General features: G+C 38.8%; 69 protein-coding genes and 1 riboswitch (2 of these 70 cut by a window edge). Of the genes, 56 read left to right on the top strand and 13 right to left on the bottom strand.

What is annotated here, in order from left to right; translation table 11 throughout:
- Window positions 1-13: riboswitch (cobalamin riboswitch) on the bottom strand (it extends 187 nt beyond the left edge of the window).
- A 103-nt stretch (window positions 14-116) separates the two neighbouring features.
- On the top strand, window positions 117-836 hold the full coding sequence (locus HY841_01030) for a hypothetical protein (GenBank protein ID MBI4929318.1): 720 nt from the start codon (window positions 117-119) through the stop codon (window positions 834-836).
- Between the two features lie 29 nt (window positions 837-865).
- Here HY841_01030 and HY841_01025 read toward each other — a convergent pair whose 3' ends face one another.
- On the bottom strand, window positions 866-1,249 hold the full coding sequence (locus HY841_01025) for a hypothetical protein (protein ID MBI4929317.1): 384 nt from the start codon (window positions 1,247-1,249) through the stop codon (window positions 866-868).
- A 650-nt stretch (window positions 1,250-1,899) separates the two neighbouring features.
- Here HY841_01025 and HY841_01020 point away from each other — a divergent pair.
- The 37 genes from HY841_01020 (at window position 1,900) to HY841_00840 (ending at window position 28,570) form a co-directional block, all read left to right on the top strand.
- Window positions 1,900-2,286: a hypothetical protein gene (locus tag HY841_01020; GenBank protein ID MBI4929316.1), complete on the top strand. Its 387-nt coding sequence runs from the start codon at window positions 1,900-1,902 to the stop codon at window positions 2,284-2,286.
- A gap of 50 nt (window positions 2,287-2,336) precedes the next feature.
- Entirely contained in the window at window positions 2,337-3,581 is a 1,245-nt protein-coding gene (locus HY841_01015; GenBank protein ID MBI4929315.1) for a T9SS type A sorting domain-containing protein, read from the top strand.
- 7 nt (window positions 3,582-3,588) lie between these two features.
- Window positions 3,589-4,557: a hypothetical protein gene (locus HY841_01010; protein MBI4929314.1), complete on the top strand. Its 969-nt coding sequence runs from the start codon at window positions 3,589-3,591 to the stop codon at window positions 4,555-4,557.
- A gap of 5 nt (window positions 4,558-4,562) precedes the next feature.
- Window positions 4,563-5,045 carry a hypothetical protein gene (locus tag HY841_01005; GenBank protein MBI4929313.1) on the top strand — a complete coding sequence of 161 codons (483 nt, stop codon included), beginning with the start codon at window positions 4,563-4,565 and terminating at the stop codon, window positions 5,043-5,045.
- A gap of 144 nt (window positions 5,046-5,189) precedes the next feature.
- Window positions 5,190-6,122: a hypothetical protein gene (locus tag HY841_01000; GenBank protein MBI4929312.1), complete on the top strand. Its 933-nt coding sequence runs from the start codon at window positions 5,190-5,192 to the stop codon at window positions 6,120-6,122.
- Between the two features lie 13 nt (window positions 6,123-6,135).
- A complete protein-coding gene (locus HY841_00995; protein MBI4929311.1) occupies window positions 6,136-6,900 on the top strand; it encodes a hemerythrin domain-containing protein in 765 nt (254 codons plus the stop codon).
- Window positions 6,901-7,026: 126 nt separating this feature from the next.
- The gene (locus HY841_00990; GenBank protein MBI4929310.1) at window positions 7,027-7,365 is read left to right on the top strand and encodes a hypothetical protein; all 339 of its coding nucleotides are present in this window, start codon (window positions 7,027-7,029) and stop codon (window positions 7,363-7,365) included.
- Window positions 7,355-9,679 (top strand): TonB-dependent receptor, encoded by a 2,325-nt coding sequence (locus HY841_00985; protein ID MBI4929309.1) that lies wholly within the window; start codon window positions 7,355-7,357, stop codon window positions 9,677-9,679. Before HY841_00990 ends, HY841_00985 begins: the two co-directional genes overlap by 11 nt.
- Window position 9,680: 1 nt before the next feature.
- Window positions 9,681-10,655, top strand: coding sequence for an HmuY family protein (locus HY841_00980; protein ID MBI4929308.1), 975 nt, complete (start codon window positions 9,681-9,683; stop codon window positions 10,653-10,655).
- Window positions 10,656-10,725: 70 nt separating this feature from the next.
- Complete coding sequence (locus tag HY841_00975) at window positions 10,726-11,589, top strand: RteC domain-containing protein (protein ID MBI4929307.1); 864 nt, start codon at window positions 10,726-10,728, stop codon at window positions 11,587-11,589.
- A gap of 12 nt (window positions 11,590-11,601) precedes the next feature.
- Entirely contained in the window at window positions 11,602-12,108 is a 507-nt protein-coding gene (locus HY841_00970; protein MBI4929306.1) for a hypothetical protein, read from the top strand.
- Window positions 12,109-12,189: 81 nt separating this feature from the next.
- Complete coding sequence (locus tag HY841_00965; protein ID MBI4929305.1) at window positions 12,190-12,423, top strand: hypothetical protein; 234 nt, start codon at window positions 12,190-12,192, stop codon at window positions 12,421-12,423.
- A gap of 215 nt (window positions 12,424-12,638) precedes the next feature.
- On the top strand, window positions 12,639-13,082 hold the full coding sequence (locus HY841_00960; protein ID MBI4929304.1) for a hypothetical protein: 444 nt from the start codon (window positions 12,639-12,641) through the stop codon (window positions 13,080-13,082).
- A gap of 12 nt (window positions 13,083-13,094) precedes the next feature.
- Entirely contained in the window at window positions 13,095-13,313 is a 219-nt protein-coding gene (locus tag HY841_00955) for a helix-turn-helix domain-containing protein (GenBank protein MBI4929303.1), read from the top strand.
- 118 nt (window positions 13,314-13,431) lie between these two features.
- Window positions 13,432-13,632, top strand: coding sequence for a hypothetical protein (locus HY841_00950; protein ID MBI4929302.1), 201 nt, complete (start codon window positions 13,432-13,434; stop codon window positions 13,630-13,632).
- Window positions 13,629-14,108 carry a hypothetical protein gene (locus HY841_00945; GenBank protein ID MBI4929301.1) on the top strand — a complete coding sequence of 160 codons (480 nt, stop codon included), beginning with the start codon at window positions 13,629-13,631 and terminating at the stop codon, window positions 14,106-14,108. The genes HY841_00950 and HY841_00945 overlap by 4 nt, the downstream gene beginning before the upstream one ends.
- Before the next feature lies 1 nt (window position 14,109).
- A complete protein-coding gene (locus tag HY841_00940) occupies window positions 14,110-14,778 on the top strand; it encodes a hypothetical protein (GenBank protein MBI4929300.1) in 669 nt (222 codons plus the stop codon).
- Window positions 14,779-14,880: 102 nt separating this feature from the next.
- Window positions 14,881-15,693, top strand: a complete 813-nt coding sequence (locus HY841_00935; GenBank protein MBI4929299.1) for a hypothetical protein — start codon at window positions 14,881-14,883, stop codon at window positions 15,691-15,693.
- Window positions 15,694-15,734: 41 nt separating this feature from the next.
- Window positions 15,735-16,385, top strand: coding sequence for a hypothetical protein (locus tag HY841_00930; GenBank protein MBI4929298.1), 651 nt, complete (start codon window positions 15,735-15,737; stop codon window positions 16,383-16,385).
- 44 nt (window positions 16,386-16,429) lie between these two features.
- A complete protein-coding gene (locus HY841_00925; GenBank protein ID MBI4929297.1) occupies window positions 16,430-17,164 on the top strand; it encodes a hypothetical protein in 735 nt (244 codons plus the stop codon).
- Window positions 17,165-17,265: 101 nt separating this feature from the next.
- Window positions 17,266-17,646, top strand: a complete 381-nt coding sequence (locus tag HY841_00920; GenBank protein MBI4929296.1) for a hypothetical protein — start codon at window positions 17,266-17,268, stop codon at window positions 17,644-17,646.
- Window positions 17,647-17,711: 65 nt separating this feature from the next.
- Window positions 17,712-18,182: a hypothetical protein gene (locus tag HY841_00915; protein MBI4929295.1), complete on the top strand. Its 471-nt coding sequence runs from the start codon at window positions 17,712-17,714 to the stop codon at window positions 18,180-18,182.
- Window positions 18,179-18,520 carry a hypothetical protein gene (locus tag HY841_00910; GenBank protein MBI4929294.1) on the top strand — a complete coding sequence of 114 codons (342 nt, stop codon included), beginning with the start codon at window positions 18,179-18,181 and terminating at the stop codon, window positions 18,518-18,520. Before HY841_00915 ends, HY841_00910 begins: the two co-directional genes overlap by 4 nt.
- A complete protein-coding gene (locus HY841_00905; GenBank protein MBI4929293.1) occupies window positions 18,504-19,343 on the top strand; it encodes a hypothetical protein in 840 nt (279 codons plus the stop codon). The genes HY841_00910 and HY841_00905 overlap by 17 nt, the downstream gene beginning before the upstream one ends.
- Complete coding sequence (locus HY841_00900) at window positions 19,330-19,641, top strand: hypothetical protein (GenBank protein MBI4929292.1); 312 nt, start codon at window positions 19,330-19,332, stop codon at window positions 19,639-19,641. Before HY841_00905 ends, HY841_00900 begins: the two co-directional genes overlap by 14 nt.
- Entirely contained in the window at window positions 19,638-19,820 is a 183-nt protein-coding gene (locus tag HY841_00895; GenBank protein MBI4929291.1) for a hypothetical protein, read from the top strand. Before HY841_00900 ends, HY841_00895 begins: the two co-directional genes overlap by 4 nt.
- A 1-nt stretch (window position 19,821) precedes the next feature.
- Window positions 19,822-20,511: a hypothetical protein gene (locus tag HY841_00890; GenBank protein ID MBI4929290.1), complete on the top strand. Its 690-nt coding sequence runs from the start codon at window positions 19,822-19,824 to the stop codon at window positions 20,509-20,511.
- 1 nt (window position 20,512) lies between these two features.
- Complete coding sequence (locus HY841_00885; GenBank protein ID MBI4929289.1) at window positions 20,513-21,415, top strand: hypothetical protein; 903 nt, start codon at window positions 20,513-20,515, stop codon at window positions 21,413-21,415.
- A gap of 12 nt (window positions 21,416-21,427) precedes the next feature.
- Window positions 21,428-21,865 carry an N-acetylmuramoyl-L-alanine amidase gene (locus HY841_00880; GenBank protein ID MBI4929288.1) on the top strand — a complete coding sequence of 146 codons (438 nt, stop codon included), beginning with the start codon at window positions 21,428-21,430 and terminating at the stop codon, window positions 21,863-21,865.
- On the top strand, window positions 21,865-22,530 hold the full coding sequence (locus HY841_00875) for a hypothetical protein (GenBank protein MBI4929287.1): 666 nt from the start codon (window positions 21,865-21,867) through the stop codon (window positions 22,528-22,530). The genes HY841_00880 and HY841_00875 overlap by 1 nt, the downstream gene beginning before the upstream one ends.
- On the top strand, window positions 22,523-22,768 hold the full coding sequence (locus tag HY841_00870) for a hypothetical protein (GenBank protein MBI4929286.1): 246 nt from the start codon (window positions 22,523-22,525) through the stop codon (window positions 22,766-22,768). The genes HY841_00875 and HY841_00870 overlap by 8 nt, the downstream gene beginning before the upstream one ends.
- Window positions 22,769-22,770: 2 nt before the next feature.
- Complete coding sequence (locus HY841_00865) at window positions 22,771-23,418, top strand: hypothetical protein (protein MBI4929285.1); 648 nt, start codon at window positions 22,771-22,773, stop codon at window positions 23,416-23,418.
- Entirely contained in the window at window positions 23,415-23,645 is a 231-nt protein-coding gene (locus HY841_00860) for a hypothetical protein (GenBank protein ID MBI4929284.1), read from the top strand. The genes HY841_00865 and HY841_00860 overlap by 4 nt, the downstream gene beginning before the upstream one ends.
- Window positions 23,642-25,159, top strand: coding sequence for a hypothetical protein (locus HY841_00855; GenBank protein ID MBI4929283.1), 1,518 nt, complete (start codon window positions 23,642-23,644; stop codon window positions 25,157-25,159). The genes HY841_00860 and HY841_00855 overlap by 4 nt, the downstream gene beginning before the upstream one ends.
- A gap of 43 nt (window positions 25,160-25,202) precedes the next feature.
- Window positions 25,203-26,060, top strand: a complete 858-nt coding sequence (locus tag HY841_00850; GenBank protein ID MBI4929282.1) for a DNA adenine methylase — start codon at window positions 25,203-25,205, stop codon at window positions 26,058-26,060.
- The gene (locus tag HY841_00845; GenBank protein ID MBI4929281.1) at window positions 26,057-27,298 is read left to right on the top strand and encodes a hypothetical protein; all 1,242 of its coding nucleotides are present in this window, start codon (window positions 26,057-26,059) and stop codon (window positions 27,296-27,298) included. The genes HY841_00850 and HY841_00845 overlap by 4 nt, the downstream gene beginning before the upstream one ends.
- Before the next feature lie 57 nt (window positions 27,299-27,355).
- Window positions 27,356-28,570, top strand: a complete 1,215-nt coding sequence (locus HY841_00840; protein MBI4929280.1) for a hypothetical protein — start codon at window positions 27,356-27,358, stop codon at window positions 28,568-28,570.
- A gap of 12 nt (window positions 28,571-28,582) precedes the next feature.
- Here the strand turns inward: HY841_00840 and HY841_00835 are convergent, their stop codons facing one another.
- Complete coding sequence (locus HY841_00835) at window positions 28,583-28,765, bottom strand: hypothetical protein (protein ID MBI4929279.1); 183 nt, start codon at window positions 28,763-28,765, stop codon at window positions 28,583-28,585.
- A gap of 116 nt (window positions 28,766-28,881) precedes the next feature.
- On the opposite strand from HY841_00835, the gene HY841_00830 reads away from it, so the two are divergent.
- Entirely contained in the window at window positions 28,882-30,108 is a 1,227-nt protein-coding gene (locus tag HY841_00830; protein MBI4929278.1) for an MFS transporter, read from the top strand.
- Between the two features lie 81 nt (window positions 30,109-30,189).
- Complete coding sequence (locus HY841_00825) at window positions 30,190-30,579, top strand: CoA-binding protein (protein ID MBI4929277.1); 390 nt, start codon at window positions 30,190-30,192, stop codon at window positions 30,577-30,579.
- Here HY841_00825 and HY841_00820 read toward each other — a convergent pair.
- The gene (locus HY841_00820) at window positions 30,576-31,784 is read right to left on the bottom strand and encodes an aspartate aminotransferase family protein (GenBank protein MBI4929276.1); all 1,209 of its coding nucleotides are present in this window, start codon (window positions 31,782-31,784) and stop codon (window positions 30,576-30,578) included. The genes HY841_00825 and HY841_00820 overlap by 4 nt on opposite strands.
- Window positions 31,781-32,092 (bottom strand): hypothetical protein, encoded by a 312-nt coding sequence (locus HY841_00815; protein MBI4929275.1) that lies wholly within the window; start codon window positions 32,090-32,092, stop codon window positions 31,781-31,783. The genes HY841_00820 and HY841_00815 overlap by 4 nt, the downstream gene beginning before the upstream one ends.
- A gap of 39 nt (window positions 32,093-32,131) precedes the next feature.
- Between HY841_00815 and HY841_00810 the strand changes: the two genes are divergently transcribed.
- Together HY841_00810 and HY841_00805 are read left to right on the top strand one after the other, a co-directional pair.
- Entirely contained in the window at window positions 32,132-32,860 is a 729-nt protein-coding gene (locus HY841_00810; protein MBI4929274.1) for a class I SAM-dependent methyltransferase, read from the top strand.
- Window positions 32,860-33,570: a ZIP family metal transporter gene (locus HY841_00805; GenBank protein MBI4929273.1), complete on the top strand. Its 711-nt coding sequence runs from the start codon at window positions 32,860-32,862 to the stop codon at window positions 33,568-33,570. The genes HY841_00810 and HY841_00805 overlap by 1 nt, the downstream gene beginning before the upstream one ends.
- Here the strand turns inward: HY841_00805 and HY841_00800 are convergent.
- Window positions 33,560-34,033 (bottom strand): redoxin domain-containing protein, encoded by a 474-nt coding sequence (locus HY841_00800; GenBank protein ID MBI4929272.1) that lies wholly within the window; start codon window positions 34,031-34,033, stop codon window positions 33,560-33,562. The genes HY841_00805 and HY841_00800 overlap by 11 nt on opposite strands.
- Before the next feature lie 91 nt (window positions 34,034-34,124).
- On the opposite strand from HY841_00800, the gene HY841_00795 reads away from it, so the two are divergent.
- Together HY841_00795 and HY841_00790 are read left to right on the top strand one after the other, a co-directional pair.
- Window positions 34,125-34,772 carry an aquaporin gene (locus tag HY841_00795; GenBank protein ID MBI4929271.1) on the top strand — a complete coding sequence of 216 codons (648 nt, stop codon included), beginning with the start codon at window positions 34,125-34,127 and terminating at the stop codon, window positions 34,770-34,772.
- 16 nt (window positions 34,773-34,788) lie between these two features.
- On the top strand, window positions 34,789-35,697 hold the full coding sequence (locus HY841_00790; protein MBI4929270.1) for a 3-hydroxybutyryl-CoA dehydrogenase: 909 nt from the start codon (window positions 34,789-34,791) through the stop codon (window positions 35,695-35,697).
- Here the strand turns inward: HY841_00790 and HY841_00785 are convergent.
- From HY841_00785 to bioB, 7 genes are all read right to left on the bottom strand, one after another.
- Window positions 35,679-36,320, bottom strand: coding sequence for a DUF4294 domain-containing protein (locus HY841_00785; GenBank protein ID MBI4929269.1), 642 nt, complete (start codon window positions 36,318-36,320; stop codon window positions 35,679-35,681). The two genes, HY841_00790 and HY841_00785, sit on opposite strands and share 19 nt — an antisense overlap.
- A gap of 114 nt (window positions 36,321-36,434) precedes the next feature.
- Window positions 36,435-37,919, bottom strand: coding sequence for an acetyl-CoA carboxylase biotin carboxylase subunit (gene accC / locus HY841_00780; GenBank protein ID MBI4929268.1), 1,485 nt, complete (start codon window positions 37,917-37,919; stop codon window positions 36,435-36,437).
- Window positions 37,920-38,022: 103 nt separating this feature from the next.
- On the bottom strand, window positions 38,023-39,303 hold the full coding sequence (bioA, locus tag HY841_00775; protein ID MBI4929267.1) for an adenosylmethionine--8-amino-7-oxononanoate transaminase: 1,281 nt from the start codon (window positions 39,301-39,303) through the stop codon (window positions 38,023-38,025).
- Window positions 39,304-39,339: 36 nt separating this feature from the next.
- The gene (gene bioD / locus HY841_00770) at window positions 39,340-39,951 is read right to left on the bottom strand and encodes a dethiobiotin synthase (protein ID MBI4929266.1); all 612 of its coding nucleotides are present in this window, start codon (window positions 39,949-39,951) and stop codon (window positions 39,340-39,342) included.
- On the bottom strand, window positions 39,948-41,129 hold the full coding sequence (locus HY841_00765) for a pyridoxal phosphate-dependent aminotransferase family protein (protein MBI4929265.1): 1,182 nt from the start codon (window positions 41,127-41,129) through the stop codon (window positions 39,948-39,950). The genes bioD and HY841_00765 overlap by 4 nt, the downstream gene beginning before the upstream one ends.
- A gap of 5 nt (window positions 41,130-41,134) precedes the next feature.
- On the bottom strand, window positions 41,135-41,848 hold the full coding sequence (locus HY841_00760) for a hypothetical protein (GenBank protein ID MBI4929264.1): 714 nt from the start codon (window positions 41,846-41,848) through the stop codon (window positions 41,135-41,137).
- The gene (gene bioB / locus HY841_00755) at window positions 41,845-42,828 is read right to left on the bottom strand and encodes a biotin synthase BioB (GenBank protein MBI4929263.1); all 984 of its coding nucleotides are present in this window, start codon (window positions 42,826-42,828) and stop codon (window positions 41,845-41,847) included. Before bioB ends, HY841_00760 begins: the two co-directional genes overlap by 4 nt.
- Window positions 42,829-42,943: 115 nt before the next feature.
- Between bioB and HY841_00750 the strand changes: the two genes are divergently transcribed.
- The 3 genes from HY841_00750 to rplS all read left to right on the top strand — a co-directional run bounded on the left by HY841_00750 (window position 42,944) and on the right by rplS (window position 44,553).
- On the top strand, window positions 42,944-43,225 hold the full coding sequence (locus tag HY841_00750) for a GIY-YIG nuclease family protein (GenBank protein MBI4929262.1): 282 nt from the start codon (window positions 42,944-42,946) through the stop codon (window positions 43,223-43,225).
- Window positions 43,222-43,923, top strand: coding sequence for a tRNA (guanosine(37)-N1)-methyltransferase TrmD (gene trmD, locus HY841_00745; GenBank protein MBI4929261.1), 702 nt, complete (start codon window positions 43,222-43,224; stop codon window positions 43,921-43,923). The genes HY841_00750 and trmD overlap by 4 nt, the downstream gene beginning before the upstream one ends.
- A 204-nt stretch (window positions 43,924-44,127) precedes the next feature.
- Window positions 44,128-44,553, top strand: a complete 426-nt coding sequence (gene rplS / locus HY841_00740; GenBank protein ID MBI4929260.1) for a 50S ribosomal protein L19 — start codon at window positions 44,128-44,130, stop codon at window positions 44,551-44,553.
- Between the two features lie 9 nt (window positions 44,554-44,562).
- Here rplS and HY841_00735 read toward each other — a convergent pair whose 3' ends face one another.
- The gene (locus HY841_00735) at window positions 44,563-47,616 is read right to left on the bottom strand and encodes a PKD domain-containing protein (protein ID MBI4929259.1); all 3,054 of its coding nucleotides are present in this window, start codon (window positions 47,614-47,616) and stop codon (window positions 44,563-44,565) included.
- Between the two features lie 195 nt (window positions 47,617-47,811).
- Here HY841_00735 and HY841_00730 point away from each other — a divergent pair, with 195 nt between their 5' ends.
- From HY841_00730 to HY841_00690, 9 genes are all read left to right on the top strand, one after another.
- On the top strand, window positions 47,812-48,630 hold the full coding sequence (locus tag HY841_00730; protein ID MBI4929258.1) for an ABC transporter permease: 819 nt from the start codon (window positions 47,812-47,814) through the stop codon (window positions 48,628-48,630).
- Between the two features lie 90 nt (window positions 48,631-48,720).
- A complete protein-coding gene (locus HY841_00725; protein ID MBI4929257.1) occupies window positions 48,721-49,929 on the top strand; it encodes an ATP-binding protein in 1,209 nt (402 codons plus the stop codon).
- Window positions 49,930-50,001: 72 nt separating this feature from the next.
- Entirely contained in the window at window positions 50,002-51,249 is a 1,248-nt protein-coding gene (locus HY841_00720) for an ABC transporter ATP-binding protein (GenBank protein MBI4929256.1), read from the top strand.
- A gap of 9 nt (window positions 51,250-51,258) precedes the next feature.
- A complete protein-coding gene (locus HY841_00715; GenBank protein ID MBI4929255.1) occupies window positions 51,259-53,229 on the top strand; it encodes a hypothetical protein in 1,971 nt (656 codons plus the stop codon).
- Window positions 53,230-53,283: 54 nt separating this feature from the next.
- Complete coding sequence (locus HY841_00710) at window positions 53,284-54,204, top strand: glycosyltransferase (GenBank protein ID MBI4929254.1); 921 nt, start codon at window positions 53,284-53,286, stop codon at window positions 54,202-54,204.
- 80 nt (window positions 54,205-54,284) lie between these two features.
- Window positions 54,285-55,070, top strand: coding sequence for an FkbM family methyltransferase (locus tag HY841_00705; GenBank protein ID MBI4929253.1), 786 nt, complete (start codon window positions 54,285-54,287; stop codon window positions 55,068-55,070).
- 3 nt (window positions 55,071-55,073) lie between these two features.
- Complete coding sequence (locus HY841_00700; GenBank protein ID MBI4929252.1) at window positions 55,074-56,186, top strand: glycosyltransferase family 4 protein; 1,113 nt, start codon at window positions 55,074-55,076, stop codon at window positions 56,184-56,186.
- 256 nt (window positions 56,187-56,442) lie between these two features.
- Window positions 56,443-57,567: an N-acetyl sugar amidotransferase gene (locus HY841_00695; GenBank protein MBI4929251.1), complete on the top strand. Its 1,125-nt coding sequence runs from the start codon at window positions 56,443-56,445 to the stop codon at window positions 57,565-57,567.
- Window positions 57,568-57,615: 48 nt separating this feature from the next.
- On the top strand, window positions 57,616-57,671 hold the beginning of the coding sequence (locus HY841_00690; GenBank protein MBI4929250.1) for a glycosyltransferase family 2 protein. The gene runs 847 nt beyond the window's last position; 56 of the gene's 903 nt are visible here — the first part of the coding sequence; its start codon is at window positions 57,616-57,618; the stop codon falls past the right edge of the window.

Raw genomic sequence — 57,671 nt, 5'->3', positions numbered from 1 at the left:
TATAGATGATTGAACAACAGAAAGAACATATAATGAGGCAAAGATAGAAAGTTTTAATAAAGCACAAATTTTCAATCTATCGGCAATTATTAATAAGAATGTAAGATATTTGCCTCATGGAAAACATAACTGAAAATATTATCGGTGGAATTTTAACAGTAGCCCCAATTACTCTCTTACTCTTAAAATTATTTGCTACTGAGTATGTAACAAATTTTACAAGAGAACTATTTAAGAGTAAAAGCAATAAAAAAGCAAATCTTATATTTAATGCTATCGTTGTTATTCTATTAATAATTGGAATCTCAATTATTGCATTCCCATATCTTACAAAAGAAAATCCACCCGACAACATAAGTCCACAAGAACAAACCGCTCCACAAAAAACAGATGGCGAAATTTTATTTGACGCTGGGAAAATTATTCATGATGAAATAAAAGAAGGCATTGAAAAAAGGAAAGAAAGAAAAGAGGATATTATAGCCAGTCGAGAAAAAAGGTTAGTCTATCAAATCGGCAATATAAAAGACAATGAAAATGGAGTATTGGATTTATATAAAAAATTAAAAAATATTCCCAATATTAATCTTGCAAGAATTTTTGTATTTGAAATATCAAGAAACAAATACTTTATGTATCAAAATGATGAATATTCGGAACAGCAAATTAATGATTCTCTCGAAAATTTTAAATCAACAATAGGTAGTATAGAACCTGCAATTGGCATTATTGACCTTATGAAATACTGCAAGGCGAATGAAAACATTAATGACACGAAAGAACTTAAATTCCGAAGAGAAAAAATTAAAATTCCTTGTTGTAACTGCGCTAAATAATGCGCTCAAAAATATCGCCATTAAAAAAATCAACCTGACTTTAATTCGTACAACCACTTTAGTGCCTGCTTTTCATTGCTGAACATTTTTACTGAAGACCTAAGTTTGGAGAATTGTATTGCGAAATTTACCAGCAAACGGACAAATCCCTTGTTTGAAACCACAGCTGTAGCTACTCTCGTTTTATTCATGATCTCGTGGTGGGCATATTTTTGAGCGTCTGGAGTAACTGTAAAAAAAGCCCGTGCATCACAAAGCACGAACTCTTTCTTTCCGTTCAAGAGTGCTTGATTCTCCTCTGTTGATTTTTTGATGGCGGGCATATCCACTACAGCTCCCTCAATATATTTTATGTGCAGGATATTATTTTCATCCACCCATTTTTCGTTGATGTTGGTTCGGAGTTTTTTCATTAAGCAATCATAATTCCCTGCGCTCAACAAAATATCTCCGTTAAAAAAATGATAAAGCCGATTACTATCAGAGCAATTATGATCGTCAATACATAATCCCAAGTTTCCATTTTATACCTGTCTTCTCTGCCCGGTTTTTTTTCTGAAATTTTTCTCATGCTTTAGAATTCGTGGAACAAAAGTAACTTACTTACCGTTTTATCACGCAATTTTTCTTCGTTTGCTTATCAGAACATCCCAAAAGTAGTTACCTCATAACTACTTGAATACCTAATTCCTGGTATTTTATTTAGAATTATTCTAAATACCTACTTTGCGGTATTGTGCAGAAGTTTTTCTCTCTGTTTATTTGCATCGTGAATTTTCAGAAAAAAGAATTACAATTTTTAAAAAATGTACAATAGAAAAACTCTATCACCTGTAATTTTCATAGAGAGGAATCTCTTTCTCTCTCATCACTTTTCGGATTAGAAACCAATGAAACTGCGTAAGCAAATAAACAACCTCAGACAAAACGCTGGGGTTGTTTTGCTTTATGTCCGAAACATGGGATTGAATCTAATGTTTCTTGGATTAAATCTAAAACTCTTTGGATTGAATATGATATTCAATTTTCAGAAATAATTTAAGCTAATCAAATAAATAATAGCATGGCAACAGTAAATATCAGCCGCAATCCCGAACAACTCTTGAATCTTTCGGAAAATATTATAAAGAAACACAAGAAAGACGGAGGCAAGAGCGCACTTACAGGAATGAATATGAGCGATATGGAAAAGATTACAATCGAAACCCGCAAAAAATACGATGAAGCAATTGAACTACGGAAAAGAAGTGAAAAACTTACCGAAGAAGTTCAAAAACTTCTCGGTATTCATAAAAAGCAGAAAACCACCCAGCCCGGTCACATACTTTATTACTGTACACAGGTGCGCGATATTCTGAAGGGAATTTTCAGAGCCACCTTGAAAAAACTTTGCGACTGGGGATTTATCGTGAACGATGGAGGAGGGAATAACAAACCTCAGAACCCATAAAAAAATAACACCCCTAAAATCAAATAAACATCAAAAACAAAACAACAACAATGAAAAAATCAATACTATTACTCGCTTGTGTTTCTTTCGTGTATACAAGCAACGCTCAAGTTATTATCGACACCGTTTCAATCGGTACAGGTTATGCAAACCAAAAATGGTACAGCCTGCAAAATGACGAACAAGGAAGTGCGCCAAAAAATAATTGGGACATTGCTTTTGACGCAGGAGGACAGGGTGCATCCATTCACATAAACTCTGTAACCGGAACAAAACTTTGGCTTTATCCGGGTGCAGATACTTCAGGATGGGCAACGCTCGACACAGCCGGATTGTCAACATGGATTGCACGTTATAATTCTGATACATCATGGAGCGTAGGAGCATTTAATCAGCCCCTTTCTTCCAATCCTTATGATTTGGGATGGGGCATTTACAGTACCATCACGCATTATGTAACTGGCGATTCTTTATATGTGATAAAACTTGCCAGCGGTACATATAAAAAGATTTGGATTAAACTCTTGGCAAACGGAGTTTATACATTCCGTTATGCAAATCTTAGCGGCACTTCTGATACCACTGCCCAGCTTACAAAATCGCTATACACGGGCAAAAATTTCGCCTACTATTCTTTGCAAAACAATCTTGCACTTGACCGCGAACCACTTTCAGCAAATTGGGATTTGCTTTTTACCCAATATACTGCCTTCATTCCTTCTCCTTATACTGTATCGGGCATTTTACATAATGCAGGGGTAACCACCGCACATATTGAGCCGATTGCTAACCCAAATACCTATTCAAATTGGTCGGGACAAACTTATAACACCGCCATTAACGAAATCGGTTACGACTGGAAGACATTTACTACCTCCTATGTAATTGATGACTCGCTTGTTTATTTTATAAAAACAAAAACAGGAGATGTTTGGAAAGTGATTCCCACAGGATTTGGAGGAAGTTCAACGGGTAATTATATTTTCTCTAAAGAAAAAGTTAGTTCTGTTGGAATTGCGAATGTAAATGGAAATTCATTGGGAACACTTGTACTATATCCCAATCCGGCAAGCGGAGAAAACACAACTGTAATCTACAGTTTTGAAAGTTCTGTTTCTTCTGCTATTATCAAAATTTATGATTTATCAGGAAAATCTGTTTATTCCGAAAATCTAAGAGCAAATACCGGGCTGAATACTTATAAGTTGAATACATCCATGTTTAATGCAGGAATGTATTTCGTAACTGTTGAATGTGACGGAAACAAGCTACAACAAAAATTAATTGTAAAATAATTTTAAAATGAAATATCTTTTTCAATGGATAAAAATATTCTTGTGTGCTTTGCTCATGCAGAGCACACATTTTCTTTTTTCTCAAACTAAAACGGGAGTATTGGTGATGGCTCATGGCGGAAGCCCCACATGGGAAGCATCTGTAAAAAATGCGGTGAATCCAGTCAAACAAAAATATCTCACCGAAATTGCTTTCGGAATGGCAGACCCAATGACCATGCAGGAAGGAATTAATAACCTTGAAAAGCAAGGAGTAAATACAATTGTTGTGGTTCCGCTTTTTATTTCTTCACATAGCCCGATTTTTCGTCAGGCGGAATATTTGCTTGGCTTACGGAAAGAACTTGCCGATGAACCGATAATAATGAGCCACGGTGCGCCCTCCAATACAGGTTCATTTTCAAACGACCATTCGCACGGAAGTTCAAGTTCAGGTTATTCAGGTGAAACGGAAGCGCAAACAACGCTTGATCCTGTTGTTACTAAATCCCAAATTATACTCGTAAAGCCTTTGGATGCGGATTCGCTGGTTGCGGCTATTCTGTATGAAAGAATACAGGAATTCAGCAAAGACCCCCAAAAAGAAACAATTATCCTCGTTGCTCATGGACCCGACAGCGATTCAGACAACAAGGGATGGCTGAAAAATCTCGATAGCTTGGCAAAGCAGGTTGAGCGGAGGCAAATGCTTTTGAAAAAAGATTCATTTCAAAATATTTTTACGGCAACTGTTCGGGACGATGCAAATAAAAATGTATATAACGAAGCCAAAGAACAATTACGCCTTAAAGTGCAAACAGCAGGAAAAGGGACTACCGTTATTGTTGTTCCTGTTGTACTGGCAACCGGAGGAATTGAAAAAGGAATTCAGTTGCGTTTGGAAGGATTAAATTATGTGTGGGTGAACAAGGCGTTACTTCCTCATGAGAATATTACAAAGTTTATTGAAAATGCAGTAATGACCCAAATAAAATAGAGCGTATGAACGATTTTTTCCCAACTATAAAAATGCTTCATCTCTTTTTTGCATCCTGCTGGCTGGGAGAAGTGATGGTTATCAATTTTATCATGACCCCTGCATTAGGGAAATACAACAAAGAGGGTAAAAGCGAAATGCTTGTAACTATTTTTCCAAAGTTATTCCGGATGGCTTCCATTCTTTCCGCTATAACAATAATAACAGGAACTTCACTTTTATGGTTCTATACGAAGTTTAATTTTGAAATCTTAATGCAAGGGCATTGGAGGATTATTCTGATTGGAGGCACACTTGGGCTTTTGCTAACACTTTTTCATTTTTTTCTTGAAGCGAGAGTTACAAATCTTCTTGCGCCAAATGAGAAAAATTACAATTATGAAAACCACGCATTAGTGTACGGCAGGTTGAAAATAATACCACGCATCGGATTAGTTGTAATTACAACTATATTTTTTCTGATGATGTTTGCCGAATACGGAATATAACTTAAAAATATTTGTTATGTCAGGATGCTGTAAAGATACGAACGAAGTAAAAAAAGATAATAACCCCCATAAAAGCAACTTCGTGAAATTTTTAGTTTATATGCTAACTGTTTTACGAAAAACATTCACTAAACACTAATCACTATGAAAACAAAATTATTTTTTGTGGTTCTTGTGCAGATTGCTCTGATGGGGTATTCCACATTTTCATCTGCACAGGATGGTTACTTTACAACCTATGGACATCACATTTACAAAGGAGAATTGGAAGTGTGTTTTATGCTCGACCATACATCGCCATCCTCATTTAAAAGAAATCTCGGACAACGAAATTATCTATCTCAAATGCCCGAATTGGAATACCATCCTACCAAGCAGCTCGCTTTGGAATTTATGCCCGAAGCATTTCAAGAATTTGAAACAGGCATTTCAAAGTTTACAGGATTCCGTTTTGAAGCAAGGTATCGCCTTTTCAAAAATGAAGTCCCTCTCAATCCAACTATTTATTTTGAGTATGAAGATTTAGATCCCGAAACACGTTTTAAGATGGAAACAAGCGGGTGGATAATTCCTCCCTACGAAGAAAATGACGCAGAACCTGCGCGCGAAAAAATTCTTGAGAACCGCATTATTCTTTCACAGGATATAAAAAACTGGAACATTGCGCTTAACTGGATTAATGAAATAGATACACGAAATGGTTTTACCGCCTTTGGCTATGCAATGGGGCTTCAATATCAGATTGCCAATGATGATGAAATTTCAGAAATCTATATCTGCCCCATGCACCCCGAAGAAAAATCTGCTAAGTCAGGGAATTGTTCTAAATGCGGAATGGCATTAATTGGGAAGGGCGAAAATAAATTTTTAACTCCTGCCACACTTTCTTTTGAATTTATCGGAACACTTGGCGATACAAAACAAATGGGAATTATTCCATTCAGGCAGGAACATTATTTCCAGCCGAGCATAATGCTGCACATGCCCAAAGGAAATATGCTATGCTTTGGATTTGCTCTTGGATTAACTGACGCCAGCGATGATATATTACGATTAATGTGGATGAAAGAATTTTAAAATAAATATTAAAATGTTCACTAAAAATTCCATTCTTAAAAATATTGTAAGCGAAGAACCAAAAGCGTTATCTGTTCTTGAACGGCTTCATCTTTCCACTATGCTGGATAAAAAAATAGATGATGTGGGAAAAGAAAGCGGGTTTGATGCGGATTTTCTTTTAACCGCTATAAAAGTATTTACTGCCGATGAAATTTCTGTCTATAAAGAATTTTCAAACTATCCCCTGCATTTCATTCTCAGGTATCTTCAAAGAACACATTCTTACTACATTACTAAAAAACTGCCTGAAATAGAACAATCATTGAATCATTTATTCATCCATTTCAAAGACACACATCCCCTGTTGATCATTCTCAGCAATTTTTTTCTTATTTATCAGGATGATTTAATTTGCCATATAGAAAATGAAGAAATGAAACTATTTCCGTATATCCATAAATTATTATCCGTTCAGGAAAAAAAATGCAGTTACAGGGAAATGCTCCATATCACAAATGGATATTCTCTCAATATCTTCACAAAAGAGCATACCGATGTAGAATCTGATTTGAAGGAAATCAGAAATCTGATATTACAACACTCGCCAACTTATCCCACGCCTTTTCCTTACAGGGTTTTTCTCACCCAGTTACAGGCATTTGAAGAAGATTTGCACATGCACCACATAATAGAGGAAGAAATTTTAGTGCCGAGAGCAAAAATAATAGAGAAGGAACTTATTGAAAAAAGAAATTTGAGACAAGAATTACTGCAACAAACAATATGTTACTCTTAAAAACAACTAAAGAATAATAAATAAAGATATGGGTTGGGGTTTCGGGTTTTTTTCATGACAAGTATCGGTTAGATAAATTAACCTATGAAATTCCAACCCGCCATTTTAAAAAAACGACTTTGCAAAATGTGTAATCACAAAACACTTCATCATAACCAACATGGTTATATAATAAAATGCAGCAGGTGCAAGCATATTCAAATCGGTTTTGGCTCATTTGCAGTTACGCAAACCATGAATGATTTTTTTGAATTCAGGCAAATGATTTATGAAAACCATACGTCAGCAAAGTTTTCCCACGAACTTATTCCCGAACAAAAGAGCATTCAACTGTCCACTCCTCTGCGAAATATGTTTTGGGTATTCAGCTTGAATGAACTCCATCATTTTACGGATTTATTAGAAAAGGCAAGTATCTCACTTGAAATAGAACAAATTCTTACAACCACAATCAATGAAAACTAAAATAATCATTTCGACTTTTTTATTTCTTTGCTTTTTTCTCTCCTCAAAAAGTCAAACTATAAGTGTGTTTGCAAAAGACGACAAGCAAGCCCTTATCGGAGCAAGTATCGCTTATAAAGTAGTTGGAGATACAAACGCCAAACCACAGGGCATAAGCACGGACAAAGGCGGGAAAGCAGTTCTTCCCTGCAATAGCACATCACAAAAATTTGCCATTACTGTATTCTTTATCGGTTATGAAACCATAAGCGATACCGTTGGATGTGCCGATTACAAATATTTTCTTCGCTCAATTTCCAAAGAATTAAATGAAGTAGTTGTTACGGCTCAGTATCAGGAAGGAAGTCCTGATAAATCGGTTTATAAAGTAAAAGTCATTGACAGCAAAGAAATAGAACAGCGCGGAGCAACCAACCTAAAAGATTTATTACAACAGGAGTTGAACATTCGTCTGACACAAGATAATGTTCTCGGAACAGGAATGACTTTAGGTGGAGTTTCGGGGGAGAACGTAAAAATTCTCATTGACGGAGTTCCTGTTACAGGCAGAACGGGTGGAAATATTGATTTATCCCAACTCAATTTGAGCAATGTGGAAAGAATAGAAATTGTGGAAGGACCGCTTTCTGTCAGTTACGGCACTAATGCGTTGGGAGGTGCAATAAATATAATCACAAAGAAAACACAATATGAAAGAATCGAAGTCGGACTTGATACTTACTATGAAACAGTCGGGCAATATAATACCGATATAAAAGCCGGATACAAGTTTGGAACAAACACCATTCAGCTAACAGCAGGAAGAAATTATTTTGACGGATGGAGCAGAACGGATGATCTTATAAAGTTCCCTAAAGTACAACCGGCTGATACAACCCGTTATCAGGACTGGAAGCCACGTGAGCAATATCAGAGCGGATTGCATTATCATAAGAATTTTAAAACACTTCAATTGCATCTTGTCTCAAACTATTTTCAGGAACAAATCACCAACAAAGGAATGCCCCGCGAGCCCTACAATGAAACTGCCTTTGATGATTATTACAATACATTCCGCTTTGACAATACCGCTTCTTTGTCCGGTAAAATCTCCAAAACAAAAAACATAAATTTTCAACTCGCATATAACGATTACAAACGAATCAAGAATACATATTACAAGGATTTAACTACTCTTGAAGAAAACCTTACCACCAGTTCAAGCGATCAGGACACAACCAAGTTTAAATTAATTAATGTAAGGGGAACTTACAGCACTTCCAATGATTCCGCAAAAATTAATTACGAAATCGGTTACGACATAAATATTGATAACAGTTACGGGCTTCGCATCAAAGAGAAAGAGCAGCAGATTGGCGATTATGCAATTTTCGCAAGCACGGAATACAGTCCTATAAAAATTGTTACGGATAAAAAGTTTAGAATGTTTACCATTCGCCCTGGACTTCGCTATGCGTATAATACTTCCTATTCGTCTCCCATAGTTCCTTCTCTGAATTTAATATTCCGTCCTAAAGAAAAAATTGCAATCCGTGCTTCCTATGCAAGGGGATTCCGTGCCCCCGGCTTAAAAGAACTCTATTTTGAGTTTGTGGACATAAACCATAACATCTTCGGAAATCCCGATTTGAAAGCGGAAACCTCCAACAATTATCAAACTTCCGTTTCATTAAGCGGTTCATCTGGCAGAAAATTTTGGCGGATTGAACCTTCATTTTTTTACAATGACATTAATAACCTTATTACGCTTGCTTACATGAGCGGAGGAAACAAATATTCCTACATCAATATCGGAGAATACAATACTTATGGGGGGCAATTCAATACTGAATTTGGAGAACAGGAGTTAATGCTCTCGTTCGGTGGTGCGCTGTACTGGACGCATTCTGAAATGACCGAAGATGACGGACACACAGACCATGTTCATACCAATGTGGCGCATGATTATACCCCTGAACTACGCGGAGCGGTAAAATATCAGATCATAAAAACAAAAACCCAGTTTGCGCTTTTCTATAAATATTCAGGCAAAGTATTGGGCTATCATTATGATGAGGATGGTGAATTGCAACAGCATTGGATGGATGATTATCATACGTTTGATTTAACCATCAATCAACCCCTTTTCAAGAAAAGAGCCGTGCTTGCCGTTGGAGCAAAAAATTTATTGAATGTTCGTTATATCGGAATATTCAATATGGAACACACAAGCCACACAGGTCCGCACAGCGCACACTCCATTTCAATGCCTGTAAACTGGGGAAGAACCTTTTTTATTAATCTGAAAATAAATCTCAGCAAACGAATGAAATAATATGTCTATAAAAATAAAAATCTGCTCAACTCTTTTTCTCTTCGGCACAATCCTTTTTTATTCTTGTAAAAAAGAAGAACTTCCCGTTCCGAAGCACGACCCCGGAAATGTCATCACTTCAACGGTGAATATGAACATTGATTATCGCTATCAGATATTTTATGATCTAGAAACCAATACAGCCGTCAGCCAAAACCTGAAAACAACGTGGGATTTGGGTTTTGAAACTTCTGAAAGCGGGTACAGGGTAATTCTAAATTCAGCAAAAGCCATGTATGTTTATAACACAAACAGCACGGATTTTAATTCTGTAACCGACACAAGCGGATTGAGTGCCGGAAAAAAAATGGAATCGCCAGCAGGTAATATGGATTCAACGGCAATAGGAGATTGGCAAACTGCTTCCAATGTTTATATTATTGACAGGGGATATAACGAAACGGGCGTTCATCAGGGATTCAGGAAAATTATTTTTCAAAGCGTAGATGGACAAAAATACTCCGTGCATTTTGCTCAACTAAGCGGGATTGGAGACACCACATTAGAAATCTATAAGAACAGCACATACAATTTTACTTTTCTTTCGTTCAGCACCAATGCAACTGTAATCATTGAACCGCCAAAGGCGGATTGGGATATTGTTTTCACGCAATATCTTGAAGCGATTCCTTCTCCCTATCTTGTGGTTGGGGCATTGCTCAATAGATACAACACTTCTGCAAAAATGGATTCCATGACCGCATTCCATAATATCACTTATGAACTTGCAGAATTACAAGTCCTCAGTTCAAACATTAATTCTATCGGATATGGTTGGAAGGAATATAATTTTTCAAATTCAAGCTACATCGTATTCCCGCAGATGTGTTATATCATAAAAGATAGCAAGGGAATTTATTACAAACTTCACTTTATTGACTTTTACAATATATCCGGCAATAAAGGGAATCCGAAGTGGGAATATCAAAAATTGTAGTACCAATGTTGTAATGTAATATTAGGATATGTGTTGGCAAAACATTTTGTTTTAAGCCGAAAACCGTTTTATGCTTAAAACAAAATTTAATTTTGAAAGATATTGTTTATTACTTGATGAAACCGAACAGCAACTCAGTTTCATTAACATTGAGGAAGAAAATATATTAAAACGCTCTGAGGGGTCAATTACCATTTGTCTAAAAGCATTTGAAAAAATAAAAAAACTTGTTTTAAAATCAGAATTCAGAAATCAAGCTGAAGAAATATATTTTTTCAAGGAAATAAAGCCTCTTTTAATATCCAAATTGATTTTCAATATAAGCATTTACAACATCGAATCACGTAAGCCACAAGGGAGTGATAAAGTCCAGGGCAGGTATTTTTTAAATGAGTTGGATAAATTAAAACGTTATTTCGATAATAATCTTGAGTTTTATAAATATTATCGCACAGGGAGTAATTATCTTGACCATAAATATTTCCTGAGAGGGAACCATGATATACGGCTGACGCTTGACACATTTTTTTTTGAAACAGATGCCAAATTCAATACAAGCCATGATTATAAAGTTTCAAAAATATTGGCGAATGATCTATTAGAAGTATACCTGAAAGATAAATTAGCGTCCATTGAAAGAAAAGAGCCAAAACAAAAATCCCAAGATTTTCCCAGAATAAAACTAAACTGGACTCATTCCAAAACCGCATTAATAGAGCTTATTTATGCTCTGCACACCCAAGCTGTATTTGACAATGGTAAGCCGGAAATCAAAGATATTGCTTCCTATTTTGAAGCGATATTTACTGTTGACTTAGGCGATTATTACCGCACCTATCTTGAATTACGTATGCGGAAAACTGCAAAAACAAAATTTATTGATACTATCAGGGATGCGCTTCATAAACGCATGGATGAACTGGAAGAAAAATAATACATTAGCATCATGGCAAAAATCAAATCATTTCCTGAATTTCTAATCGGATTAGAAGTAGCAAAAGACGAACACAAAAAACGTTTTAAATACTTATTAGAATATGATTCATCAAAAGCACCACAAAATCTTTATGCGGTGGAAATTTCGTTTGAAGAAGGTGATACTTTATTAGAACATATAAGTTTAAAGAAGTTCACAAGCACAAATAATCGCTATGTAAAACACCCCGAACAAACCCACATCCCGATAAAAGCACACTACCATGTTTATCCTCCAAATTCTACATCCAAAGAGCTTTATGCTGTCAATCTCATTGACGGCACAGCGCATCACAGGGCAAACAGAGGATATGTTGTACCAAGTAAAGAAGCTGATGAATTAAGAGGCATGGGTGTGAATCTTAAACCGGGTAATGTCCTTGAATCAATTGAAGTCCTTTGTGCAAAAGACACACAGATTATTTTAGAATCAGTCCAAAACCCTAAAGTTTCTGTGTTTTTGATATTCGAAGAGTAATTATTTCACCCAACTTGGGTGCGTCTTTGGGAATAATCTGATTTATACTACCGAGTTTTGTGTCAATCAAACACAAAACCTATGCCCGCACATCCCGAGAAAAGAGCAGAATATAAAATCATTAAAATTAAACGCTACAAGTTAAGAGAACTTGCCAATATCTACGAAGTGAACAGAAAAACATTTCGCGGATGGCTTAATAGATTTAAGGATGAATTGGGAACGCGTGAAGGTCACTACTATTCCATTTCACAAGTGAAACTCATCTTTTCAAAACTGGATCTTCCTTCTGCTGCAAAAGTGTACATCGATTGATATAGCAAAACTTCTTTCAGTAAAAGTCCTGACTATAAATGTCGGGACTTTTTGTTTTTACCTCCCTTCAAATTGAATCAAATTGGTTCGAATCGAATCAAAGTGAACCCAACGTACCCGAATCGAAACAAATCGGGGCGATGCCATTTTCCACCGCAACATCTTTGAGCCGTGAAATCAACTTTCTCATCCTAAAATCGAAAATTTAAAATACAATGAATACAAAAAAACATAAATCAAAAATGCGTGTGCATCCGGCATCAATCAGATTGATCACCGATGCAACTTGGGATTTCGCTCACACAATTCTGTGGGGCAATCATCCTTTCAGCAAAGCGGAGATCGAACTCTGCAAAATCTACATCAAGGAATATTACGAAGAAATTCCTGCGGAAGAATTCACCGCCACAGCGCATAAACATTTCACAGGCTACTGTGAAAGGGTTCTGCTGGCAAAAGAATATGTAAGCAGATTTTCACACCGATATATTCCGCATCCATGCATTTGGTTAAACAAATTAAACCCGAAAGGATTTGCAGGGACAAAAGCGTGGTATCTCAAAAATCTTGAGCGAAGAAAAGAGATTTCTGTCTGCGAGAGCTGCGGAGAATCCTTTTCTCTCAATCCAATCTTAAATCATTTTCATTTCACAATATAACATCAAATCACTATGGAAAAAACAGAAAACAAAAATCAGGGAGTTCCGCTCAAGCCCTACACGCTGAAAGAACTCGCAAGAATCTACGGAGTATCCACCAAAACAATGCACCGATGGATGGAACCATTCGAAAAGGAACTGGGAATAAAACGCGGGAGGTATTATACCATTCCGCAGGTGAAAATGTTCTTTGACAACCTGAGTTTGCCCTCGATTTACAACGAAATATAGATGCCAACATTTTACGATACAGGAATTGTTTTCACGATGCGTAACGATGCGTTCCGATTGGAGACATACACCCAAAATACGGGGTTTTCTTTGTGTCGTAAATAAAAAAAATCTGAAAATGGAAGCACCAAAACATACTACGACCAGCGATAGCAGCACAAACATCTTTTTGACGGGGGCAGTACTCTTTGCCAACCTTGACTCTTCAGGGTTAGCCGAGTACGCCCTCAAAGCTGCTATCGGTGGTTTTATTTGGATGACACTGAAACTCGCCAGCGACTTCATCAGCGAAAAAATTAAAAACCGCAAACAGAAATGAATCTCAGGAAAATACTTTTCGGAGGAGTGATCGGAGGCGGGCTGATTGCCGGAGCCACCTACCTGTTTCGCCTGAAGCGGACGAGTGCGGAACTTGAATCCATCGCAACGGTGAATGTTCACAAACTGGATTTAAAAGGGCTGGTTCTCCGCGTGGATGTGCAGTTAAAGAACCCCACCAAGACCAAGCTGAAAATAAAATTTCCGTTCGTGAAACTGATTTACAAAGACGCAACGATTGGAAGCTCGCAGGTGCTGGACAAGGACATAGAGATTCCTTCCTACGGAGAAGCGGTTGCAGAAAAAATAATGATTTCAATTCCATTAAAGGGAATCTTCTCGCTGAGCGCGGGGTTGATTAAATCCCTTTCTACCGGAGAATCGGTGAAGCTGAATTCAAAAACAATCAGCACGATTGATTTGGGATGGAAAAAACTGCCTTACGAAAAAACGGAAGAGCTAACACTCAAAAAATAAAATGGAAGCAAGAGTAAAACGAAATATCAAAAGCGGTGAGCAGTACGATCCCCTCTTTCCTGTCGCCAACCTTACGGATGAGATGGTGAAAAAGGGAGCGGGTGTTTCCGACACGGTGAAGTTCATTCCGAAAGTGGTAAGTGACACTCTCCCTCAGACAGAAAAAATTGCAGAGATGCTTCGTGGATCGACAATCGGAGAAACCTGCAAAAATATTTGGCATTTTGTTTATGACCACGTCAATTACCACAAAGACGATGAAGGTCTTGAGCAGATTCGCTCTCCTGCCCGAACATGGCATGACCGCTTCCGGGGCGTGGACTGCGACTGCTACACGGTACTAATCAGCAGTATTCTGACGAATCTGAAAATACCGCACCGCCTTCGCATCGCAAGATACAAGCAGGATTACTTCCAGCACATCTACCCGATAGTTCCGAGAGCGAGCGGAAAATACATCACGATTGACTGCGTGGTGGATCATTTCAACTACGAAGAACCATACACAGAAATAAAAGACACAACAATGGATTTACAATACTTAAGCGGACTCGATGAAAAACCAACTACTGCCGATGTGCAGGATTTGTTCGGTGAAGAAGAGATAGGAAAGCTCTTCAAAAAGAAATCCGGAACACCCAAAGCAAATGCAGGAAAAAAGAAAGGCTGACTTAAACAGTTCATTAAAAAAGCTGTTCACATTACCAACCGCATAAATCCTGCGACAGTACTGCTCCGCAACGGAGTTCTCGCTTCCATGAAACTCAACATTATGAAGGTTGCCCAGCGACTCAAGTGGGCATACCTCAGTGATGCCGAAGCCACCAAGCGCGGAGTGGATATGGGTAAACTCCAAAAACTAAGACAGGTAAAAGACAAACTGGAGAAGATTTTCTTCGGTGCAGGAGGAAAACCTGAAAACCTCAGGAAAGCGATTCTCACAGGCAAGGGGAATAAGAACAAAGAAGTGAGCGGACTTGGACACGGTTATGCTGAAACCGATCTCGGTGAAATGAACGAATACACTCCCCTGTCCCAGCTTCTTGGAGAAGAAATTTTCGGCTCTGAAAATGAAGAATCGCTTGGAGAACTCGGAGAACCCGTTACAGCAGCTTCCATTACTGCTGCATCCGGAGCGTTAGCAGCTATCGGAGCATTGCTAAAAAACATCGGAAATATTTTCCCAAAAAAAGAAAAATCGTCAGAGGACTTTGAAACCACCGGGAAGGAAGGAGATGTAAAAAATCTTCCTGCGGAAATTGAGAAAAACAAAGAAGAAATGTCCAAAATGGATATTCCCTCTGAAAAAATAGATTCCACTTCAAGCGAAACATCCAAAACTGATAATTCAGCAGGAGACGGCGGCAGCGATGACTCAAAAAAAGAAGGTTTTTGGGACAAGAATAAAAAATGGCTGAAGCCAACCCTCTGGGGAGCGGGAGGACTCAGTGCGCTGCTGCTCGGATTTAAAATGTTTGGTGGAAAGAAAGAAGAAACTCCGCCCGTGCAGAAAAATTTGTCAGGGACAAAAGAGAAAAAGAAAAATAAATCCCACAAACCATTGACTGAAAAAGCACTGATATGAAAAACAATAAATCAAAACAAACAATTTAAAAACCATACACAATGAGCAAAAATTCTTACGAACAGGAAGCAGAAAAAAAATCCCTTCTCGGTGAAATCACCGCAGACCTGGAGACAAAGGGGGATATGAAAAATTCTGCGATTGAAACCGTGAAAGATGTCGTGATAGGCGTGGTGGCGGGAGGTGTGGCAGGTTCCGCCATCGGTCGCGCATCGCTGCTTATCGGAGCCGCGGTTACAGGACTGGGTCACTATTACAAAAGCCGTCTCGCTTCGGTATTCGGAGTGGGGATGATGGCAGCGAATGGCTTTCAGCAATCGGGTGAGCAGATGAAAGGAACACCCAAAGACGGAATTGAAGGCGTGCTGGACGGAGTGAAAGAACGTGTGATGAATTTCAAAGACACATTCACTCAAAAAATTTACCTCGACAAAATCATGAAACCCAAAGAGGAAAAGAAAGCGGATGAATCCACCAAAGGCGTGGGAGAAGTTCAATACTTCACCTATCCCGAAAAAAAGGAACTGGAAGGAGCCACCGAAAAAGAACTTGACCTGACCGCGCTTGACCGTATTGAAAAGCAGGTTGCGGAAAACGGAGCGCAGTTCCAGAAACAAATGTCAGGAGATGAAGAAGTGGGTGAGATTGAACAGGAGATGAGTGAGATTGACCCGGCAGAAAAGAACTTTTAAAATCAATTCAAACAATTAATAATAACAACTAAAACCCAAAAACCATGTTAGGACAATTAGAAGCAACAGAAGAGTACAACAATGCGGGAGCGTTGATTGGACTGGACGGAGACAACGAAGAACTGATGGGAGAAGTTCTCGGTGCGCTCAAAAAAATGAACCCCCTGAAGAGGGCGCGGGTGATTAATAAACTCACCGCTCCTCCTGCTGCAAGCAGAGGGTCGAGAGCAGAAATGGAAAAACATTTTTCCGAACTCCCCCAGCACATTCAGGAAGGACTGCGAAAGGGCGAACTGCGCCTTGCGGACACGGTGATTTATTCCATCAAGCAGGTTTCTTCCAAAACGATCAAAATCTTTGAAACGCAGGATGACAAAGAAATCGGTCTAAGGAATATCTCCAACGCAAAACTTCCGAAGAATCAGGCGCTCCTAGTGAGCGGAATCATCCTGCTGACCGGTTTGCCGGGGGATGGAGAACTTACCAAAGACAGAATAATGGCAACCAATTTCTTTGGAATAGAGCAATACCCCTCTGTTGCCAGCGGAGAAATCAGCCTGAAGGCGAACAAAAAACAGATTGTTCCCGAAACCAGCAACAACGTGTTCAAGACCTTCAACAACCACTTGGTTCCTGCGGGATATTACAAACTCGCCAATCCGCGCCTCATTCACGATGACATCTTGATTGAGATGACCATTGAACTGGGGACGATGCTCAATCTTCCACCTACTCTTCAACTGTTCGCAGGGTTACACGGAACGATTACCACTCCGTAAGGGAAGTCGGCAGTACGCAGTTGGCAGTAAGCAAGAAATTGCAAACTGCCGACTGCAAATTGCCAATCAAAAAAAACAAAAGCCAATTAATAACTGAAACGATGATAAAAACAATCTACAAACGGTTTGACCTGAAGGTGACGGAAGCGGCTAAAACCGTTTCCCAATCTTTTGAACTCGACAAGAACATTGTTGCGGTGAAAGGATTGTATATCACTTCCGACAGGCGCGACATTCTTTATTTCCGTGGTTCACAGCGGATTGAAATCAACAAGGACGAATTGTTTCCAGAAAACTACCTGAGCGAACTTTTGATGTCGGGATTGAATGTTCCTGTCAATCTGCGATACTATGACTTGGGAAATGTCGACCCCGGGAACAAAATAGTGAAGATGGATTTTGCCGACAGCAATTCGAGTGTTCCATTCGCCCCCTACACGGTTTCTCTCTTTTTGAAATGCGATAAAGACGATTCCAAATGAAGAAGCAACGCTGCATAGTTAAAATCATACCCATTTCCCGAAAGGGAGAGGTTAAACACTTTCAGGTGAGAATTCCTGAAAATGCAAAGGTCATTACAGGGATTGAAACTGCGGTGAGGATGAAAGGGCTTGTTGCCCTTCCAATCAATTCTTTTGCTGTTGTGGACATCGAACCCGAATTGGTAAGTGATCTGTCTCCAAACCCAATCGGTTCGGGCTTTGCAATTCCTGTCATGCGGTCATTTGTCGGTGAACTGAAACTGCAAAGCTGTGAGGAAGCGAATGTTTTTTACGCTACCGATATCACAGACCCTTCAGCACCTGAGAACCTTGACAGAATTCCGACCCCATCCGCAATCATAGAAAATGTATGGACGCACGGATACAAGCGGGAATTGGAAGAAGTATTGGTGGACGGAAACACCACCGTGCTTGCAGGGCTTTACAGGGACAAACTCGGAGCAATGCAGAATCATGATACCGCTTACGATGTATTTCTCTACGTGTGGTACAAACTTGAAAACCCAAAAAGATGACCATCAATCTTGCACTCGAATACATCCCAAGAAGAATGGAAGAACTGGGCTATGGAAACGCATATTACCTGCGCTTCCGGCACTATGTTCTACAGGCAGGTGAATCTTTGGAGGTTCCCGCCTTCAACCAGTTCTTCATCCTCGTGGACGAGGCAAGCAATGTGAGCGTGAATTCAGAGTTCGGGATTTTTGATTTGAGCTTGATAAGCGCAAACGAAATGCTCTACGAGCATCAGGGACAGATAACAATTAAAAACAACGCTTCGTGCATCAATCACTTACGATTCATTCAGGTGATCCCGAAGCATAAAACCATAAGCCATGCAAAACAACATTAATACAAAAAAATATTCTCCCTTCAACTTAGCGCAGTTTAAAATGTGGCTTCAGGATATGAAGGAGAAAGGAGAAACAAAATTCTTTGAAGTGTATGTGAACGATTTTAAAGTCGTTCCGAAAACGGATAACCCCGATGATTTTGAGAACCACGAGCAGTACGTGGACGATGAAACTACCAAGCTGCGGGTGCTTGTTTACAACACAAAGGATTCAAACCGCTACAAGCAGCATCTTTTCGTCCTGAAAGAACCCGCTCCGCAAACCAATACACTGAGCGGTGTAGAAGTGGACAAGAAAATTGAAGATGAAGTCAACAAGGGATTGAAAGCGGTGGAAGATCGCATTGCCTGCGAGCAGGTTAAAAAAGAACTGAAGGAGGCAAAAGAAAAACTTACTGAAGCGAAGGAATACTCCGACAAGCTCACGGGGTACATTGAAACCCTGAAAGAGAAATTAGAGAAAGCCCAAACTGTAAAGGAAATCGTTACTGCGGTGGCAGAGTTCGGTCCTGCCATATTCGGAATTAAAACCAATCCGGATAAAACTCTTTCAGGCAATTCCCAAACCGAAAAGAAACCCGAAGAAGAAGCAAGTTTTAAAATGAAATCTTCTGAAAGCGAAAATTCATTGTCCCAGCAGGAGAAACACTTCATTGAATTCGGAGAATCCCTGAAGAAAAATTTCAGCAAAGAAGAATTTGAAAAGATTCTATCCGTCATTGATGCTTTTGCCAAAGACAAAGCAAACATTAATTCAGTCGAATCATTTTTAAACCTCAATACTAACCAACAAAAAAACAAAAACGAAAATGGAAAAGTTTAATTACAAAATCACAGTCGAAGCGCCAAGCAAGAAAATTGCCGATATGCTCATGCAGCACATCTGCAAGGACAATATTGACCTGCTTCAATTAATCACCCAGAGCGAAGAGGTCTTCAAAAAAGCTCCCGCACCTGAATCCGAAATCAAAAAGCCAACCGAAAAGGGAAACTTCCTCAAGGGACTGATGCAGTTCGAAAAGGTGATTCAAATCATTGACCGATGCGTCAGTGATGAAACCGCCATTGACCGCATCGCACAGGTACTCGGAATAAAAACTCAAAAACCAACTCAAGCATGAAAAAATTCACAAGCGATTTCTCCGTCCCCGCTGAAACAATGGCGGAGGCAGAAGCAAAGATGGAAGCCCTCAAGATTCTTGCAACATTTCTCACTTCACATGAACTGAAGAAACTGGCTCATGTCGTAAAGAACGATCCGGTAAAAACATCATTAGCGAAATCCTATCTCGGATTGTAAAATGAAAACGGAAGTTGCAAATAAGGAAGAAGGATTCACCGTGAAGGAAAAACTCCTCTATGCAGGAGGAACTATTGTCGTCACGGTGGGTACTTTCTTTTTGGGAAGAAAAATTGTCCGCAGTCTTATCTCAAACACCGAAGAGAAGAAAACGCTCAGCGAGGATTCTCCGGCAACCTACGCCAAGCAGATAAAAATGGCGTTCGACAATGACGGATGGCCCGGAACGGACACTCCGAAGCTGAGAACGGTACTGAGAGAGATTCCGAGCAAGCAGGTGTTTGGCAAAGTGGCGGCTTCCTATCAGAAGCTCTACAACAGCAGTATCTACCGCGACATGGGGGATGAGTTGCAAGCCACCGAGTATAACGAGATGCTTTCCATCATAGGTGCAAAGCCCGACAGGATTGGAAAGAAGGGAGAGAATGTTCAGCAGCTTACTGCTAAGAGTTACACCGAATGGGCGAAACGGATGAAGGCAGCATTTGACAAAGAGTACGGAATCTTTCCCGGCACAGACGAAGATGCAATCAAGGCGGTGTTTACTGAAATGCCGACTCAAACTGCCTTTCTTGAAACAGCAAAAGCGTATCAGAAGGAATACAACAGCAATATGCTGGATGACCTGAAAGATGAAATGTACGACTATATGGATTACATGAAAATAATAACCTCCAAACCTCAGAACTAAAATGCAAAAGGAGAAAACAAACCCCGACAAAAACGAGACAGGCAAAAAAAAGAAAATCCTTCTCATCGGATTAGGAGTTGCAGCTACAGGAATACTTGGCTATTTCGGATGGGACTATTATCGGAAGCGGAAAAAGAAAAAAGAGGATGGAGAAGAAGATGCTTCATCTGACATTCCGCAAATCCCTCCGCAGAAAAGCACGTTCGTTCCATCCTTTTTTACCCAACAGCAAAACCGAACGGATGATTTTCCTCTCAAGAAAGGAAGCAAGGGTGCGAAGGTGAAAGCAGTACAGGATTCTTTGATTGCAAAAAACGGAAAGGGAATTCTCCCGCGCTACGGTGCGGACGGTGATTTTGGAAGTGAAATGGTTGCTGCCCTGAAAAAACTGGGTCTGCCTGAGACAATTGATGAAAGCACCTACAATGTGATTGCCCAAGCAGGAACAATTAACCTGGTCGAACTTGGAAAATCCCTTTACAAGGATGCGGTGAACAAAAACTTTAATGGAGTCATCTCTTCCCTGAAGAAAATGCGAAGCAAGGATGATTACTCTGCGGTGAGCGAAGAATTCAAAAAATATACGCTTAGAGGTGTGAGGCAGACGCTGGTGAATGGTGTGCTTGGAAGTTTCTCGGATGAAAAGCAAAAGCAGCAGATCCGTTTGGAGTTCACACGGATGGGACTCAAATACGATGGAAGCAAATGGTCGCTTTCAGGACTAAGTGGATTTACAATCATCACTACGGAGCCGACCCTCGTTTGGAAAACACCAAGCAAAGGAGCGAAAGTTTCAGCACAAATGGTTCTCGGAACTGAAATCGCCTCGCGGGAAGGGTTCACTCTCTTTGAAAACAACGGTAAAAAATTCATAGTAAAAACACAAACAATAAAATATCTCTAACAACTAAAAAAAATGAGAACTATCAATTACATCGTGGTGCATTGCACCGCAACACAGCCCACAACAACGCTGGAGGCAATTAAAAGATTCTGGAAAGAGGAACGCGGATGGGGCGACACGCCCGGCTACCATTACATCATTCTGCGTGATGGAGAAATCGTGCAACTGCTTGACGAAAGCAAAATGAGTTATGGCGCATACGGTCATAATCAGGAGTGCATTCATATCTCCTACATCGGAGGAGTTGACAAAGAAGGCAATCCAATGGATAACCGATCTGAAAGACAGATTCACTCCATGTTTAACAAGCTGATGGAACTCGGAGAAAAATATCCGAAGGCAAAGTTTCTCGGACACAGGGATTTTCCGGGCGTGCATAAAGCCTGTCCAAGCTTTGATGTGAGAGAGTGGCTCAAAAACTACAAACCCGATTTCAAACAGGCAGCATGATACTTCCGAGAGTAAAATCCATTCTCCGCGACAAAGGCTTTGTGCTGAACACACGCCCTTATGAACTGAACATCGTGGGAATCCGCACACGTAGCGTTGTGCCTAACCGCTTTGATGATGAGATACACGTTTTCTACAAAGCAAAACCATTAAAATGGAACTATCACATTTTCAAAGGAACGACCGATCCCGGAACTTACTGGCTGAAGAACCCGATGCAACCGCAGGGCACAGCCATCCTCGCACAAGGGCAATATGTAAATGCCTACAAAATCGGAATGCACCTCGGGCAATACAAAGCCCTTGTGCAGATGGCTCCTGTGACCATTATGCGGGACTACGACCGAAATGCGAGGCTTGATTTTTTCAATGGAAGAAAGGACACAGGAATTTTTGGAATCAACATTCACAGGGCGATGGCAAAAGGGAAAACAAAAGTCATTGATAAATTTTCCGCAGGATGCCAGGTCTTTCAGAATGCAAGTGATTTTAATGAGTTCATGTCGATGTGCGACAACCACAGCAGTTTGTATGGAAACCGATTCACCTATACGCTGCTTGACTTCCGTGCGATGCGGAGGGAATCAATTAAAAGAATCGTAATAGGAACACTCACGCTCGGACTGGGATTAATCGGATACATAAACTACGACACCAATGAATGAATTTGGAAAACAAATACTGAAAGACAAAGACGGCAGTTACAACCTGCGGGAATTAGTAACGCTTGTTTTTGTAGTGGTAACGCTCATAAGTTGGATTGGACAGCAGTTTTTTGGAATCGCAGTACCTGAGTATATGTTTTACTCTTTCGTCAGCATCATCGGAGCGGGATGTTTCGGTTATTCAATAGAGAAAAAAGCAAAAACAAACACTAACGAAACTAAAAACGAACAACCATGAAAATGAAAAAGACAATCATCATAACCATTTTATTCAGCTTGCTATCGGCAATTTCAACTTACCTCCTGTTTAATTCAATGGAAGGATTCAAAACAGAAATCAGGGAATCAAAAAATGTTGTCAAGGAACTTAAAGTACAGGTCAGCAACATTGAGGAGAACTACAAAAATCAGATTCAATACTGGGTGGTAAAGAATAATGCGCTGGTAAATCAGATTCAGAATACAGAAGTTGCCCTCACGCAGTCCACCCAAAAAGTGAATTTCCTGCAAGGGAAAATACAGCTACTTATTTCAGAAAGTAAAATCCTGAAGGATACCAGCGATATCATTACCAATTGCGATTCCCTGAAAACGCAGGTTATGCAGTTTATTTCTGAAACTAATATGCGAGATAGTTTATGCGACAATGAAATCGCTGACCTGAAATGCGTCATTCAGAACAAGGACTCGCTGGTAGCGGTTTGTGAAAATAGCTTTTCGATGCTTAGGCAGGTAGCAGATTCTTCCCTTGCACAGCAAAGCGAACTTACGGAGAAGCTGAAACTTGCGGATAAGAAAATCCACAGGTCTAACCTGAAAACAAAAATCCTCTCCGCTGGGATATTGATTTTATCAGGAGCTACAGCAACATTATTATTGCAAAAATGACGACTAAGGTTTCATTAAAAGAAAAAGCGATTGTTTCCTATTTTACGCTGATATCATCCCTCACAGGATTTTATTACGCAAAGAGTAAGGAGAAGGAAGTAATGCCCTATGTAATGGTAGGCGGATTCATCGGTGCACTCATCGGTGAAGCAATCGCTCACTCTTTCTGCAACGAGGGATACGAAAAACAACCCGGCAACAAATCACTAAACCCAAAATCAAAATGACGGCAGTTGCAGAAATCGTTCTCGGTGAAGTGGCGGATATGGTGGTACCTGAAATCAAAATCAGCTACCACCGATCCGATAAAAAAATCTTCGGAGGGGCGGTTACCAATCCACAGCAAGTGGCTGATTTCGTTCGTAACCTTTTTCCAAAGGGCGAACTGGAGCTACAGGAGCAGTTTTTTGTCCTTTATCTCGATCAGGCGAATAAAATCACCGGATACTACAAGCATTCTAAAGGAACGATGACTTCCGCGCCAGTTGATATCCGCTTGGTTCTTGGCACCGCGCTAAAAAGCGGTTCTGTTTCAATTATTCTCGCCCACAATCATCCAAGTGGGACTATCAAGCCAAGCGATTTAGATAAAATGCTTACCAGTAAAATTAAAACAGCAGCAGCTTCAATGGATATTATTGTTCTTGACCACCTGATAATAACAAAAGATTCTTTTTTCTCTTTCTCGAATGAAGGTTTGATGGGAGTCAAGAAAAAAACTCCTCCCAGCAAAGAAATTGAAAAGATCGCCAATACTATTATTGAAGGAGATTCCCTGAAAGTATTAAAAACATTTCCCGATGAGAGTGTTGACTGCGTGATCACTTCCCCTCCCTACTGGCAACTCCGCGACTATGGATTCAAAGGGCAGTGGGGGTTAGAAAAAACCTATATGCAGTATCTCGAAAATATGCTCTTGCTGATGGATGAGATTTACCGCGTATTGAAACCTGAAGGCACGGTTTGGGTGAACCTTGGCGACAGTTATTTCGGAAGTGGGAACGGAAGCGGAAAGAGTCCTTACGATAATGCCCAAACGCTCATTAAAGTACAGGTAAGGAAAATTGTTCCGAAGGATGCGAATAACGACAAGGCAAATAATCTCCGTACAAAGTGTTTGACCCTGATTCCGCATCGTTTCGCCTGTGGATGCGTGGAGCGGGGATGGATTGTGCGGAACGATATCATTTGGGCGAAACCGAATTCTCTTCCTGAAAGCGTTCGTGACCGATTTTCCAAAAAACACGAACATATTTTATTTCTTACAAAAAATCCCGATTATTATTTTGACTTGGATGCGGTTCGGGATCCCTACAAAGCATCTTCGTATGACAGAGTGCAATATGGAATGACTGCTTACGGAGGGGATTCAAAAAATACTAAGGGACCCTTTGGCAAAGGAAAAAAAGGTGGCGGGAAACAAACAACAGTCAAACTTAATCCCAAAGGAAAGAATCCAGGTGATATAACGGACTTTTGGGTGATCTCCACCAAGCGTGGTGCTGACAAACACTATGCAACCTTCAATACTGAACTGATTACAAAACCCATCCTTGCCGGTTGTCCCGAAGGTGGAATCATCCTTGACCCTTTTTGTGGAACAGGAACGACTGGCGTTCGCGCCATAGAACTCGGTAGGAATTTTATCGGCATAGACGGCAAAAAAGAATATTGCAACATCGCACGAAAAAATCTTGATGAAACAATGAAAAATAATATCAAACTAAAACAAGCAGCCTGAAAGTCCTCCCCTTCGGGGAGGATTAGGAGGGGCTTTGGCTTCTATGAAAACACCGATTACATATTACGGAGGGAAACAAACGCTTGTGAAGCGTTTGCTGGCTTTAATTCCACAGCACGTTTTGTACTGCGAACCATTTTTCGGAGGAGGCGCATTGTTCTTTGCAAAACCTCCATCCAATGTTGAAGTCATCAACGACACGAACGGAGAAGTGATGATATTTTTCAAAGTGGTGCAGACAAAGTTCAAAGAACTGGAAAAAGAAATCAAATCCACTCTGCACAGCAGGATGCTTTGGAAAAAAGCAAGAGTGATATATGAAAACTCTGAAATGTTTTCCGATGTGAAACGAGCATGGGCGTTTTGGACGCTCGCCAATCAGGGATTTGCAGGACTGCTGACTTCTTGGAGCTTCGGAAAGGATGATTCAAAGGAAGATTCGGTTGCAAAGAAGCGGGACGATTTTTCAAAAATATATGCTGACCGATTGAAGAAGGTGCAGATTGAATGCAACGATGCAATCCGTGTTATTAAGCTCCGCGACTTCAATAAAGCATTCTTTTACTGCGACCCGCCATACATCAACACGCATCAAGGGCATTACAAAGGATACATGGAAGCGGATTACATCCGATTGTTGAATGCGCTGACAAAAATCAAAGGAAAGTTCTTACTCAGCAGTTATCCGAATGCCATCCTGAAAAAATACATTAAGAAATATAAATGGAATGTTTATTCGGTTACTAAGAAAATTGCAGTTACAAAACTCACCGACAAAATAAAAACTGAGGTGATGGTGTTTAACTACGATGAGAAGGACACAGGCATTTATGAATTGGACAGAAAGATGCTGAAGGATTTACAATCACAACTCAAAAAATTAAAAATCGTCAAGCGATGAAAATTACAAAGAAAAATTACTTTTCAGAAGTCAAACGCATTGGCTTTGAGAATCTGCCTGAGGTGCTGAAGAAAACGCATCTCGTTCTAATGACTAAAACAGATCAAGGCAAGGATTGGAAGTTTTACAAGCAGGATGCGGAGTTTAAAAAGGTCGCTGACCTTGCTTTTGAAAAACTCGGTGAATACATCAAAGCGAATAAAAATCTTGCAGGAGTGGATGGAATGCCAGCCAAACGGAAATACAGAAAGATGTATCACAAGTTTAAAGAGGAAGTAAAGTATTTCAAACTGCTGCTTGACTGGAGGGATGAAGAAATTGCAAAACCTGTTCTTTTGAAAACAATAGAGCAGTTGCAGTCTGCAATTGTGAGCAAGAAAATTCGCAAGTCCTCCGTCTTTGCAAGGGAGATCGGCTTCATTCAGAAATCCCTGCTTCATATCTATAACGGAATGAAAGCGCATTCTGTAAGAATTCAATTAAAGGAAGCGACAATACTGATGCTTCGGGAGGCGATTAAGAAATCCAAAGAGTACGATGAACCTCTACCCGATAAATCTCTGCCTGAAAAAGTTGGCTCCGTTGGGTTAAGAGGAATTGATGAGCAACCCAAAGAAGATACTCCGGCTCCCCCGCAGGATCACAACCTGATGAGCAGCGTTGACTTCGCTGAAATGAAATTTGAATCGCTTGGTTTTTCAAAAAAGTGGAGAGATTTGATTGGAGATCCCAGTAAAGGATTTACAGCGATGGTTTTTGGCAAACCCAAAACAGGCAAGTCATACCTCTGCATGGACTTTGCCGGATACCTTGCCCGTCATCATGGGGGCACGCTCTATGTGGCGAAGGAAGAAAAATTAGATGCTACGCTTCATAAAAAACTCGCTGATAAAGAAGTCGCCAATCCTAATTTATATGTGAGCGATTATCTGCCGGAAGATTTATCGAAGTATGATTTCATCATCCTTGACAGTGTCAACAAACTTGGATTAACTCCGAAAGACCTGGACAAGTTGCGAGCCGACAATCCGGGCAAGTCGTTCATATTCATTTTCCAAACCACCAAGCAAGGCGCTTTCAGAGGGAGAAACGAATTTCAGCACGATGTGGATGTAGTGATCGAAATACCGGAGCAAGGCAAGGCGGTTCAGTTCGGAAGATTCAATCAGGGCGGAGAGATGCAGATTTTTGAGGAACCAAATTCAGAAGAAAGCGAAACGAAAGACCCCATTTATTAAAGACTTGCGTGTTCCAAATATGTGTGTTACTGTTGTCCAAATTAAAACTAATTACCAATGACAAATACAATCGATTATTCAGATGAACTCGCTGATTTGAAACAACTGCACGAAGAAAACATCGGCAGAAAATTTTCTGATGAAGAGTTCAACGAAATTTTTAACGAAGCGATTAAAATGGAAACAGGGCTTTTTAAACACGCACAGAGATTTGTGAACGATATGATGGGCTTGCTAATGATGCTTGATGATGCCACAAATCAATGGGAGAAGGAAAGATTAGTTAGGGGTGTAAAAGGCAATCCCAAAGACGACATCAAAAAAATGATGACTGATTTGAAAAAGGTCATTGAATATTTCGCCTCAAATAAAAATCCCAATTGGGGTGATGTGGGAACGCTGGCGCACATTCACGAAGCATTGGGAGAGAAACTTTATGAAAAGTACGATAAACATACAGGGTATTCCAAATCTATTGAGGAAGGAATGAACCGCCATATAGAAGCATCGCAAAATTTATGGCTTCAGGCAGAGAGCGAAATACAAAACCTTGACCCGAAGAAACACCTGCCTGATTTAATAAGATGGAGAAATTTCTTCTCTGATTTGTTGGAGGGGTTTCGTGGTGTTCTTGTCAAAATTGATTCCAAAGAAACCCCGCTACACATTACACCTGAAATAAAAAAAATGCTTCAGGAAATAAAAGAGTATTCACAAAGCCATGCAGTTTCTTCTTGGGCTTCTGAGTTAATAAATGGAAACAGACAACTTTCGGCAGAGGACATGAAAAAAATCAAGGAAAGGTATTCAATCGTGGATCGGTTGAAGCAGGAAGAAAACAATGAAGAAAAAGAAATTGGAGGGGAAGTATGGTATGACACCGCAACGGAAAAACAAATTGATGGTGTGATTGAAAATTTAGGATGGAAGCCTTATAAATTCAAAATAGACAATGGCAAATATCCCAAGTGGGAGGATTTAGGCAAAGGATATTCCGAGCAATTCGGACAGGAGCTACGCCAGCAAATCACAGCATGGGTGCAGAATAAAAAGGGAGTGGAAAAGGCAATCGTCACTCCTGAAAATTCCTTGAGGCAAGAGGCGATGGACATTGCAAAGAAACTGGACGATGATGAATTGGGGGCATACCTGAAAAACGCCTCCCTGAAAACTATTCAGCGAAGGATACAGGCATTAAGGGAAGAGGTTGAGAAATTCTCAAAACGCCCTGCCAAAACAGCCAACGCAAAAGCAAAGAAAAAGGGGAGGTAATTCTTAGCGAAATCACCCCACCAGTTTGCCCCTGTTCGCATAACAGGGGTTTTCTTTTGCCTGTTGGGTAATACTCCCATTGTTGCCTTGCTCTCCAACTGAAATCGGAAGCAACTCCTGCAAATGCAAGTCATAAAAGTTCTCTATTTTGTCCAATTCGGGAACGAAATCGTCAGGAAGTTGTATCTTCGTCACTTGAAAACTAATTTCAGGGTTGGAAGGGAAGGCATCGAAGTGTATCGATTCGTTGTCATCAAGTTGTAAACGCCAGCCCGCAAATCCAGAAACAAATATGTTTCGGGTATTTTTTCATGTCCAGATTATCCGGCACAAAAAATCCATTCAACATCATTGTAATTGTTGCCGCGCTCGGCTACTTCGTGGATATTTATGATCTGATCCTGTTCAGCATTGTGCGCGTTCCGAGTTTGAAAGAAATCGGAATTCCTGCAGAGCAGATAAAGAACTCAGGAATATTTCTCATCAACATGCAGATGATCGGAATGCTGCTTGGCGGAATCGTTTGGGGCATTCTCGGTGATAAAAAAGGAAGACTGGCTGTATTATTTCTCACCATACTCCTCTACTCGCTCGCCAACATCGCCAACGGATTTGTGCACACCTTTGAACAATACGCCTGGCTTCGGGTGGTTGCAGGGTTTGGATTAGCAGGAGAACTGGGCATTGGCATCACGCTCGTATCTGAAGTGATGACAAAAGAAACGCGCGGATGGGGAACCAGCATTGTATCGGGAGTGGGGATTGCGGGCGCGGTGCTTGCCTTCGCTGTTGCAGAATGGGGATGGCGCGAAGCGTATTGGGCAGGCGGAGTGCTCGGACTTTTTCTTTTAGGATTGCGCGTGTATGTGAGCGAATCAGGAATGTTTGACAAAGTGAAAGAATCAAAAGCAAGCCGCGGTAATTTCTTTTCCCTCTTCAGCACGCGAGAAAAACTTTTCAAGTACATCTACTGTATCATGCTCGGGCTTCCTATCTGGTTCGTGATCGGAATACTGGTAACCTTCTCGAAAGAGTTTGGAGAATATCTTGGAATTACCGATGCAATCAATCCGGGCAGAGCGGTCATGTATCATTACATTGGCGCAGCGCTCGGAAGTTTAATAACCGGATTCATGAGCCAATGGCTGAAGTCGAGAAGGATGGCGATTTTAATCGCGCTCATTGCGCTCACTTTTTCCATCACAGGATATTTTTCTTCATTCGGTGCATCGACCGGACTTTTCTATCTCATCATTTTCATACTCGGACTTGCGCAAGGATATTGGGCAGTGTTCGTCACCGTGGCTTCTGAACAGTTCGGCACAAACATACGCTCCACAGTCACCACCACCGTTCCTAATTTTGTGCGCGGTTCTTTGGTAGTGATGACGCTGGCATGGAATGCTATGGCAGTATCGCTGGGAATTTTATCATCTGCAATAATTGTTGGAGCAGTGGTAATGATTCTCGCCTTCTTCTCCCTTTTCAAACTGAAAGAAACATACGGAAAGGACTTGGATTATATTGAAGTGGAATAACATCTACGAATACGAATCAATACGAATAAACGAATAAAAACAAAGAAAAATTAGTAGATTCGTACATATTCGTATTCGCAGATGAAGACAACCGTAGTAATAGGCGCATCAGAAAATCGTGAGCGGTATTCAAACCGTGCGGTGAGAAAACTGCGGGAGCACAACCATAATGTAATTGCCATTGGTTTAAAGCAAGGAAGAATTTCAGGCATTGCAAATGGTGCCCTCGGGTTTGATAGTGTGATAATTCAAACAGGTTTTCCGAAGATTGAAGGGGTTGATTCTGTTTCGCTGTATGTGGGAGCAAAGAACCAGCCCGTTTATTACGATTATATTCTTTCCTTAAAACCCAGGCGCGTTATCTTTAATCCGGGCGCTGAAAATCCTGAGTTTGCAAAAATAATTCGTGATGCAGGAATTGAATCCCTCGAAGCCTGCACGCTAGTGATGCTTACTACAGGAGTTTACTAAATTACTTCTTCAATACTTTTCAAAATCACCTCACACGCTTTCCTTATTTCTTTTTCTGTAATAATAAGCGGAGGCGCAATGCGCATGGCAGAAGGGCAGAAAAGAAACCAATCGGTTATCACACCGTTCTCCATACACCGTGAAATTATTTTTTTGTTTTCCTCTTCGCTCCCAAACTGAACCGCGAGAAGCAAGCCCTCTCCCCTCACTTCTTTAATGCGCGGATGAACTAAAAGTTTTTTGAAGAGCTTTGATTTTGAATTCGCCATTCGTAATTCGTCATTCGTAATTTTCAACGTCTCCATTCCTGCCACACAACTCAGCGGATGACCGCCAAAAGTAGTGATGTGCCCCAGTGCCGGATGATGAGAAAGCGTTGACATGATTTCTTTCGAAGAGATGAACGCGCCAAGCGGCATTCCTCCGCCAAACGCTTTCGCCAGACAAAGAATATCAGGCACCACTTTGTATTTCTCAAACGCAAATAAAGTTCCTGTTCTGCCCATTCCGGTTTGTATCTCATCAAAGATTAAAAGCGTTTCGGTTTCATCGCATCTTTCTCTTAGCAGTTGAAGAAAGTTTTTGCCTTGAGACTTAGGACTTGGGACTTGGGACTTGGGACTTATTACCCCTGCTTCTCCCTGAATCGGCTCCACAATTACACATGCAGTCTTGTTTGTAATTTGTTCAAGATGTTTTTCATTATTGAATTCGATAAAGCGCACATCAGGCAGCAATGGGCGGAATGCCTGCTTCATCGTTTCATTTCCCATCACGCTCAGCGCTCCGTGTGTGCTTCCGTGATACGCATTTTTAAAAGCGATGATTTCTGTTCTGCCCGAAAACCGCTTGGCAAGTTTAAGCGCGCCTTCCACCGCTTCGCTTCCTGAATTAACGAAATAGATATTGTTCAATTTCTTTGGCAGATAGTTGAACAGAAGATTTGCGTATTCCACCTGCGGGGCAACAGTATATTCTCCGTAAACCATCAGGTAACTGTGCTTGTCTAACTGCTTTTTTATCGCGCTCAGCACTTTCGGATTTCCATGCCCCACATTACTAACAGAAATTCCAGCAATCAAATCCATGTATTTTTTTCCGTCAGCGCCATAGAGATAAATTCCCTTCGCGCTTTTAATTTCAAGAGCGGGAGGCGCAGCGGAGGTCTGCGCCAGATGGTTGAAAAACAACTGGCGGTTGGTCACCTTAAAATCTTTTTAAGAATCTTATATATTTTCTTGCCGATGATAAAACCTTTTTGCACCATAGGAATAGCTTTGTCTATCATCGGCTTTGCCTGTGAAACAGCGCCATTAATAGCGCGCACGGCTCCCGATCTTTTTTCAATTCTTCTGTAACCGTCTTTCACTACAGGCGCTGCAGCTTTAACAATGTTTTTTGCTCCTGATATGATCGGGCTCTCCCCGCTGGCGCGCTGCGAATAGCATTGAACTGAAAATAATGTTGCCGAAACAAAAAAAATGAAGAACTTTATCTTTAAGTTAGTTTTCAAGCAAATGCATTTTTCAAATTTACTGATAATACTTTCTCAATGACCGGCTGGATTCAGGACTGGTTCGGCTCGGAATATTATTGCATGCTTTACAAGCACCGCAATGCGGATGAAGCCAAGTTGTTTCTCGGCAATCTGGTATCCTTGCTAAAGCTTTCTCCCAAAAACAAAATTCTTGATTGCGGCTGCGGGCGGGGAAGGCATTCCATTTATCTTGCCGAAAAAGAATTTGATGTTACGGGCATTGACATCAGCGAAAAAAATATTGCCGAAGCTAAAAAATCGGAAAAGGAAAACCTTACCTTTTATATTCACGACCAAAGAAATTTTTTCAGAATAAATTATTACAACGCGGTGCTGAGTTTATTCACCAGCTTCGGATATTTTGAAAGAGATGCTGAAAACAACAAGGCGGTGAAATCAATGACCAGCGCTCTGAAAAAAGACGGATGGCTTATACTGGACTTCATGAACTCCTATAAAGAAATAAAAGAACTTATTCCGAACGAGAAAATGGAATGCAAAGAGGTTGCGTTTGAAATCAAACGATTCATTGAGGATAATTCCATCGTAAAAGAAATTTCTGTTACTGATAACGGAAAAGGTTTTTCATTCCGGGAACAGGTTAAAGCATATACTCAAAGAGACCTTGAAAACTTTTTCGCTGAAAACGGACTGGAGGTGCTACATTTGTTTGGCGATTACAGCTTAAATAAATTTGATGAAACAAAATCCGAAAGATTAATCCTCATAGGGAAAAAGAAATAATGTCAGGCGAATTGATTTACATACTCCTCTTCATTACAGTTATCATCAGCGGAAGCAGCGTTTTATTTTTTCAGATCGGAGGCAAAACACTGAAACTGATTCTTGCCTTCAGCGGAGCCTATCTTCTTGCCATTGCCGTTCTTCACCTTATTCCTGAAATATATTCAAATGCAAATGTCAAGACGGGAATTTTTATTCTCGCTGGCTTTCTTCTTCAAATCCTCATTGAATATTTTTCTGAGGGCATTGAGCACGGGCACATTCACGTTCACCAGCACGAAGAAAAAACTTTCCCCATCGCTGTGATGCTTGCTCTTTCTGTTCACTCTTTTATTGAAGGAATGCCGCTGGCTGGTGAATTTACCGAGACAAAAAAATCTCTCGCAACCGGAATCATGCTTCACAACGTGCCTATTGCCATCGCACTGATGAGCATGCTCATTCAATCAGGACAAAAAAAGGGCATTGCTTTTTTCTGGTTATTTGTTTTCGCGCTCATGACCCCGCTCGGAGCGCTCACCGGAAATCTTCTGGAAGGAAATATGCATTTGATTACCAACTATTCAAATTACCTGATGGCAGTGGTGGTAGGAATTTTTCTTCATGTATCCACCACCATCCTGTTTGAAAGCAGCGAACAGCACCGCTTTCACATCATGAAACTTGTTACGATTCTTGCAGGAATGGGGCTGGCGATAATTACTGCTTAGCTGTTTCCAGCGCTTTCTTGATTCCGTCAAAGTTCGGGTAGTCGCCAGGGTTCGGGAGAACTTCTGCAAAAACAACGGTGCCTTCTTTATCAATCACAAACGAAGCGCGCTTGGCAACGCCTTTCAATCCAACAGAAAAATTTTCATTGCACACATCGTAAGCGGTGATAGCTTCCTTATTAAAATCAGAAAGAAGCGGAAAAGTAATTCCATTCATCTCCTTGAATTTTCCAAGAGAAAATGGCATGTCAACAGACACACCATAAACTTTTGCATTCATTCCATTATAAAAAGAAAGCTCATCGCGTGTCTGGCACAATTCTTTTGTACACACGCCCGTAAACGCGGCAGGAAAGAAAAGAAGAACAACATTTTTTCCTTTTAATCCCTCCAATGAAACCATATTCTTCTCCTGATCAGGAAGATTGAAGTTGGGCGCTTTCTGTCCGATGGTGATTGGCATAGAAATATGTATTAGGATTTGATTGTGAAATTCTTTTAAGAGAGGCGAAAGTAAAAAATTTACCTTTGTCACAAACTTTTAAATATATATCATGAGAAAATATATTGTTGAATTCATCGGAACATTTTTTCTTGTTCTTGCTGTATGTCTTTCTGGCGGCAACTTTCTTGCCCCCCTTGGCATTGGCGCTACACTGATGGTGATGGTGTATATGGGCGGGCATATTTCTGGCGCTCATTATAATCCTGCGGTAACATTTGCCGTTTGGCTAAGAGGAAAAATAAGCCCGAAAGATTCTTTGTTCTATATGCTGGTTCAGTTTATTGCTGCGTTTGCCGCAGCTTATTTTTTCTTTCTCATTTGGGGAAGAAGCATTGGCGGACCGAAACCGGCAACTGAAATCAACATCCTCAAGCCGCTTGCTGTTGAAATGGTTTTCACCTTTGCGCTTGCTTTGGTTGTGCTGTCTGTAGCCACTTCAAAGAAAACTGCAGGCAATAGTTATTATGGTCTTGCAATTGGATTTACTGTTTTAGCAGGAGCAATTATTGCGGGACCGATATCTGGCGGAGCATTTAATCCCGCAGTTGGCATGGGACCTATTCTCGTGGACACAATTTTCGGCTCATGCCCTTGTCATCCTGAGCAATTTCTATGGATTTACATTGCCGGACCATTTACAGGCAGCACGGTTGCGGCAATCGTCTATCGTATAATAAATCCTGATGAATTTGTTTGATAAAAAAGGATAAGCAATGCAGCAAATATCAGTTATCGGATGCGGAACTATGGGCAACGGAATTGCCCACACTTTTGCGCAGTTCGGATATAAAGTTTCGCTGGTTGACATCAAGCAGGAATTTCTGGATAAAGCAATTGCAACCATCACAAAAAATATTGACAGGCAAGTTGCGAAAGGAAGCATTACAGAAGCGGATAAGCAGAATACATTAAAAAATATTTCCACTTTTATAAAACTGGAAGACGGAGCAAAGAATGCAGATTTGGTTGTAGAAGCTGCAACAGAAAATTCAGAATTAAAACTGAATATCTTCAAACAATTGGATTCCATCTGCAAGCCCGATGCAATTCTTGCCAGCAATACTTCTTCTATCTCCATTACGAAAATCTCATCTGTAACCAAACGTGCTGACAAAGTAATCGGAATGCATTTTATGAATCCTGTGCCATTAATGAAATTAGTGGAAGTGATTCGCGGGAAAGCTACTTCAGATGAGGTAACGAAAATTGTAATGGAACTTTCCCGCAAGCTGAAAAAAATTCCTGTTGAAGTAAATGACGCGCCCGGATTTGTTGCAAACAGAATTTTAATGCCCATGATCAACGAAGCAATTTATGCCCTGCACGAAGGCGTTTCAGGCGTTGAAGAAATTGATACAGTAATGAAACTCGGAATGGCTCATCCGATGGGTCCGCTCCAGCTTGCAGATTTCATCGGGCTGGATGTTTGTCTTTCAATCATGAAAGTTCTTGAAGATGGATTCAGCTCTCTTAAATATGCTCCTTGTCCTCTGCTAGTAAATATGGTTGCTGAAGGAAATTTTGGAGTTAAATCCGGAAAAGGGTTTTATCAGTATTCTGCCGGAAGTAAAGAGTTGGTAGTTGCTGAAAGATTCAGAAAGAATCAAACTTCTTTGTCCTGAATTTCCTGAATGATTCCTTCAATCAGCATGTCTTCTCCTTTGGAAGGATCGTATGTCCACTTTAGATTATTTCCCCATAAAAGCCCGAGCGACTGCCACATAAATGCGGAGAATCCACCGCGATAATCTTTTATCACTTTATAAGTTGTCATTCCTGTTTCACGATTGATCAGACGGATCAGAATTCTTCCCTGGTTCATGGTAAGATTTTTTAAATCGGCTTCAAACTGCTCTTTAAGTTCTTTCTCTGTTTTTTTCAAAAAAGGTGCGCGCTTATTTTCAGGAACGTTGACAAGAATCGCGTCATACTCTTTTAGCTTAATGGATGCAAGCACAGCGTAAGGGTATGCTTTTCGCACATCGCGCTTCAGTTTAAAATAAGCAAGTTTATCTTTTTCACTTTTGAAAGTGCGAACTGCTATAACAGGAAACTCTTTAAGAGTAAGCGTAGGAAGAGTTTCACCATGATAAGGAAATGCAGTCAGCATGATATTATTCTGAAAAGGAATATTCATATCATTCTGTGAAATATTTTTTAGCTGAGCGAAAACTCCGTCTGAAACGAACAAGAGTAAAAGAATCATTGCTGAAATTACCCGAACTATGTAAGCGAATTTTGTCATTTGATCTGAATCATTTCAAGAACTATGCCACTAATTTAACGAACGAATGCCTGAAATGTTACTTCAAAGGTAGGGAAATTACCAACAAATGCAAAATCTGAAAAGAATGATGTATTATTCTTCAGTAATTCGGTTCTTTTTCCATTTAGAAACAGAAGCTGAATGATTATTTGAAATGTTTGACTTTGCAGTTTTCATAAGTCGGGAAGAAACAAGTGCAGCAACAAATGCCTCGTCTTCTGATTCAGGAAACAATTTTTTAGGAATAAAATATTTGCTTACAAAATGCGTGTCGAAATTTCCAGAGGTGAATGCTTCATGCTTAAGAACAAACTTGCAGAACGGCAAAGTAGTTTCAACGCCAATGATTTTATATTCATCAATCGCGCGAATCATTCTTGCAATTGCCTCTTCTCTATTCTTTCCGTAAGAAATCAGTTTGGCAATCATCGGGTCATAATAAATCGGAATATCCATTCCTTCTTCAAAGCCATCATCTACACGCACTCCAACTCCTTGAGGAATTTTATACGAAACCAGCCTGCCTATATCAGGAAGAAAATTATTTGCCGGGTCCTCAGCATACACCCGCACCTCAATGGAGTGTCCATTGATTTTTAAATCCTCCTGTTTGAAAGAAAGTTTTTCTCCTTGAGCAACTTTGATTTGTTCTTTCACCAGATCAGTTCCTGTTATCATTTCTGTGACCGGGTGTTCAACCTGTAGGCGCGTATTTACTTCAAGAAAATAGAAATTCTTTTTTGCGTCAACAAGGAACTCAACCGTTCCCGCTCCAACATATCCGCAGGCTTTTGACAAACTCACAGCACACTCGCCCATCTTCTTTCTGATTTCAGGAGTGAGAACGGTTGATGGCGCTTCCTCCACAACCTTTTGATGTCTACGCTGAACTGAACACTCACGCTCAAAAAGATAAACCACATTGCCGTGCTTATCCGCGAGAATTTGAATTTCCACATGCCTTGGCTTCTCAACATATTTTTCAATGAACACTGATCCATCTCCAAAAGCAGATTTCGCTTCGCTGGATGCACGCTTGACTTCTTCTTCCAGGTCATTTTCTTTTTCCACTATGCGCATTCCTTTTCCACCACCTCCAGCGCTTGCTTTGATGAGAATTGGAAATCCAATTTCTTTAGCGACTTTTTTTGCTTCTTTAATATCATCTATTGCTCCTTCAGTTCCGGGCACCATTGGAACGTTATGTTTCTTCGCTGTAGCTTTTGCAGAAAGTTTGTCGCCCATCATTTCCATTGCTTCAGCAGGAGGTCCGATGAAAATAATTCCGGCTTTATCAACTGAACGGGCAAACTCAGCATTCTCGGAAAGAAAACCATAGCCGGGATGAACAGCGTCAACTTTTAACTGTTTACATACTTCAATAATCTTTTTTCCGTTGAGATAAGATTGTGAAGAAGGAGGCGGACCGATACAAACCGCTTCATCCGCATAGCGAACAAACGGAGCATTCCTGTCCGCTTCAGAAAAAACCGCAACGGTAGAAATGCCCATTTCCCTGCACGAACGCATAATGCGAAGAGCAATCTCTCCGCGGTTAGCAATAAGAACCTTTTTTATTATCACAAGTTATTTTTATCGTATGTATTCGACCCCTTCGGGGTCGAACATGAATAGAATTAACGCTGCTATTCATATCCGACCCTTTCAGGGTCGAACAACATCATTTTAATATTCCTATGAATTCTTCTATTGAATTGTAAATGTAATCCAAATCTTTATCGGATATGCAATAAGGCGGAACAAGATAAATCACATTTCCAAGCGGGCGAAGTAAAATTCCTTTGCCAAGAAAAAACTTAGTTGCCTTATCACGAATGGAATTAAAGTAAGACGTTTCGCCAGATGTTTTAAGTTCTATCGCAAGAACAACACCAATTTTCCTTATTTCCTTTATTGACTTATTTCCAATAAGTGCTTTTGAAAATTTCTCATGTCGCTTTGTAATTCTCTTTATACTTTCCTTAGTAGATTTCTTTTCAATCAAATCCAAACTTGCGAGAGAAGCTGAACAAGCAACAGGGTTTGCCGTGAATGAATGTCCGTGAAAAAAAGTTTTCATCCTGTCTTCGGAAAGAAAGGCATTGAAGATTTCTGCAGTACAGGAAGTAACACCCATCGCCATCGTTCCGCCCGTTAATCCTTTTGAAAGACAAACCATATCAGGTTTTTCAGAAAGATAATCTGATGCAAAAAACTTTCCTGTTCTGCCAAATCCCGTAAACACTTCATCCGCAATTGTGAAAATATTATTCGCCTTACAAATCCTAATCATTTCGCTGAGTGCTTTGGCTTCGTGAATTACCATTCCGGCAACTCCCTGCACAATTGGCTCAAAGATAAATGCTGCAATGGTTGATGGTTGATGGTTGATGGCTGATGTGAGTTGTTGAATAGATTCTGTTTCTTTTCCTTTAATAGGCGCATCAATAAAAGCCACATCAAACAATCCAAAATCAAACGGCTTTGTGAATGCTCCACGTTCACTCACAGACATCGCTCCGAATGTATCTCCGTGATAGGCGTTCTCGAACGCAATCACTTTTGTTTTTGGTGTTCCCTTGTTATACCAGTATTGAAAACTCATCTTCAATGCAACTTCAACGGCAGTAGAACCATTATCAGAAAAGAAAATTCTTTTTTGATTCTTAGGAAGTTTTTTCAAAAGTCGTTCAGCCAATTCAACAGCGGGTTCGTGAGTGAATCCGGCAAAGATGACATGCTCTAGTTTTTTTAATTGGGTAAAAACTTTTTTTGCGATGTAAGGATGAGTGTGTCCGTGAATGGAAGTCCACCAGGATGAAAGCGCGTCAATGTATTTTTTCCCTTTCTGATCATACACATAAGCACCTTTAGCTTTTACAATTCCAATAGAATCAGGATTGAGCTGATGCTGCGAGTATGGATGCCAGATGATGTTTTTATCGCGCGATGAGAGTGACATAGAATGGAAAAGCGAATATACAAATCAGGAGAGAAGTCAGATGTTCTGAAAATCTTTCGCGTACTTCAAAATCACTTCTTTGTTAATTGTCGGCTCATTAACAATCCATGAAATAGTTTTCAATCCGCTATAGCTTTCAATGATTTGTCTGGAAGGTTCGTGAGGGGAGCCATTAAACACAAGTCCGATGATTTTTATTCCTCTCTGTTTGAGGGCGTCTATTGTAAGGAGGGAATGATTGATACTTCCAAGATAATTCTGAATTACCACAATTGTTTCTGTGTCAAATTTTTTTATCAAATCAATAATGTAATATTGTTTATTCACAGGCACCATCACTCCACCTGCGCCTTCAATCACCAATGTGTTATTTGTTTGAGGTAAAACTATTTTATCAAAATCAACTGTGACTCCTTCCATCTCAGAAGCTTCATGAGGAGATTTATGTTCGCGTAGTTTGTATGCTTCGGGATGAATGACACTTGTTTCGTTGCTGATCCATTTCTTCACATTTTCAGAATCTGTTGCGTAGTAAGTTCCCGCCTGAACGGGTTTCCAGTAATCTGCTTTCAACGCTTCAACAAGAATTGCTGAAGTGACAGTTTTACCGACATCCGTTCCGATTCCTGTGACAAAAAATTTTCTCATTCAGAAATTAGCTCTTGCTTTACAACGGCAAGATTACTATTTTTTTTCAAGGAAGAAAGCAGTCCTTTTATTTCTTCCAGCGTATTGAAAGTATGCAAACAAATTCTGATTCTTTCTTTTCCTTTGGGAACTGTTGGACTGAGAATCGGTCGAACATCAAATCCGTCTTTCCGAACAAGCAAAGAAATCCTTTTTACTTCTTCGTTTCCTTCAACAACCAATGACTGAATCGGGCTTGAACTTTCTAAAAATCCTGTAACACTTTTATCCTTTACTAACGATTTGAATGATTTTATCAAATCATTGGTTTTAAGCATTCTATCATAACTATTTAAAAGATAATTATAAGACGATTTTATTACCACTAAACTATGAACCGGTAGTGCAGTTGTATAGATAAATGAGCGGGCATAATTGATAAGGTAATTACGCAGGTATTCACTTCCTAAAACAATCGCTCCGTGGCATCCAAGCGCTTTGCCGAACGTATGAACACGTGCAAAAAATTTTTCATGGAGATTCAATTCAACAACTCTTCCCTCACCTTTCGGTCCAAAGATTCCGGTGGCGTGCGCTTCATCAACAATTAAGTTTGCATTATACTCTTCACAAAGAGAAGTAATTTCTTTCAAAGGAGAAAAATCTCCATCCATAGAATAAACACTTTCAACAATCACAAAGCAATTTGAATTGCTGTCATGATTGCTTCTGTAAAATTTCAATCTTTCTTCAAGATGTGATATATCATTGTGTCTGAACGGAAATGATTCTGCCTTTGACAAACGCACTCCATCGTAAATGGAAGCATGAGAAAGTTCATCATAGAAAATAACATCTCCTTTTTGTGCCACCGAAGAAATCAAACCAAGGTTAGCGTTATAGCCGGAATTAAAAATCAAGCCTGCTTCCGCTTTATGATATTCAGCAATAAACTTCTCTAAGTCTTCTGCGTACTGTGAATTGCCGGTAAGAAGACGAGAGCCCGTGGAACCAGTTCGGAGTTTGGAGTTTGGAGTTTGGAGTTCAGCGGTAATAAATTTTTGTAATTCTTCGGAGCGAGCAAATCCTAAATAATCATTGGAAGAAAAATCTACGAGATTATTTTCGGGAGAAAGTTTTCTGAGCAAATCTTGTTCTTCTCTGCTCTTCAAACGGTGATGTAGAAAGTCTTCGCTCAATGGAATCAATAATTAAATGCTCCTAAGTCAACACGTATTCCTGCAATAACACTTGCTGAGAAAACACGGTGAGTGATATCAACAGGCGCTTCAGTATGCGAATTGCTGTAGTATTTATATTCAACATTCGGAAACGCGAAAACATATACCTGCGGATACAACTGGTAATCCACTGTAATACCGGTTGCACCGTGCAGCGCAACAGGAAAAGGTTTTTCTCCAATGAAATTAAAACGCTTCACATTGGTATAGCCAAACCATCCGCAATTAAAATTCCAGCTGAAGGAATATTTTTTCTTTGATTCATAGTTAAAAGGAACTTCTGCAATAAAATTAATCTTATCAAAGCGTAAACTTTCATCGAACAAAAGATATTCTTCTCCGCTCTTTGTATAAATTTTTAATTGGGACAAATAATGATGTTCAAATGAAATTCCTAAACCCAAACGAATGTGCTTGATAGGCGCCAGCACATGCACATCATACTGTTTGGTCGGACTGTTTGCTGCGAATTCCAAATCGCCTGTGTTAATCACTCTGCCATCTTTATCGTAAAACTCAGTGCTTTTGAAAAGTGAGCTCCAGTGAGCGGTTCCTTGTCCGTAACCCAGCGCTACAAAATATTTATCTCCATCGCCCTTGGGATGAAAGTAATATCCTGACTGGGAAAACCCAGCGGTTGCAATAAAAGAAAAAACTACTAGTAAAATTTTCGTCATGCAGAAACTGTTTCTGATATTTTTTCCTTTTCGTATTTGAATGCTTCACGGGATTTCAATCCGAAGAGTTTGAACATTTCCATATCCTCATTAAAATCCGGATTAGGGGTTGTCAGTAATTTATCTCCTGCAAAAATCGAATTTGCTCCTGCCAAAAAACAAAGCGCTTGTCCTTCCAAGGACATCTGCGTTCTGCCAGCGGATAATCGCACTACTGATTTCGGCATCACAATTCTGGTGGTCGCAATTATTCTAAGCATTTCCCAGATAGAAACAAGTTTTTGTTTTTCAAGAGGAGTTCCTTCCACAGGAACTAATGCGTTGATGGGAACAGATTCAGGCGGTGGATTTAAATTGGAAAGCGTGTACAGCATTTCTATCCTGTCATCTGCTGATTCCCCCATTCCGATAATCCCACCGGAACAAACAGTGACCTTTGCCTTTCTCACATTTTCAATTGTGTTTAGGCGGTCATCATATTTTCTTGTGGTGATTATTTTTTTGTAGAAATCCTCTGATGAATCCAGATTATGATTGTAAGCGTAAAGTCCTGCATCCGCAAGTTTCTGCGCCTGCTCTTTTGTGAGCATTCCGAGCGTGCAACAGACTTCCATGCCCATTTCATTTATTCCTTTTACCATTTGAAGAACACTTTCGAAATCAGAATTATCGCGAACTTCTCTCCATGCAGCACCGAGGCACATGCGCGTTGCACCGCTTGATTTTGCATTTGAAGCTGCATCCATCACATCATTAACCGAAATCATCTTGTGAACGTCAACATCCGTTTGGTAGCGCGCTGACTGCGGACAATAGCCACAATCTTCCGTACAACCGCCTGTCTTAATGGATAGCAAGGAACTCACCTGAACTTCAGAAGGGTCATGAAACATCCGGTGCACACTTGCCGACCTGAAAACTAAATCCAGTAATGGTGTGTTGTAAATTTCTTTTATCTCCGCAGTAGTAAATTTTTTCATAAAGAATTGATTGTAAAGACAAATGTAAGGTTTTGTTTCGGTTTAACGAAATCAAATTTCTCAAATGAAAATCAGATATGTTGATTACTTTCGCTTGCCCCGTAGGATTTTTGAGATGTATTATACTTACGTTTTATTTAGCTTGAAAGACAGTCATTTGTATACAGGTTATACTAGTGATATTCAAAAAAGATTATCAGAACATAACGAAGGACTTGTTGCATCAACAAAGCACCGAAGACCTTTTGTTTTAGTTTATCATGAAGTTTGCTTAAATCAAAAAGACGCATTAAGAAGAGAGAAATATCTTAAATCAGGAAATGGAAAAATCTATATTGGAAATCGATTAAAACACTATTTTTCAAATATGAATAGTAAAATCCAACGGGGCACGTGAAAAAAGGTAAAAAAAATACGCCATTACAAATTGACATTATAACAGTTCTTCCAAAACTGCTTGAAAGTCCGTTTAAGAATTCAATTGTAAAGCGAGCTATTGATAAAAAACTTGTAAAGATCAATATCATCAACCTTCGGAATTATGCTTCAGACAAATACAAACATGTGGATGATTATATGTACGGAGGCGGTGCCGGGATGGTGATGATGATTGAGCCGATTGCAAAATGCATTAACAAACTTAAGGGGAAAAGAGATTATGATGAAGTGATTTATATGTCGCCTGACGGAGCATTGTTCAATCAAAAAATGGCGAATAAACTTTCGCTTGCAAAAAACCTCATTATTCTTTGCGGGCATTACAAAGGCGTGGATGAACGCGTGCGGGAGCATTTCATCACAAAAGAAATTTCAGTTGGGGATTATGTGCTGAGCGGAGGAGAACTTCCTGCCGCGGTGGTTTGCGATTCTATTATCCGCCTGCTCCCCGGGGTTATTTCTGACGAAACCTCTGCCCTCACAGATTCCTTTCAGGATGGGCTTCTCTCACCTCCAGCTTATACCCGTCCTGCGGATTATAAAGGAATGAAAGTACCGGGCATACTTCTTTCCGGAAACACAAAACAAGTAGAAGAATGGAGACAGGAAAAATCGATAGAAAGAACTGAAATGCGAAGACCAAATCTTCTGAAATAACAAAAATCAAATCCTAAATCTCAAATAAATACCAATAAAAATTATTAAACACCAAACAATCCAAACGCAGTTTTTGTTGCTCTATTTTGAATTTGAATTTTAGGTGTTTTCTTGGGGATTTATTTGAAAATTGGATTTTGAGATTTGGTGCTTTCAATTAGAAATATCTATTATCTTTGCGTCCCTTTTATAAAACTTACGGCTATGAACTTACTCAAATACGCTGAGCAGCAATTAATCACCAAGACTAACATTCCCCCTTTCAGGGCTGGCGATACGGTTACGGTTAACTATAAAATCAAAGAAGGCGACAAAGAACGCGTGCAGCAGTTTACAGGCGCGGTTATCCAAATACATGGTGATGGCAACGTGAAAACATTTACTGTAAGAAAAATTTCAAATGGCGTGGGCGTTGAACGTATTTTCCCTCTTTACTCTCCGTTCATTGAATTAATTTCGGTAGAAAAGAGAGGAGAAGTCCGAAGAGCGAAACTTTTCTATCTGCGCGGGGCCATCGGCAAGAAAGCCAAGATTGATGAAATGAAAGATGAAACTGAAGCTGCTTTAACTGCTGTAGAAACCGATTCTTCTAAAACCTCTGCCGGCAAGCCGGAACTGGTAGAGAAATAATCTCTCTCACTATTTCTTCAGGAAAATTTTTGTTACTGACTTATCCTCAAAGATGAGTTTAAGAAAATACATTCCTTTATTCAATTTTATAGTATTGTAAGTTATAGAACTTAATCCTTTAGAAATTTCTTTATCAAGCAATATCTCCACTAACCTTCCCCTGACATCATAGACCTGCGCCAGCACTTTTCCTGACGAAGGAAGAATAAACAAAAAGTAAATCTCATCATCTGCAGGATTCGGAAAAGGGTCAAGCACGGTAAACTCATTTGTAATTGGCGAGCACGAATGATTGTTGGGAAAAACATCATCCTCTTTTCCGTTTACTTTTTTCACATCAACGCACACCACACTGTGCTGGTCATTCACATTTTCAAAAGATGAATTGAAAGTATATGTTGCCGGAAAATGAGGTTTGATTAATCCTGTTCTGAATTCATGAACAGGAGTTCCGTTATCAAGATAGGCAGAGAGTTCTACCATATTTACATCAAGCGTGCCGGCATTATATAACCATGCAGTCACCTGAACAGTATTGTTTGATTGAACAGTACTCACAGTTTTTACTGCAATATCTAAAACAGGCAAAGCAACATATATAGTATCCCAAACAGTATCAACGCATACAAATTGATTCTGTGCAATGAGAGTAATTGGAAACAATCCTGTATCCAGATAAGTATAGGAAGGGTTTTGCTGGGCGCTTTGCCCTCCATCTCCAAAACTCCATTGATATCCTGTTGCTCCGGATGATAAGCTGCTATTAAAATCCACAGTCAGCGGTGGCGCTCCATAGTTAGGTGAAAAAGAAAAGTTTGCCGTTGGCAATGGCTGAACTGTAACCGTTTGTGTAGTTGTTAAAGAAGAACATCCCAGCGCGGAAGTTACAGTGAGTGAAGGAAAATACGTTCCTGTAGCAGTATAAGTGGTGGTTGGATTCTGCAATATTGAAGAAGAAGGAGTTCCGTTTATAAAACCCCAGTTCCATGCAATGATAGTGCTTCCTGTTACCGTGCTGATATCTGTAAACTGCAAGGGGCTGTTCTTACAAACAGAGTTGCCGGTGAAGGCAGCGTTTGGCAAAAAATAAACAGCCACAGTATCCGTATCCTTATTTGAACATCCATTTGATCCGGTAACAGTAAGCGTTGCATAATAAGTTCCTCCGGAAGAATAAAAATGGGTAGGATTTTGTAAAGTAGCATTAGGAGAACCATCACCAAAATTCCATAGATAGCTTCCTCCTCCGCTTCCGGAAAAAGAAGTACTGCTTCCCTCACAAACAGAAGTGGATGTGATAGATGCAGTTGGCGATTGAAAAACAGTTATTGTTTTTACAATTGTATCCTTGCAACCCTTATCAGAAGTAACTATTAATTGCACAGAGTAAGTTCCGGCAGCAGAATACGTATGCGATACATTCGGACCAGTGCCGGTGAAGCCATCACCGAAATCATAATTCCATTGAATAATTGCGCCAGAAGAAATAGAAGACGCATTCATAAAATAAGAGACCAATCCGGAGCAGTAAGGAGGACTTAAATTAAAATTGGCAATTGGTAAAACATTTACCGTATCTGTTTTTTGTATGGTAGCTGTGCATAAGGAATCAGTAGTTATTGTAAGCGAAGTGGTGTAAGTTCCTGTGGCGGTATAAGTGTGTGATGGGTTTGGTACAGAAGAATTATTGCCATCTCCAAAATTCCACAACCATGTGTCAATTCCATCTGGAAAAGTAGCGCTTGACGTATCAATGAAACTCATTGAATCACCTAAGCAAACATCATTCACAATAAAACCAACAGTGGGTTTGAATCCCTTAACATTTACATTAATTGTATCCTTTGCAGTACAGCCGTTTATATTCTGAACCGTAAGAGAAAATGAATAGGTGCCCGCAGAAGTTGGTGCAACAATTATCGAAGAAGTACTTTCTCCTGTTGACCATGAATATGAAAATGCCGTGCTTGCGCCTGAAACCAAACCAATGCTTGCTCCGGAACAAATAGAAGTATCGGGACCGAAGGAAGCGGTGATGGAAAATGAATCAACAGAAACATTTATCGGGGCAGAATAAAAAGCACATCCGTTTGTGTCGGTTACCTGAACGGAATAGGTGCCGGCTTGTGTGATGGTAATAACAGAATCGGTAGAACCATTGCTCCAGAGAAAATCATAACCCAGCGTATCTAATTGTGTGTTCCATTGAATTGATGTGCCATAACAAATGATTGTATCAGGAAAAGGGGAAAAATTGCCGGGATAGGTTATGTTGATTGTATCAGAAGATGTGCGCCCAAAAATATCTGTAACAGTTACCCAATAAACACCTGATTGATTTACCTGAATTGTTTGGGTTGTGGCTCCGGTGCTCCATAAAAAAGAAGTAAATCTTTTTCCTGCAGCAAGTGTTGTATCACAGAAACCATAAGGAATGTTAATGTCTGCTCCAAGATTTACAGGCGGAGCATACCTGTTCATTAAATATATTTCTACTAATCCTCTTAAGGAATCAGAAAGTGCAACATCATAAATTAAAAATTCAGCAATATTACCATCAAGAGGTTCAATAATAGCATGTCCTATATTAAAAGTCCCTCCACTCTTTAAGCGTGGGCTGAGAGATCCTCCTCGGTATATTCCGTTTAAATAGGTAGCATAATTATTATTTTGAAAATCGTGAACATCAACATATAGGTTTCTTAAATTGAGTGAATCTGTCAAGACGTAATATGCAGCATTGGTACTCGGCCATATCAATGTATCCCTTTGCAATGGATAACCAGATGTATTGGTACTATAAAATGAACCACGGTCACCATTTCGATGTGCATATATAATAAATATGCTGTATGCATCGGGTTGCGTAAACATCGTTTCCAGTCTTGTATTTACACCATCAAATTTTACAACCGGATAATTAAATAACAATGTATCAGAACTAATCAAAGATGGTCTCAACCCACTTGTAGCTTGAAAAGCATTATTCCCATTGCCACTTATATCATTCCATTGGTCAATTAAACTTCCACTTAATAGAAAATTATTGGTATCTGACCTCAACCATAATCTTAAACCATTAATATCTGAGGGACTAAATGCCTGAGAAAAACTAATATTACTATTACATAAACAAATAATCAGAAAGTAAATCCTGATGGCTCTCTTAAAGCAAAAACACAGCTTTGAGGAATTGAACATATTACAAAGTTAATTATTTTAAATTTGCATTCATGCAACTGTACGTTTTTAAAGAATATGCAATACGAAATTAAACCGGTCAGCAAAATCTCACTTGGATTAAAAGAACTTTGGGAATTCAGGGAATTATTCTATTTCTTTACTTGGAGAGATATTAAAGTGAAATACAAGCAAACTGTGCTTGGTGTGCTTTGGGCAATTCTCCAGCCCTTTATACTCATGATAGTATTTACTCTTTTCTTCGGGCATGCGCTGGGTGTTCCCACTGACAATAACCTCCCCTACCCTGTTTTTGTTTTTTCCGGCTTATTGCTATGGAACATATTTTCTTCCGGGCTTTCCAATGCATCCAACAGCATGGTGACAAACGCGGGCATCATTAAAAAAATTTATTTCCCAAGATTAATAATTCCAATGTCTGCCATATTGGTTGCGCTGTTTGATTTCATCATGGCATTTATCATTTACATCGGCATACTCATTTACTATCGCCAGCCCATTGATGTAGTGATTGTATTTTATCTCCCGCTCAGTATTTTTATCACCGTACTGTCAACCTTTGGATTAGGAACCATGCTTGCCGCGCTGAATGTGAAGTACCGCGATTTCAGGTATGTGATTCCATTTTTTATCCAGATGCTTTTTTTTATCACACCAGTCATTTATCCTGTATCAATAATTAAAATTCCCTGGGCACAAAAAATCCTTATGCTTAATCCTATGGCAGGTGCCATTGAACTGCTTCGCTCGCCTGTTGCACATTCCGCATTAAACGTTCAATTGGTTGTGATAAGTATAATTATTTCTTTTTTTTTATTTTTTGCCGGCTTGTTTTACTTCCGGAAAACAGAGTATTACTTTGCCGACCTCGCGTAAACAGAAAAAGAAACAGAGAAATAAGAAATTTTTTACACTTTCATTCGTACATGAAACTTATTACATATATTTGTAAAATTTCATTCATACATGAAATCTGAGTTTCCATCTTACATAAACCGAAGCGGGTATATTGAAAAAATAAAACCTTTCATCGGAAAAAATCTCATTAAAGTGATTGTCGGACAGCGAAGAGTTGGAAAAAGCTACCTGTTGTTTCAGTTAATGGACATTATTAAGGGCAATGAACCTCACGCAAACATTATTTATATTAATAAGGAAAATTATGAGTTTGAAAATATTCAAAATTACAAACACCTTGTCAAGTATGTGAACGAATTAATAAAACTGAAAGTTGGCAATTATTTATTCATAGATGAAATTCAGGACATAAGTGAATTTGAAAAAGCGCTTCGTCATTTTGCTTTGGATAAAAAACTGGATATTTACTGTACAGGAAGCAATGCTGATCTGCTCTCGGGCGAACTGGCAACTTATTTAAGCGGGAGATATATTGAATTTAAGGTATATGGTTTATCATACAACGAATTTTTGCTCTTTCATGATTTTCAGCACAACCGCGAAGCGTTAAAAAAATATATGTTATGGGGTGGACTTCCTTTTATCAGGAATCTTAATAAAACAGATGAAATAATTTCAGAATACCTCGAAAATATTTATACAACAATTATTTATAAAGATATTATTTCCCGTCATCAAATCCGAAATACCCGTTTTCTCGAAAACTTAGTAAGATTCCTGGCAGGAAATGTAGGAAGCATAATTTCAGCAAAAAAAATAAGCGATTATCTCAAATCACAAAGGATTAATATGTCGCCACAGATTGTTTTGAATTATATGGATTATTTAAAGCAGGCGTTTCTGATTTATAATGTAAAGAGAAAAGAAATTTCAGGAAAAAAAATTTTTGAAGTTAATGAAAAGTTTTATTTTGAGGACTGGGGAATCATGAATTCCATCGTAGGATTTTCAAATACCGATGTGGGAAAAATTATAGAGAATGTTATTTTTATCCATTTGAAAATAAATGGGTACGAGGTAATGGTGGGGAAAGATGAGGACAAGGAAATTGATTTTGTTTGTGAAAAACAAGGGGAGAAATTGTATATTCAGGCATCGTATTTAATTTCTGACGAGAAAGTAAAAAAAAGGGAGTTTGGAAATTTGTCAGCTATACAGGATAATTATCCTAAAATGGTTGTTTCATTAGACGAATATGCTCCCAAGGACATAAATGGCATAAAACATATTCACTTAAATGACTTTCTGTATTCATAAATTCATATTGTCACCCTGAGCAATGTCATCCCGAGCGGAGTCGAGGGAGAAGTCGAAGGGTATTAATCGCAGATGCTACCCATTCTTGAAATAAAAAATATATCCAAAAAATTTCGTATCCAACACGAACAGCAACCCTATTTAAGTTTACGGGATAGTGTTACAAGTTTTTTTAAATCTCCCTTCTCTTCGGGAAGGGATGGGGATGGGCTTGAAGACTTCTGGGCGCTGAAGGATATTTCCTTCAATGTTTATCCCGGAGAATCAATTGGAATCATCGGCAAGAACGGAGCAGGAAAATCCACTCTTCTGAAAATTCTTTCAAAGATAACTCCTCCCACCGAAGGAAAAATTATTTCAAGAGGAAGAATCGCAAGTTTACTGGAAGTCGGAACAGGGTTTCATCCCGAACTGACAGGAAGAGAAAATGTTTTTTTGAATGGCTCCATTCTCGGTATGAATCGGAAAGAAATTCAAAACAAGTTTGATGAGATTGTTGATTTCAGCGGAGTGGAAAAATTTCTGGATACTCCATTGAAACATTATTCAAGCGGGATGCAGTTGCGGCTGGCATTTGCTGTTGCCGCATTTCTTGAGCCGGAAATTTTATTGATTGATGAAGTGCTGGCGGTAGGTGATGCAGAGTTTCAGAGAAAATGTTTAGGGAAAATGGATGATGTTACGAAGAAAGAAGGGAAGACGGTATTGTTTGTGAGTCATAATATGGCAGCAGTTGAAAATCTTTGCGCTAAATCCATTCTTTTACATGAAGGTGAAATAGCAAAAAATGGCTCTTCAACAGATGTGATCTATCATTACCAAACCGTATTGGCAGCAGCATCCACACAGCATGCCGGAATCATTATGCCTGCTAAAGATAACGTTAGCGGCATCATAAAAAAGATTGAGATATTTTGTGACGGAAAGTTATCAGGAACTGCATACATGGGTTGTCGTCTTGAAATCAAAGTGCATTTTAAATCCTCTTTTTCATTAGAGTTTCCTGTATTGGGTCTGATTTTTAAAGACAATCAAAACACGCCCTTGTTAGGAATAAACAACAAACATTACTCGGGCAACATCGCAGCCATATCTTTGACCAGCGGATGCATTTCAATGTCCATTCCTTGCCTAACTTTATTTGAAGGAACTTATTATATTGATATGCATTTTGGTAATGCCTATAAAGATTTAGAAGTATATCGCGAATGTTTCCAGTTAACAGTTGACCCGATAAAGTTTGCTCCCTCAGGTGAATTACCTGACAAACGATTCAACAAATTTTTTATCAGCGATATAAATTGGAAAATAGAATACTAATTCCAACAAGTGATGCTAACAATTTTTATCAACTATTACATTTTTCTTTTATTAGTTCTTTTACTATTCTATTTAATTGGAAACGGCTTACTCTATTTATTAAAAATAAAAATTCTATATTCTTCTACGGATACATTCACAAAATTATTTTCAGGAATGATTGTTTTTGTTATTATTACTTCACTCTACTATACAAAGTTTAAAACTCTTCAATGTGGATTTTTTATAATAGCATTATTTTTTTTAATAGATTATTTCAAAAACAAAAGAGAATATATAACAGCTTGCGATTCTGAAAGACCATCTTATCCGCGCTTATTCGCGGAAGTAGGAATTATTTCATTATTGATTTTTGCACTAAGATTTTATTTCATTTACAATTCTAGCGGAATTCCTATCGTGTCGCATATTGATTATACAATATATGCTCATCTTTCAAATTTTTTAGTTAAAACCGGTCAAGAAAATGCTTCTCTAAACTTCATTTATGCTAATGAAATGGGTGTTAGTCCCTACCATTTTTTTGATCTTTGGCTTAATGTCGGTTTATGTTTCTTCAATGTTAATCCATTATTATGCCTTGTATTGGTAAGCTATTCATCAGCAACAGTAATTCTATGGTTTGGTTTGGTCGCATTATTTTCATTTTTTAAAAAAATAAATATCTATCACAAAACAGCATGCTTTTTTTTCTTGTTCTTATCTGGGATTTGGTTCGGATTTTTCTCGGAAGCAGATTTTTTAAAGTCATCGGAATTGTTTTCTGCAAATATTTTCAACTACTGTAAACTATTTCCTATTTACATCTTCCTCTTGAGTGCCCTACTTCTCTTTCTTAATAATAAATATAAACTCGCTGTTCTTTCATTATTGTGCTTGCCTGTTGCAAACATAACTACTTCAATCGGGATACTGTGTTCTGTTCTTTCTTTTCCAATTTTTCATTACTTTATTTTTGCTAAAAACAAATCGAATAAAAAGGATGCAAATGATTTTTATGTCTATATAACTGCTGCTGCTATATTACTAGTTATTTACATCTGGCTATTTTATAAAACATTTGGAGAAAATACTCCTACTGTTGTTCCTACAAGCTTGAAAGATTTAATTCCGGCTATTATAGATTCATCCAATCTCAGAACTATAATAAACATCATAGGCAAAACAACCATTCAACTTTTTTTGGTTTATTTTCCAGCAATCATGATAACTATATTCTTATTGACCAGATTTAAAATTAAAATATTTATAGAAAATAATATTTTTATTCTATTTGTTCCTCTGATAGTGATTTTTTCTCTATTAGGGTGGGCTTTCATGAATCCGCTGCCTGGTTTTGCTGTCACTATATTTATTTACATTTCAGTTTCGATGTTTAATTTAATCAGCATAGCTGCATGTATTTTTTTTCTTTTTATAAAGAATCCTAATAATAAAGGGGTGTTTTACATAGGCACCTTTGTTATATTCAGCACTTTGCTGCAAAGTATTTTTTATACTTATACCCATGAGGTCTTTCGACAGACACGATCAATAATTTTTTTAAAAGAAATTAATAAAATAGCACCGGATTTATCTTCACACGGTGCATTCATGCTTGACAAAGAATATTATCGAAATACAGATTTTGGTTATATTCCCGTCATGACAACCATCGGAAATTATTTGGCTTATACTGAATCTCGTACTTTCCCTATAAGCATTTCTGTTAACGATTATCCATTTTCAAAAGAAAAAAGGCAATTGGCTTTGGAAGAACAAAGTTTGAAAGGTTCTCCTTTTTACCAGTATGTCGAAAAACAAAAAGCAAGTGAAAAATTTAAAAATATAAATCTAAGTCGTTTGGATTTTATTCATGAGTATAAAATTAATTACCTGATTACTACCAAAGATGTAATCCTTGACTCCCTCCTTGAACATGAAATTAAAAGAGAAATAAGAGATGAAAAAACAGGTGAACGGTTTTTTCTTTTGAAATAATCTGTAAACGGAATTACCATATTGGCGAACACTATTCTATGAAATAAATAGCAAATGGATTTAAGCATCATCATACCCACCAAAGAAAGAGGAAATATTTTTTATAAAACATTAGAACATTCAGTAAACGCAATAAAGCATATACACGCTGAAATAATTGTTGTTAATGATTCTAAAACCTCGCATCCTGAAATAGAAAAATGGATAAATGCACCGATTATATTAATTGATAATGTTAAATCCGGTGTGGCTTCCGCACGAAATGCTGGTGCAGCTATCGCAAAATCGGATTTGTTGTTATTTCTTGATGATGATATTCTTATCAGCACTAAAACAATTGAGCAAACCCTCTCCGTTCACAGGCAAGAAAAAAATATTTGTGTTAATCCTGACTGGATTTATCCACCGGAACTAACTGCCCATTTAGATGAATACTCTTTTGGCAGGTATTTGCTGAAACACAACCTCACAAATTTTAAGGGATGGTATAAAAATCCACGTTGGAAGAACAATGCTCTATTTGAATCACTGATGATAGCAAGTTTTCATCTGTCTATGGATAAAGATTCGTTTTTAAAATCGGGCGGATACAATGAGAGTTTTCAGCATAGCGGTTTTGAAGATTATGATTTCCCCGTTCGGTTAAATAAAATGGGAATGAGGTTTTTGATTGATACAAGAATATTGGTTTACCACAATGAGGCTGACAAAGTTGACAGTATAGAATTATGGCTGAAAAAACAGAAGGAAGTAGCTGCAACAAGAAAGCATGGGGTAAAAATCGGTTATTCAGAATTAGCAATTACATATCCCGCTTTCAAGAAATTTGTTTTAAGATTCTTTATTCGGATAAAGCCATTATTAATGTTGTTAGTCAAATCAATTCCCAATGCGAGATGGGCGAATAAAATTTATTTTCGGTTGGTATTAACATTGCAGGCAGTGAGTATCTTTGAAGGATATAATAAAAAATAAAAATGGAATTGCCAGCAAAAACTCGTTTATTAAATTTATTCAGAAATGTTTTTAAAATACCATCGTTAGAAAGATTCCTTGTGAGCAAAACCAAGGGAAATCCCTCAACTAATTTCTGGTGTAAACTTGCGCCAAATTATTATCAATACCAACATCCTTCATGGCGTAAAATTACAAGAGACGATATTACTATGCATATTGACATAAGTGACTGGATGGGCTATCTGTATTATTTTGCTTTTAAAAATGAATCTTCACAGCTTTTTAATTTATGTAAAGAGGGCTATTATGTGATTGATGTAGGTGCAAACATTGGCTGGACAGTGCTTAACCTTGGACGATTAAGCAAAACAGGAAGGGTTATTGGCTTTGAGCCGGATCCGTATAATTTCATTCAGTGCAAAAAAAATATTGAATTAAACAAGATGACAAATGTTACTCTTTTGCCGTACGGACTGGGAGAAATTCCTCAACAAGCGCAGATAGAAGTGCGCGCTGCATCAAATCGAGGAGGAAATCGAATCGCAGTTGAAAAAAAAAATGCAAATGAAACTGTAGAAATAAGAAGATTGGATGATATTGAACAGATTAATCATTTCCCTCAAGTAAATCTTATTAAAATTGATGTGGAAGGTTATGAATTAAAAGTGCTTAAAGGAGCAGAACAGCTGTTAAAAAAATTCAAACCCGTATTATTCATTGAAGTCGATGAAAACAATCTCAATGTTCAGGGTGACTCCGTAAAAGCATTAATTGCCTTTCTCTCCAGTTTGCAATACCGCACTATTACCAACGCTGAATCCGGAATGGCAGTTTCAGTTGATACTGATTTCACTAATTGCCACTATGATATTATAGCCCGATAATTCATGCCGAAACAACATATTATTTATATCATTTCTCATGTCAATAAATCACTTGGATTAGAGTGGACTTTATCAGAATTAAAAAAAAAATATGAATTGACAGTATTATTATTGAATATTGAGAATTCTTCATTTGAAGATTTCCTCACTAAGAATAAAATAAATGTTATACGGATTTATTATAATGGAAAACAAAATATTGTTACTGCCTTTATTAAAGTTTTCTGGTTCTTTCTCAAATTAAAACCTGACATTATTCACACGCATGTTTTTGATGCGAACTTAATTGCATTAACTGCCGGGAGATTATGTGGGATAAAAAAAAGAATTTACACCCGCCACGACAGTACCTACCATCGTCGGTATTTTCCAAAAGGAGTGAAATATGATTTATGGTGCAATAAAATGGCTACACATATTATTTCTATCAGCCAGGCAACTTACAAAACATTAGTTGAATTTGAAAATGTTAACCCTGAAAAAATCCGAACTATTTATCATGGGTTTGACCTCAGGCATTTTGATTCAATTGATATAAAAAACAGTAACAAGATAAAGCTAAAATGGAATATTCCGGACAACCATCCACGAATTGGTGTTATTGCCCGCTACATTGAATGGAAAGGCATACAATATATTATTCCAGCGTTTAAAGATTTTTTAAAAAAATATCCTGATGCCACATTGATATTAGCCAATGCTTATGGACCCTACCATAATCAAATAGTACAGCAGTTGGAAACTATTCCTGAGTCAAATTATAGAATTATTCCATTTGAAGAAGATGTGGCTGCTTTATATAAGCTGTTCGACATTTATATACATACTCCCATTGATTCATTATGCGAAGCATTCGGTCAAACCTACATTGAAGCATTGGCGGCAGGAGTGCCTTCTGTTTTTACATTATCAGGAATTGCTTGCGAATTCATCGAACATGAAAAAAATGCACTTGTGGTTAATTTTAAAAACTCAAACGAAATTTATAAGGAAATGATTCGTCTGCAATCTGATAAAGATTTGGCAAATACAATCGCTCTCAATGGAAAACAATTTGTTCAGAAATTTAATCTGGAACGAATGATAAATGATCTGGAAAAGCTTTATAATGAATAATCCCTTTTTTAGCATCATTATTCCTACTTAGCCGAAGCAGGGTTTAAATTCAATAACAGAAATAATGATACTATGTTTGTAACATTAATCCGCAATGCAATGCAAAATAAAAACTAATACCAAATTGTTTTTAAACATCAAAATACCAAATTCTTATACATTCCGTTAATTAGGAACAGGCTGAGAGGAATTTTTAATTTCAGAAACCTGCCCCGATAGTTATCATCGGGGAAAGAATTAAAGTATTTTTGTCCAAATGGATGCCAGAAAATATCAGCAATGCACCAGGTGTGTGATGGACACATCAGATACTGAAATTGTATTTGATGAAAACGGTTATTGCAATCATTGCAAGGAAAATTATAAAAATATTTCCAGTTTGCCCTATAAAACAGAAAACAACAATAACCTACTGCCTCAACTTGTTGATACGATCAAACAATCAGGCAAAAATAAGGAGTACGATTGCGTGTTGGGAATCAGCGGAGGAGTTGACAGTTGTTACGCTGCCTATATTTCCAAAACCTTTGGGTTACGGGTGTTGGCTGTACACATGGATAACGGCTGGGATTCAGAAATATCAGTTAATAACATAAAACAAGTTATTGAATTATTAGGTTTCAACTATCAAAATTACATTCTGGACTGGGAAGAATTTAAAAACATCCAGTTAGCATTTTTCAAAGCATCAGTGCCTGAAATAGAAACTCCCACTGATATTGCAATTTATGAAGTGTTGCATAAAGTTGCCGCAACGTATAATATTAAATACATAATCAGCGGGGGCAACTATGCCACAGAAGGAATTCTTCCAAAAAGCTGGCATTATAATGCCAAAGACCTGAAGTATGTAAAAGCCATTTACAAAAAATTTGGTAACAAAAAATTGAAAACCTTACCCGCATTTAACGCTTTAAGTGAAATATATTACAAATATGTAAAGGGCATACGAATTATCTATTTGCTGAATTATTTCCCTTACAGCAAAAAAGATGCAATAAAAATTCTTGAACAAAATTTTGGATGGAAATATTATGGTAAAAAACATCATGAATCAACATTCACAGGATTTGTGCAATCATATATTTTACCTGAAAAATTTCAAATAGATTATCGTCTGGTAACATTTTCCTCAAAGATATGCGATGGTACAATCACGCGTGAGGAAGCTTTGCTGGAACTGGCTAAAAAACCCTATGACCCGGGCAATGTAGCCAAAGAAAAAGAATATATATGTAAAAAACTGGGAATAACCATTGATGAGTTTGATGCAATGATGATGTTGCCTCCAAAAACATACAAGGACTATCCCAACGATAAGAAAAAACTTGAATTTATATACAAAGTTTATCGAATGCTGAATAGAAAGAAGCATTATTAAAGACTTTCTGGCTAATTTATCTGGTATATGACTTAGAAAATCTTTATAATGAATAAACCATTTTTTAGTATAATAATTCCTACTTATAACAGGAGTTCTTTAAT

This window comes from Bacteroidota bacterium (genome assembly GCA_016213405.1).
Taxonomy (GTDB): domain Bacteria; phylum Bacteroidota; class Bacteroidia; order Palsa-948; family Palsa-948; genus Palsa-948.
Note: the sequence above shows the minus strand (reverse complement) of the source record. Positions and strands in the feature narration are given on the sequence as shown.

Bases quoted from the DNA above. Each gene is read 5' to 3' on its own strand.
- HY841_00960 (MBI4929304.1), top strand. From the start codon at position 12,639: ATGAATACAAAAAAACATAAATCAAAAATGCGTGTGCATCCGGCATCA.
- HY841_00695 (MBI4929251.1), top strand. From the start codon at position 56,443: ATGGATGCCAGAAAATATCAGCAATGCACCAGGTGTGTGATGGACACA.
- HY841_00890 (MBI4929290.1), top strand. From the start codon at position 19,822: ATGAAAACGGAAGTTGCAAATAAGGAAGAAGGATTCACCGTGAAGGAA.
- bioA (MBI4929267.1), bottom strand. From the start codon at position 39,303: ATGTCACTCTCATCGCGCGATAAAAACATCATCTGGCATCCATACTCG.
- HY841_00955 (MBI4929303.1), top strand. From the start codon at position 13,095: ATGGAAAAAACAGAAAACAAAAATCAGGGAGTTCCGCTCAAGCCCTAC.
- HY841_00860 (MBI4929284.1), top strand. From the start codon at position 23,415: ATGACGACTAAGGTTTCATTAAAAGAAAAAGCGATTGTTTCCTATTTT.
- HY841_00980 (MBI4929308.1), top strand. From the start codon at position 9,681: ATGTCTATAAAAATAAAAATCTGCTCAACTCTTTTTCTCTTCGGCACA.
- HY841_00725 (MBI4929257.1), top strand. From the start codon at position 48,721: ATGAAATCTGAGTTTCCATCTTACATAAACCGAAGCGGGTATATTGAA.
- HY841_00970 (MBI4929306.1), top strand. From the start codon at position 11,602: ATGGCAAAAATCAAATCATTTCCTGAATTTCTAATCGGATTAGAAGTA.
- HY841_00700 (MBI4929252.1), top strand. From the start codon at position 55,074: ATGCCGAAACAACATATTATTTATATCATTTCTCATGTCAATAAATCA.
- HY841_00975 (MBI4929307.1), top strand. From the start codon at position 10,726: ATGCTTAAAACAAAATTTAATTTTGAAAGATATTGTTTATTACTTGAT.
- HY841_01020 (MBI4929316.1), top strand. From the start codon at position 1,900: ATGGCAACAGTAAATATCAGCCGCAATCCCGAACAACTCTTGAATCTT.
- rplS (MBI4929260.1), top strand. From the start codon at position 44,128: ATGAACTTACTCAAATACGCTGAGCAGCAATTAATCACCAAGACTAAC.
- HY841_00905 (MBI4929293.1), top strand. From the start codon at position 18,504: ATGCAAAACAACATTAATACAAAAAAATATTCTCCCTTCAACTTAGCG.
- HY841_00720 (MBI4929256.1), top strand. From the start codon at position 50,002: ATGCTACCCATTCTTGAAATAAAAAATATATCCAAAAAATTTCGTATC.
- HY841_00845 (MBI4929281.1), top strand. From the start codon at position 26,057: ATGAAAATTACAAAGAAAAATTACTTTTCAGAAGTCAAACGCATTGGC.
- bioB (MBI4929263.1), bottom strand. From the start codon at position 42,828: ATGAAAAAATTTACTACTGCGGAGATAAAAGAAATTTACAACACACCA.
- HY841_00850 (MBI4929282.1), top strand. From the start codon at position 25,203: ATGAAAACACCGATTACATATTACGGAGGGAAACAAACGCTTGTGAAG.
- HY841_00810 (MBI4929274.1), top strand. From the start codon at position 32,132: ATGACCGGCTGGATTCAGGACTGGTTCGGCTCGGAATATTATTGCATG.
- HY841_00750 (MBI4929262.1), top strand. From the start codon at position 42,944: ATGTATTATACTTACGTTTTATTTAGCTTGAAAGACAGTCATTTGTAT.
- HY841_00710 (MBI4929254.1), top strand. From the start codon at position 53,284: ATGGATTTAAGCATCATCATACCCACCAAAGAAAGAGGAAATATTTTT.
- HY841_00920 (MBI4929296.1), top strand. From the start codon at position 17,266: ATGATAAAAACAATCTACAAACGGTTTGACCTGAAGGTGACGGAAGCG.
- HY841_00730 (MBI4929258.1), top strand. From the start codon at position 47,812: ATGCAATACGAAATTAAACCGGTCAGCAAAATCTCACTTGGATTAAAA.
- HY841_00880 (MBI4929288.1), top strand. From the start codon at position 21,428: ATGAGAACTATCAATTACATCGTGGTGCATTGCACCGCAACACAGCCC.
- HY841_00865 (MBI4929285.1), top strand. From the start codon at position 22,771: ATGAAAAAGACAATCATCATAACCATTTTATTCAGCTTGCTATCGGCA.
- HY841_00830 (MBI4929278.1), top strand. From the start codon at position 28,882: ATGTCCAGATTATCCGGCACAAAAAATCCATTCAACATCATTGTAATT.
- HY841_00800 (MBI4929272.1), bottom strand. From the start codon at position 34,033: ATGCCAATCACCATCGGACAGAAAGCGCCCAACTTCAATCTTCCTGAT.
- HY841_00990 (MBI4929310.1), top strand. From the start codon at position 7,027: ATGTGTAATCACAAAACACTTCATCATAACCAACATGGTTATATAATA.
- HY841_00940 (MBI4929300.1), top strand. From the start codon at position 14,110: ATGGAAGCAAGAGTAAAACGAAATATCAAAAGCGGTGAGCAGTACGAT.
- HY841_00840 (MBI4929280.1), top strand. From the start codon at position 27,356: ATGACAAATACAATCGATTATTCAGATGAACTCGCTGATTTGAAACAA.
- HY841_00790 (MBI4929270.1), top strand. From the start codon at position 34,789: ATGCAGCAAATATCAGTTATCGGATGCGGAACTATGGGCAACGGAATT.
- HY841_00965 (MBI4929305.1), top strand. From the start codon at position 12,190: ATGCCCGCACATCCCGAGAAAAGAGCAGAATATAAAATCATTAAAATT.
- HY841_00985 (MBI4929309.1), top strand. From the start codon at position 7,355: ATGAAAACTAAAATAATCATTTCGACTTTTTTATTTCTTTGCTTTTTT.
- HY841_00855 (MBI4929283.1), top strand. From the start codon at position 23,642: ATGACGGCAGTTGCAGAAATCGTTCTCGGTGAAGTGGCGGATATGGTG.
- HY841_01010 (MBI4929314.1), top strand. From the start codon at position 3,589: ATGAAATATCTTTTTCAATGGATAAAAATATTCTTGTGTGCTTTGCTC.
- HY841_00895 (MBI4929291.1), top strand. From the start codon at position 19,638: ATGAAAAAATTCACAAGCGATTTCTCCGTCCCCGCTGAAACAATGGCG.
- HY841_00995 (MBI4929311.1), top strand. From the start codon at position 6,136: ATGTTCACTAAAAATTCCATTCTTAAAAATATTGTAAGCGAAGAACCA.
- HY841_00930 (MBI4929298.1), top strand. From the start codon at position 15,735: ATGAGCAAAAATTCTTACGAACAGGAAGCAGAAAAAAAATCCCTTCTC.
- HY841_00945 (MBI4929301.1), top strand. From the start codon at position 13,629: ATGAATCTCAGGAAAATACTTTTCGGAGGAGTGATCGGAGGCGGGCTG.
- HY841_00900 (MBI4929292.1), top strand. From the start codon at position 19,330: ATGGAAAAGTTTAATTACAAAATCACAGTCGAAGCGCCAAGCAAGAAA.
- HY841_00760 (MBI4929264.1), bottom strand. From the start codon at position 41,848: ATGACGAAAATTTTACTAGTAGTTTTTTCTTTTATTGCAACCGCTGGG.
- HY841_00925 (MBI4929297.1), top strand. From the start codon at position 16,430: ATGTTAGGACAATTAGAAGCAACAGAAGAGTACAACAATGCGGGAGCG.
- HY841_01025 (MBI4929317.1), bottom strand. From the start codon at position 1,249: ATGAAAAAACTCCGAACCAACATCAACGAAAAATGGGTGGATGAAAAT.
- bioD (MBI4929266.1), bottom strand. From the start codon at position 39,951: ATGAGAAAATTTTTTGTCACAGGAATCGGAACGGATGTCGGTAAAACT.
- HY841_01015 (MBI4929315.1), top strand. From the start codon at position 2,337: ATGAAAAAATCAATACTATTACTCGCTTGTGTTTCTTTCGTGTATACA.
- HY841_00910 (MBI4929294.1), top strand. From the start codon at position 18,179: ATGACCATCAATCTTGCACTCGAATACATCCCAAGAAGAATGGAAGAA.
- HY841_00950 (MBI4929302.1), top strand. From the start codon at position 13,432: ATGGAAGCACCAAAACATACTACGACCAGCGATAGCAGCACAAACATC.
- HY841_00785 (MBI4929269.1), bottom strand. From the start codon at position 36,320: ATGACAAAATTCGCTTACATAGTTCGGGTAATTTCAGCAATGATTCTT.
- HY841_00795 (MBI4929271.1), top strand. From the start codon at position 34,125: ATGAGAAAATATATTGTTGAATTCATCGGAACATTTTTTCTTGTTCTT.
- HY841_01030 (MBI4929318.1), top strand. From the start codon at position 117: ATGGAAAACATAACTGAAAATATTATCGGTGGAATTTTAACAGTAGCC.
- HY841_00870 (MBI4929286.1), top strand. From the start codon at position 22,523: ATGAATGAATTTGGAAAACAAATACTGAAAGACAAAGACGGCAGTTAC.
- HY841_00805 (MBI4929273.1), top strand. From the start codon at position 32,860: ATGTCAGGCGAATTGATTTACATACTCCTCTTCATTACAGTTATCATC.
- HY841_00935 (MBI4929299.1), top strand. From the start codon at position 14,881: ATGAAGGTTGCCCAGCGACTCAAGTGGGCATACCTCAGTGATGCCGAA.
- HY841_00825 (MBI4929277.1), top strand. From the start codon at position 30,190: ATGAAGACAACCGTAGTAATAGGCGCATCAGAAAATCGTGAGCGGTAT.
- HY841_01000 (MBI4929312.1), top strand. From the start codon at position 5,190: ATGAAAACAAAATTATTTTTTGTGGTTCTTGTGCAGATTGCTCTGATG.
- HY841_01005 (MBI4929313.1), top strand. From the start codon at position 4,563: ATGAACGATTTTTTCCCAACTATAAAAATGCTTCATCTCTTTTTTGCA.
- HY841_00885 (MBI4929289.1), top strand. From the start codon at position 20,513: ATGCAAAAGGAGAAAACAAACCCCGACAAAAACGAGACAGGCAAAAAA.